The organism is Cupriavidus gilardii (assembly GCF_017598945.1).
In the GTDB taxonomy this organism is placed as follows: Bacteria; Pseudomonadota; Gammaproteobacteria; order Burkholderiales; family Burkholderiaceae; genus Cupriavidus; species Cupriavidus gilardii_E.
The window spans coordinates 1-57,671 of record NZ_JAGFTW010000043.1 but is presented as its reverse complement, the minus strand read 5'-3'; the positions used below and the strand labels follow the sequence as shown (position 1 = coordinate 57,671).

Genomic DNA, 57,671 nt, shown 5'->3' with positions numbered 1-57,671 from the left:
TTCGGCCGTTCGGACGCGCGCCGCAGGAAGGCCTTCGACGTATTCCACCGAATGCCGCGGCGCTGGTTGACCTCGAAGTAGCCGACGCCGAAGTTGTCGCCGCGGTTGAAGTCGTCGGTGCGCGGAATGCCGGTCTGCTCTGCCGCGTCGATGAAGCGCTCGAGGATGTCCCACTTGAGCCGCTGCGGCTCGACGCGCCATTCGCCGCCGGCGCCGTGAAAGTCGTTGGCACCGCGATGATGGTCCTCGCTGCGCTTGAACAGCGGCAGCACGTTGTCCCAGCGCCAGCCGTCGTCGCCGGTAATGCGCGCCCACTCGTCGTAGTCCTCGCGCTGGCCGCGCATGTAGATCATGCCGTTGATCGACGAGCAGCCGCCCAGCACGCGCCCGCGCGGATAGATCAGCGAGCGGCCATTGAGGCCCGGCTCGGCGACGGTGCGGTACATCCAGTCGGTGCGCGGATTGCCGATGCAATACAGGTAGCCCACCGGAATATGGATCCAGTGGTAGTCGTCCTTGCCGCCCGCCTCGAGCAGCAGCACGCTGACGTCGGCGTCCTGCGTCAGCCGATTGGCCAGCACGCAGCCCGCGGTGCCGCCGCCGACGATGATGTAGTCGTAGGTCTCCATGCTTTTTTTCTGGTTGGGTAGTCGATCGGGGTGCGGCCATCCGCCGCGGGGGATGGCCGACGAAGGTCAGGCGTTGGGCTTGGCGTCGATATCGGCAATCGGGTCGAACAGGTGGAATCGGGTCGGCGTGCGTGCCGCCGTGCTTCAGCGGTCCGTGTCCGTCACCGGCTGCAGATGGCGGCGCAGCCAGTCGCTCAGCGCGTCCAGCACCTCGGCCCGCAGCGCCGCCTGCTCGTTGAAGATCTCGTGGTAGGCGTGCTCGAACCAGATGCATTCGCGCAGGTCGGCCGGCGCATTGTCGCAGAAGCGCCGGCTGCCCGCCGGATCGACCACGCGATCGGCGCCGGCCACCAGCAGCAGCGTCGGCGCTTCGAGCAGCGGCGCATCGGCCTGCGCGCGTTCGATGCCGAGCATCATGCTCTGCAGGATGCCCGCGGTCAGCGTGCGCTGCACCAGCGGATCGGCGCGATAGCGCGACACTTCGGCGTAGTCGTGACTGAGATCGGCCGGGCGGATCGGACTGGGGACGCGCAGGTTCGGCGCCAGCGTCAGCAGCATCCGGTGCATCGTCAGCATCGCGCCGCTCAAACGCAGCGCCAGCGCGGGCGAGGACAGCACCAGCGCGCGCACCGGCCGCACCCGCGAGGTGGCCAGCCGCGCCGCCACCAGCCCGCCCATGCTGTGGCCCAGCACGATCGGCAGTTCGGGCCAGCGCTGCACCACGCGGTCGTAGAGTTCGACCAGATCGTCGAGGAAGACATCGGGCCGCTCGGCCACCATGCGCGCGCCGCCGCTGGCGCCGTGGCCGCGCTGGTCGTAGGCGACCACGCGCAGCCCCAGCGCGCACAGGCGCTGCGCCACGTGGCCATAGCGGCCGCAGTGCTCGGCCAGCCCGTGTACCAGCAGCAGCGTGCCCGACGGTTCGGGCCACAGCTGCGGGTCCGGCAGCCACGTGCGCAGCAGCAGCTCGGTGCCGTCGCGCATGCGCTGACGGCTTTCGGCCGGCGCGATGGCGGCGCTCTGGGATGCATCCATGCGATCGCTCTCCTCGTCGGCGCGCGGCGCGGCCGCACGTCGGTCAGCGTTCAAGAGTGGCAGGCGTGGCGCGCATTGCCGTCGGGCGCATTGCCATCGGGCGCGGCGCCGGCCGACGGCGCGCGTCCCGGCTCGGCAAAGTCGGCGAGGATCGGGCAATCGGGCCGCTCGTCGCCGCTGCACGCCTCGGCCAGCGCGCGCAGCGTGTCGCGCATCGCCGCCAGCTCCGCGATGCGCGTTTCCAGCTCGGCGACATGGCGCAGCGTCAATGCCTTGACGTCGGCGCTGGCGCGCCCGCGGTCCTGCCACAGCAGCAGCAGGTTGCGGATCTCGTCCAGCGAGAACCCGAGATTACGGGCGCGCCGCACGAAGCGCAAGGTATGCAGCGCGCGTTCGTCGTAGCGGCGATAGCCTCCTTCGCTGCGCGGCGGTTCGGGCAGCAGCCCGATCGATTCGTAGTGCCGGATCATCTTGGCGGACACGCCCGAGGCGGCCGCCGCTTCACCGATATTCATCGCCTTGCTTCCTCCATGTTTCAGCGCTGCGCTGCGGGCTTGCCTGCGGTCTGCGTGCCCACTGCCTGCGTGCCGGCTGACTGCGCGCCCGCTTCGGGCCGCCAGCGCCGCAGCAGCAACGCGTTGCCGACCACGCTGACGCTCGAGAACGCCATCGCCGCGCCGGCCACCACCGGGCTGAGCAGACCGGCCGCCGCCAGCGGGATGCCGATCACGTTGTAGACGAAGGCCCAGAACAGGTTCTGCCGGATCTTGCGCACGGTCCGGTGCGACATCGTCAGCGCATCGGCGACCAGGCCCGGATCGCCGCGCATCAGCGTGATGCCGGCCGCGTGCATGGCCACATCGGTGCCGGTGGACATCGCGATGCCGACGTCGGCCGCGGCCAGCGCCGGCGCATCGTTGACGCCATCGCCGACCATGGCCACCACCGCGCCGCCGCGCTTGAGCGCCGCCACGCGTGCCGCCTTGTCCTCGGGCAGCACCTCGGCCTGCACGTCGTCGATGCCGAGCGCATCGGCGACCTGCGCCGCCGCGCCGTGGCTGTCGCCGGACAGCATCACGGTACGCACGCCGGCCGCATGCAGGCGCGCCACGGCTTCGCGCGCGCCCGGCTTGATCGCATCGCCGAACGCGACCAGACCGGCCACGCGGCGCGCGTCGATCTCGATCAGCCACGACACCGTGCGGCCGGCCTGGCGCAGCGCATCGGCCTGGCGTACCAGTTCGGAACGCTCGCCGAGTTCGGCGCCCAGTTCCTTGCGCAGCCGCTCGCTGCCGAGCGCCCAGCCGATGCCGTCGATGCGTCCGCTGATGCCGCGGCCCGGCAGCGCACGCAGCTCGCTCGCCACGGGCACCGCCAGCGCACGCTGTTCGGCGGCATGCAGCACCGCACGGGCCAGCGGATGTTCGCTGCCGGCCTGCAGTGCGGCCAGGCGCGACAGCAACGCCGACGAGGCGTCATCGCGCCGATCGGCACCGTCGGCCGCTCCCTCGGCCATGCCGTCTGCCGACACCAGCGCCACCACCTCCGGTTGTCCCACGGTCAGCGTGCCGGTCTTGTCGAACGCGACCACATTGACGCGGTGCGCGGTTTCCAGCGCCTCGGCGTCCTTGACCAGGATGCCGGCACGCGCGCCGGCACCGGTGCCGGCGATGATCGCGGTCGGCGTGGCCAGGCCCAGCGCGCACGGGCACGCGATCACCAGCACCGCCACCGCATTGAGCAGCGCCGACTGCCAGTCGCCCAGCGCCAGTCCCCAGCCCAGCAGCGTGATCAGCGCGATCGCCAGCACCACCGGCACGAACACCGCGCTGACGCGGTCGACCAGCCGCTGGATCGGCGCCTTGGCCGCCTGCGCATGCTCGACCATGCGGATGATGCGGGCCAGCACCGTTTCCGCGCCGACCGCGGCGGTGCGCAGCACCAGCCGGCCCTCGCCGTTGATGGCGCCGCCGGTGACGCGGTCGTCGACCTGCTTGGGCACCGGCAGGCTCTCTCCGGTCAGCATCGATTCGTCGGCATGGCTGTCGCCGTCGATCACCACGCCGTCGACCGGAATGCGCTCGCCCGGCAGCACTACCACCTCGTCGCCGACGCGTACCTGCGCCAGCGGCACCGTGGTGTCGACGCCGTCGCGGCGCACCCGCGCGGTATCCGGCCGCAGCGCGGCCAGCGCGCGGATCGCGTCCGCGGTCTGCCGCTTGGCGCGGACCTCGAGCCATTTGCCGAGGCGAACCAGCGTGATGACCACCGCCGCGCTCTCGAAATACAGGTGTGGATGACCCTCGCCATGGGCGGCGGCGCCGCGCCAGATCAGCCACAGCGACAGCCCGTAGGCGGCCGAGGTGCCGAGCGCGACCAGCAGATCCATATTGCCGGTGCCGGCGCGCAGCGCCTTCCAGCCGGCACGATAGAAGCGCCAGCCGAACACGAATTGCACCGGCGTGGCCAGCAGCCATTGCCACAGCGCCGGCACGTTCCACGCGATGCCGAACCAGCCGAGCACCATCGGCGCGACCAGCGGCAGCGACAGCGCGGCCGGGATCGCCACGGCCCAGGGACCGGACCAGAAGTCCGCGGCGCGTTCGGCTGCGGCCTGCCCTGCCGTCGCGGCCTCGGCCACCGGTTCGGCGGCATAACCGGCGCGGGACACCGCCTCGGTGAGCGCCGGCAGCATGTCGGCCGCGCTGCCGCCGACCAGCGTCACAAGAGCGCGCTCGGTGGCCAGATTGACCTGGGCGTCCACCACGCCGGGCACCGCGCGCAGCGCGCGTTCGACGCGGCCGACACAGGAGGCGCAGGTCATCTCGCGCACCGTCAGCTCGAGCTCGGTGCGCGGCACCGCGTAGCCGGCGGCGACGACGGCGTCGGCCGCCGCGGGCAGCACGGCGGCGCTGTCGGCCTGCACGGTAGCCTCCTCGGTGGCCAGGTTGACGGCGACCGAACGCACGCCCGGCACCTTGGCCAGCGCGTTCTCGACCCGGCGCACGCAGGAGGCGCAGGTCATCCCTTCGATCGGCAGGCGCCATTCGGGCGCGGCCGGCGTGGCATTCGCACCGGCCGGGGCCGGAGACAGCGGAAGTGAAGAAGTGGACATGGCGGTTGACATCCTCGTTGACATAGCCTGTCACTGGATGTTGGACCTTACCATGCTAGGAAGGTCAAGGCCGGCGCGCCAGTTTTTGATGCCCGGCGGCAGGGCTTGCGCTTGACATGATGGGAAGGTTCACAATGGCGACGTTCACCACCCCAACCCTGGAGTTCAACGATGATGCAGTTTCAAGTGGAAGGCATGTCCTGCGGCCATTGCGTCGGCGCGATCACGCGTGCGGTGCAGCAGGTCGATCCCGACGCGCGCGTCTCGGCCGATATCGCGGCGCAGGCGGTCAGCGTGGAAACGGACGCCGATGCGCAGGAAGTGCGGCAGGCCATCGAATCGGCCGGCTATCCGGTCAAGGGCTGACCGGAGGGAACCGCGTCCGCACTCCGGAGAGACGCGGACGCGGCCGGTCGGCACCGCTCAGAAGCGGTAGCCGACGTTCAGGAAGGTCACGATCGGATCGATCTTGATCTTGGTGTGCGACACCACGGTGGCGCCGCCCTGCGCAGAATTGCGCGTGACGAAGGTCGCGCGGGTATCGAGCGGCAGGTAGGACACCGACAGGCCGACATGCCAGCGCTCGTTGATCTTGTAGTTGGCGCCGATATTGAAGACCGGATTCCACGACGACTTGGCGCTGGCGGTCATGGTGGCGTTCGGGCCGAATTCCTGGCGCACGAACTGCTGGTTGGTGATGGTCTCGTCGCTGAACCAGGTGTAGTTGACGCCCAGGCCCACATAGGGGCGGAAGCGCGCGGCCGGTTCCAGGAAGTGGTACTTGACCAACACCGCGGGGCTCCACTGGCGCACCGTACCGAGCTTGCCGTACTTGCCGTAACCCTTGTCGCCCTCGACGTCATGCTTGGGCGGCAGGCCCAGCACGAATTCGGCGGAGATGTGGTCGGTGACAAAGTGGTCGATCGACAGGCCCAGCGTATTGGCGGCCTTGATGTCGGCGCCGGTATTGGGCCGCTGCATGCCGACCGGGCGGCCGCCGACGCTGTCGATGGTCAGCGGATCGGCCGAGCTGTTGGGCATCACGCGGAACCAGCCCGTGCTGACGACGGTGCTGCCGGCCGATTGTGCCTGGGCGACCCCGCCCACCGCCATGGCCGCGACAGCCACCAGGATTTTTTTCTTGTGCGACATCCTCTCTCCTTCGTGGTTTTCAACTGCAAGGGCAGCATTATCCCGCTGCCGATGCCGTCATCGTTTCAATCTAGAGACATTTTGTAGAGGAGCGCCACTAAATTGAGGGTTTACCGCAATCCGCGGTATCCGAAGGTCCACCACAGCGGGAAGAGAGGCGGCAGAAGTGTCTCAGGAATGTGACACCGGGCCGTGGCCCGATGCCGTCGGCGGCGTCATGCGTCGGCGCTTCGCACCGCCAGCGCGCAGGCGGCCAGATCCCACAGCGCATAACCGACGCTCTTGAACACCAGCGGACTGCCGGTGCGCGCGCGGATCGCATCGGCGGCCAGGATCGCGGTCTCGAACGGCTGCACCGCTGCCCAATCGATGCCGGCCTGCAGCAGGTCGCCGGCCTCGTCCTCGATGCCGAACAGCGTATCGGCCAGCAGCCGCCCCGCCTTCGCGGCGCCGCGGCACAGCGCCGGCGGCAGTTCGCACATGTCCGGCCGGAACGCGCCGACCGCGGCGATGAAGTGGTCGTCGCGCCAGCAGCCGGCATCGAGATCCGGCAACACCGGCGTGCGGCTCGACGTCACGGTGACGACCATCGACACGCGCGCGAGCACCGCTTCGATGTCTGCCGCAGATTCGAGCACCTCGGCCTCCAGGCCCAATGTCTTCGCATGCGCGGCCAGCGCATGGGCCTTGTCGGCCGTGCGCGAATGCAGCCAGACGCGGCGCAGCGGCAGGCCCGCGGCGAAGGCCTCGAGGTGGGTGGTGGCCTGCACGCCGGCGCCGACGATCAGCAGCTCGCCGTCCGGCCGTGCGGCAAAACGCTGTGCCGCCAGCAGCGACACCGCCGCGGTGCGGCGCCCGGTCACGGTCGGACCGTCGAGCAGCGCCAGCCGCACGCCGGTGTGCGCGTCGGCCACCACCACCTCGCCGAGGATGTTGGGCAGGCCGCGCGCCGGGTTGCCCGGATGGACCGTGATGTTCTTGGTCATCACCAGGTCGGCATTGCGCGCCGGCATCACCAGCAGCGTCCCCTCGCCGCCGGGCGCGGCGGCGGTCACGTCGCCGACCGGCAGCGCCAGCCGCGGCGGCGCCATCGCGGTGCCCGCGCGCAGTTCGGCCAGCATGTCGGCAATGGCAACGGCCAGTTCGGGATACGGCAGGCGCGCCGCGGTCTGCGCGGCATCGAGCAGCATCGGCGAGGCAATCGATTCGGTCGGCACGGCTTGGGCTCCTGAGAATGGGCGGCTGGCGCAAGACAGCGGCGATTATCCCCGATCGCTGTCCCGGGTCCCGTTATCCCGGGTCCGGCTGCCCCGGTCCGCCGCGGCCCTGCCCTGCGATACCGCCGGCCGGGCGCCGGCCTCGCGCACCGTCGCACCGCGCACCTCGATGTGGACCGTATCGAGCACCGTGCCCTTGCCATCGACCAGTTCCAGACGATGCCGTCCCGGCCAGGGCATCCACGCCAGCTTGCCGCCGCCGCCAAGCCGCTTGCCATCGAGCCGCCAGGCCACGGCGCTGGCGGTGCGGCCGGCGACATCCTCGGCATGCAGCCAGACGCGCTGCGCCTGCGGCGGAATATCGGGATCGAGTGCGAACACGGTGCCGTCGGCCGGACTGGCGATCGCCGCGCCGCGGCCGGACGCCGCCGTCCGGGCCGCCGCCGTACCCGTACCCTCGTGGTGGCTGCCGACGGCGACGACCGGCACCGCGGTGCCGGCGAGGAACACTTCTTCGCGCGCCGGTTCGGCCACGCCTTCGAAACGTACCGCCACGCGTTCAACGCCCGCAGGCGGCGCCGGCTGCCGGCTGCCCCGGTCGCGATGCAGAAAGGCCATCACGTCGTGCCAGATCGGCGCCGCGCCGGACACGCCGGACACATCGCGCATCGCCGCGCCGCTGGCGTTGCCGACCCAGACGCCGACCGTGTAGTGCTGCGACCAGCCGATGCACCAGTTGTCGCGCATGTCCTTGCTGGTACCGGTCTTGACCGCGGTCCAGAAGCGCGTGGTCAGCGGGCTGTCCAGGCCGAAGGTCCGGGCGCGCGCCTGCCGGTCCGACAGCACGTCGCCGATCACATGGCTGGCCGCGGCCGACATCACCGCCACCGGCCGCGGCGCCGGCTCGGCCAGCCGCATCCGCACCCGGGCGTGCCGGCCCTGGTTGGCCAGCGTCCGATAGGCATTGGTCAGCGTCAGCAGCGACACGTCGGCGCTTCCCAGCGCCAGGCTGTAGCCGTAGTAGTCGCCGGCCTCGGTCAGTGGCAGCCCAAGCGCCACCAGCCGCCGATGAAACCGGTGCGGGGTCACCATCACCAGCGTGCGCACCGCCGGCACATTGAGCGAGCCGGCCAGCGCCGCGCGCATGCTGACCCAGCCGCCATAGCGGCCGTCGTAGTTGCGCGGGATATAGAGGCCGCCGCCGGTCGGCAGATTGACCGGCCGGTCGTCGAGCAGCGAGGCCGCGGTCAGGCGCCGTTCTTCCAGCGCCTGCGCATAGAGGAAGGGCTTGAGCGTCGAGCCGGCCTGGCGCAGCGCAGCCGCGTGATCGACCTGCGCCGCGCCCGACAGCGCGCCGGACGAGCCGACGTAGGCGAGCACGTCGCCGCTGGCGTTGTCGAGCACCACCACCGCGCCATCCTCGACATGCCGTCCGGCCAGTTCGCGCAGATGCCGCTGCAGGCTGGCCACCGCCAGACGCTGCACGCCGGCGTCGAGCGTCGAGTCGATCGCCGCCGGCATCGTGGCGGCGGCCTGACCGGTCCGCTCGACCAGCAGGCGGCCAAGGTGCGGCGCCAGTTGCGCCCGCCCCGGACCGCTGGGCGGCATGGCGGCGCGCGCCAGCGCCAGTTCGGTGAAGCCGTCCAGTCCGCCGCAGGCCTGCGGCTGCGCCATCTCGCGCAGGATCTGGCAGGCGCGCTGCGTCACGCGTGCCGGCGCGGCATTGGGGGCGCGCACCAGCGCGACCGCCAGCGCCGCCTCGCGCGCATCGAGTCCGCTCGGCAGCTTGCCGAACAAGGCCTGCGACAGCGCCGACAGCCCGACCAGTTCGCCGCGCAGCGGCACCAGATTCAGATAGGCCTCGAGGATCTGGCTCTTGCTCCAGCCGTGTTCGAGCCGCGCCGCGCGCCAGGCCTGGCTCATCTTCTGCGCCGCACTGCGCCCGCCCGCGCCGCGGCGCAGATCGTCGTCGAGCAGCGCCGCCAGCTGCATGGTCAGCGTCGACGCGCCGCGCGTGCGCGTATTCCACAGATTGGCCCACGCCGCGCCGGCGACGCCCTGCCAGTCGACGCCGCTGTGCTGGTAGAAACGCCGGTCCTCCGACAGCACGATGGCGGTGCGCACCGCGGGCGAGATCTCGTCGAGCGACACCCATGCCCCGCGCCGCGCGCGGAAATCGGTCCGCACCGTGGCGACCGGCTCGCCGTGGCGGTCGCGCACGACCACGTCGGCACTGCGGTAGCTCTCGCGCACCTGTTCGAAGCCGGGCAGTGCCTCGGCCAACGCCGGCGTCGGCACCGACGCTCCCGATAGCGCGCACAGCAGCGCGAATGCGATCGCTGCGCACCGCATGCGGGAAGTCGCGCCGCGCGGCCTCATGGCCGCCGTCCCGCGACGATGCCGGCGACCAGCAATACCTGGGCCGCGGCATAGGTCCACCAGATGCCCAGCTCGAAGCGGTCGAACGGCGACAGAAAGCGCGCGATGCCGATCAGCGCGTCGGACACGACGAAGCACAGCGCGCCCAGCGCAGCCAGCGGCGTCGGCAGCCGCGCCAGCAGCGCCGCGCAGGCCATCGTCGTCAGCGCGACGACATAGGCGCAGACCTCGACCGTCAGCGTGCCGAGGTTGGGCCAGAAGCGTCCCAGCAGCGTGCCGGCGGCGCCGATCACCACGCCGCAGGCCAGCAGCCGGTGCGGCCGGTCGTCGCCGATCAGCGGCAGCAGCAACGCGAGATAGGCCAGATGCGCCAGCAGGAAGAAACCGAGCCCGCCGACGAACGAGAACGGCAGCCACGGCACCGCCAGCAGCAGGTCGCCCATCGCCGAGAACAGCAGCGCGGCGATCAGCCAGCGCCGCTCGCGGCGCACCGGATGGAACCACGCCGCGCGCGCCAGCAGCAGCGCCATCGCGCACTTCCACGCCGGCTGCCAGGCGAAGCTGCCCGCCAGCGGCGTGCCGGGCGGCAGCTCGAGCGCGGCGCTGAGCAGCAGCGTGCCGTAGATGGTGCCGGCGACGGCGCCGGCCATCCACCATTCGCGTACCCGCGGCGGCATCGTCCAGCCGCGTCGTTCGAGGACATCGCTCACGGACGCGGCCCCACGGTTAGGCGCGCATTGGGCGCCGCGCCGAACACCTCGGGCGCGTACATCGCCTCGACCCGCGTCGGCGGCAGCGCGAACTCGCCGGCGTTGTTCAGCCGCACCGTGTACTCGACGGTCGCGGTGCCCTTGGGCAGGTGGGCGTAGTACTCGCGGTACGCCTGTGGCGTGCGCTCGCTGAACGCGGGCCAGGCGCCGGTGCGGCGCTCCCCGCGCGTGGCGATCTGCGAATCGCGGCCCAGGCCGCTGCCGAGGATGGCGGCGCCGGCGGGCACCGGGTCGCTGACCACCACCCAGGTCATGTCGGTCTGCGCGTCGATCTCGAGCCTGACGCGATAGATGTCGCCGCGCGACCAGCGCCCTGGCGTGGCCTGCTCGACCGCGCTGACGCTGCGGCGGATGCGGTAGCCGGCGGCGATCGGCTCGGCCAACGGCACCGCGGCCAGCGCGCGTACCGTCGCCCACGGCCGGCCTGCGCCCTCGTGCTGCAGTTGCAGCGTAGCCGGGGCGCCGGAAGGATTGGACTGTGCCGGCAGCGAAGGCCAGGGCAGTATCAGGCCGCCGGCCGCCACGCCGTCCTTCCCCGCCGCGGCCGTGCGCCATTCGAAGCTGCGCGAGGCGTCGCCCAGCGTCACGCGGGTGGCGCCGCCGACCGGCTCGCGCTCGAAGGCCTGCGCAAAGCGGCGCACCGCCAGCACGCCCCAGGCATTGGCATTGGTGGTACTCCAGGCGCCGGCAGTCTGGCGCCCGAGCAGACCGCTCGCCAGCCGCGGCGCGTCCTGGCGCCAGTCCGGCAGTTCCAGCGCCAGCGTCAGCAGCCGCGCGGCGTTGATGTCGCCGCCCGCCATCAGCCACCACCAGTGGTCGTCGCGCTCGGTCGAGAACGCCAGCCGGGTGCCCTGCAGATCGAGGCGCGCACGCAGCAGCCGCTGTGCTTCGGCCAGCCGCGCCTCGCGCTGCGGCACATCGGGCAGGCGTTGCAGCAGCGCCGTCCAGTCGAGCAGCGCCGAGGTCGGCCACTGCTGCGGCGCGATCTGGATCGATCCCAGCATGCGGGCCTGCGCCTTGCCGCTGCGCGACAGCGCCTCCAGCGCGGCCAGCTTGCGGACCTCGAGGTCTGCGGTCGGCGCCCACGGGCGACGCTGCAGCCGGCCCTCGACGAAGGCGGTCAGCGCCTGTTCCATCCGCTCGCGCGCCTGCGCCGGCAGCGGGAGCGGCAGCCCGGCACGATTCGCCTCGTCGGCCAGCGCCAGCAGATAGGCGGTCAGCACCTCGCTGCCGCCGTCGCGCGCCGCCTCGCCCTGCATCGGGAAATAGGCCACCAGCCCGTCATCGTCCTGATAGGCCGGCAACTGCGCCATCAGCGCCTGCCAGAGCGCGCCGTCGCCCAGGCCCACGGCCTTCGACGCGCGCTGCTCCAGGCAGGTATACGGATAGCGCGTGAACCAGTCGCGCACGCCGGGCAGGCCCCCGGCCAGCGACGACTGCAGACCGATCCGCAGGCCGCCGCGCGGCGCGCCGGAGGGATCGCGCAGTGCGGCCGCGGGGGCGCGGACCGGCACCGACAGCGACGGGGCCAGCTGGGCCAGCGTGCCCTGCTGCACGGTCAGCGGTACCGCCGCGGCCAGCCGCTGGGCGATGCGGATGCGGTCGGCGGCGGGTCCGGCAGCCTCGCCCTTGCCGTCGCCCTTGTTCGTTTCTGTCGCCGCGATCTCCCACTGCAGCTCGCTTTCGGTGGCGGTGGCCTGTCCGCTCGCTTGCGCAATCGGCGGCGCGACGACATCCCAGCCGATTTCGCGTGCCTGTCCCGCCAGCACCGAGACGGTTTGCGTTGGCAGCGCGGCCGTTTCCGACTGGGCCGCCGAGGCGGCAGCGGCTGCAGCAGCGGCGGTGCCGGCCGGCACACTGCGCGCGCTGACCTCGACCGTCATCGCCCGCGCCGTGGTATTGCGCAACGTGAACATCGCGCGGTAGCGGTCGCCCTCGCGTACCAGCGGCGGCAAACCCGAGATCAGCTGCAGATCCTGCGTCGCGGCCACCGTGGCGCTGCCGGTGCCGAAACGCGCGACGCCCAGATCGGCGATCGCGACGATCCGAAAGCGCGTCAGCGAATCGTTCAGCGGCACCGTCAGCGCGGCCTTGCCGGCCGCGTCGAGCTGCACGCGCGGGTTCCACAGCAGCAGCGTGTCGAACAGTTCGCGCGTCGGATTCCTGCCGCCGCCGCCGCCGGCCGGCACCGCCTTGCGTCCGTAGTGGCGCCGCCCGACGATCTCCATCTGCGCGGTTGCGGTCTCGACCCCGTAGCTGCGCCGCTGCAGCATCGCCTCGAGCAGGTTCCAGCTGGTATTGGGCATCAGTTCCAGCAGCGCCTCGTCAACCGCCGCCAGCGCGACCTCGCCGTTGGCGGCCGGCTTGCCGTCGGGCAGCGTGACGTGCACCGTCACCTTCGCCTGGCCGCGCACCGGGTAGCTGGCGCGATCGGTCGCGACCTTGACGTCGAGCCGGTGCGCCTCGTTGCCGACGCGGATCTCGGCCACGCCGAGCCGGAACGCCGGCTTGGACAGATCGACCAGCGGCGTCGGCGCGACGTATTCGCGTCCCTCGCTGCGGAAGGCCCGCCACCATTCGCGCGGCTCGCGCCAGCCCCAGGTGAAGAACGAATACCAGGGCACCTCGTGCAGCCGCCCACGCAGCGCCAGCACCGACACGTAGACGTTCGGCCCCCATTCCGGCTTGATCTTGACGCTGACGGTCGGGTCCTTGCCGGCCAGCGTCACCACGCTGGTCTCCAGAATGCCTTCGCGTTCGACTGCGACCAGCGCGGTGGCCTGGCGGAACGGCATCCGCACCTGAAAGCGCGCGGTATCGCCCGGGGCGTACGACGGGCGCTCCGGCAGCAGGTCGATGCGGTCGTGGTTCTCGCCGCCGAACCACAGCTCGCCCTGACCGGTGACCCAGACGCTGGTGGCCGCCTCCGAGATCCGGCCGGCATCGTCGCGGGCACGCGCGATGAGTTCCACCTCGCCGGCCTGTTCCAGCGTCACCGCGCATCGCATGCGCCCGCGCGCGTCGGTCTTCGCCTCGCAGACCTTGCCCAGATCGCGCACCTCGGTGCGGTTGTCGTAGCGATAGAAGCCGCCGACCACGCGCTTGCGCGCCGAGGTCGTGATGCGGGCGCGCGCATGGACCTCCATCGGCACGCCGGCGCGCGGCTTGCCGTCAATATCGAGCGCGATGCCCTGCACCGTCGCCTGCCGCTTGACTGCGACCCAGTCGTCGGCACGAATGCCCGCGACCACGGCGGCGGGCCACAGCGGCAGCGTCTGCCGCAACGTCTGGATCTCGCCATTGGGATCGGCGAAGGCCGCTTCGACCAGCAGATCGCGCGGCGCGGTGACCGCCGGCAGCGTGTCGAGCGTCAGCCGGCCGCCGCCGTTGGCGTCCAGCGTCAGCGCGCGCTTGTCGGCGATCAGCGTCTGGCCGTCGGGCGCAGCGGCCCGATCCTGATCCTGATTTTGATCCTCGCCCTCGTCCGACTCGTCCCGCTGCTCGTCGGCTGCGCGCGGCGCGGCGAAGCTGTAGCCGTCGGCATCGGCAAAGCGCGGCATGCGCTCGCGCAGCAGCGCGGACACGCGCACCGGCAAACCCGCCGCGGCGCCGCCGGACACGTAATGGACCTCGACATCGAGCGGCAGCGACTTGGGCGCGACCAGCGCCTGCGCGCCGCCGGCCGTCGCCGCGCGTACCGTGCCGGTCAGCACCGGCAGGCGGAAGGCCTCGACGCGGAAGGCGCCGCTGTCGTAGCTGCGCTGGCGGGCATCGGCGAGCTCGACCGTGTAGCGGCCGAGCCTGGCGGCCGGCGGCAAGGCAAAGCGGCTGTCGGCGCTGCGCCCGCCCGAGGCGGTGGTGCGCCATTGCAGCGGCTGCTCGTAGGTCTGGCCGCTGCCCTCGTGGCGGATCACCAGCTTGTCGGGCAATGCGTCTGGACCGGGCGGCAAGGCCAAGCCGTTCGCGGTTTCGACCCGCAGATAGTGCTTCATCGAGACGGTCTCGCCGGCCGACAGCAGCGTGCGGTCGAACACCGTATGCGCGCGCAGGGTCGGCGTCGGACTGGTGTCGGTCGGTACATGGAAGCGCCAGCTCTCGATGCCGCGGTTCCAGTCGGACATCACGAACGCCATGTCGGCCTGGCCGCGCGCCTGCGGATGGGCGGCGACGATGCGCGCCGAAACGAAATAGCCCGACAGGCCGGTGTCCTCGCAATAGCGGCCGGCACCGCTGCCGCCATCCCCGCCGCTGTCTTCGCGACCGTCACCGAGCCGGCCGAAGCGCGCGATGCCCGCCGCGTCGGTGCGGCCGCTGGCGATCAGCTTGCCGCTGCAGTCGCGCACCGCGACGTTGGCCTCGCGCACCGGCTGGCCGCCATCGAGCGTGGTGACCCACGCCATCGCGTTGTCGCGCCCGGCCTTGAAGTGCACGCCCAGATTGGTGACCAGCGCGGCGGTACGGACATACATCGGCGCCGGCTTGCCGAGCAGCGCGGCGCCAAGATTCGGCGAGGCGATCTCGACCACATGAAAGCCCGCTTCGGGCAGCGGAATGCCGACCACCTCGAACGGCCGGCTGGCGCCTTCGCCCACCGAGGCGGGCACGGCAAGCTGGCGCACGCCCGGCACCCCGGCCAGCAGCGAGACGGCGCGGGTCTGCACCTGCGGCGCATTGCGCGGGATGCGCGCGGCCGACGGCGGCTTGCCGGCCAGGATCGCGTCGAGCTCGGCGCGGGTCCAGCTGGTCTCGTGCATGCGCCGCACCAGCGCCAGCCAGCGCAGCACCGCGGCATCGTCGTCGACCCGTACCCGGCTGACGGTGCCGGCCTCGGCGCGCACGCCGAGCACTTTGAGTTCACGCTCGACATGGCGCAGCGTGACCGGCAGCAGCGGCGGGTAATCCGTCGGCTTGTCGGCCGGCTTGCCGGACTTGGGCACCTCGCCGAAGCGCTCGATCACGCCGAACGGTGCCGCGGCAAACTTGGCCAGCGGCGGCATCGGCGCAGTGGCGATCGCCAGCGGGAACAGGTCGGCGTTGCCGAGCGCGCGGCCGGTCTCGTCCTTCAGGCCGGACGGCAACTCCAGCGTCATCGTCGCGTTCTCGGCGAACGGCGGCTCGAAACGCAGCGAGGTGACCGTGGCATCGGCGGCCAGGTTCGCCTCCAGCTTCGGCGCCACCGGTCCCGTCGGCGTGCGCAGCACCACGGATTCGGCCGCGCGGCGCGCGATCGGTGCGGAGAACTCCAGCGTGATCGGCCGCAGCGGCGTGCAGGGCGCCTGCGCGTTCTCGCGCTCGCAGCTGAAGCTGGCGGTAAACGGCGCGCGCACCTGATAGTCGAAGCGCCGCCCTTCGCGGCTGGCGATGCCGGACGGCGTGGCGATGCCCGGCTCGAGGATCAGCTGCATCTTCGCGCCGGCCGGCAGCCGCTGCTGGCAGGCCAGCAGATGGATGGTGTCGGGCCCGCGCGGCTTCCAGCGCAGCGCGGCCAGCACCGCGTCGCGGTCGGCGCCGGTCACCAGCCGCACCGGGATACGTTCGCCCAGCCCTTGCGCCTGGCACCAGGCATGGTCGCGCAGCGAGGCCGGCGTGGCCGGGCCGTTGAAGCGCAGCGCGAAGATCTGGTCCTCTTCGATCTCGCCGCCGCCGGGCCGGCTGGACACCACGATCGGTCCGCCGGTCTGGAAGCGATATTCGGGCTTGCCGCGATAGGCCTGGCCGGCCTGGCTCTTCAGGCCCGACTGCAGCCGGATCGTGCAGGACACGCCCGGCGGCAGGTCATGCGCGAAGTCGAACACCCAGTTGCGGTCGTCGACCCAGCGGCCCTCGCCGCGCAGCTCGGCGGGCGCGGCACCGCTGCACTGCACCGCCGCCGGCGCCGCGGCGCGCAGATCGCCGAGCGGCACCATCGGCTGATCGAAGCGCAGCGCAACCTGGCGGACCCTGGAAACCTGGCCTTCCGGCGATACGCGGGCAAGCTGGGCGGCCAGCGCGGCGTCCATGGCGAGCGCGGCGAGCGCGAACAGGCCAGCCCCGATGCCGGCGGCAAACCCGCGCGAGCCTGTCCGACGCCCCCCGCCGCTACGGGCCACTGCCACCCGATTCTCCGCCCTACCCCGCACGCCTTCCCCGCCAAAGCCCGTGGCCCGGTCTCGCATCTCGTCCCTCTCCGCATGGTCGGCTCCGCCTTGGTGCATCAGCGGGCACCTGGCGAGAGTGACATGCGAGCCGTCCCGGCGCAAGACAGCACGCAAGACGATGCCCGCTCAGCGCAGATGCGACAGCGGCAGGGCTCCTTCGCGCTTGAGCGCGGTCAGCACGATGTTGGAACGCACGCTCTCGACGCCGGGCACGCGCATCAGCTTGCGCATGGTGAAATCGGCCAGCGCCGGCAGGTCGGTGACGACGATGCGCAGCAGATAGTCCGCCTCGCCGGCGACGGAGTAGCACTCCTGCACTTCTTCCAGCAGCAGGATTTCCTCCTTGAAGCGCTCGATCGCGGTGTCGCCGTGGTGGGCCAGCTTGACGCTGGTGAAGACCAGCACGCCCAGGCCCAGTGCGGGCGGGGACAACACCACCCGGTAACCGGCGATCACGCCATCGGCCTCGAGCCGGGCGATGCGCCGGCCGACCTGGCTGGGCGACAGATGGACCTGCTCGGCCAGTTGCTGGTGCGTGCTGCGGCCGTCGGCCTGCAAGGCGGCCAGCAGGGCCAGATCGAAGTGGTCGAGGCTCAGCATACAAGGATCCTGCATCGGTTTTGCGTTTGATGCAGATTACCCGCATTGGAACGGCGATCCAAGCCGTTTTTGCGGGCTCTTTGCGGCGCCATCTCGGTAGACTTTGCAGAAATCCCGCATGCGCAACTCGCATACCGAACCGAGCGCGTGCGGCAATACCGCAAACGACCCCGGGCATGGCCCGCACCGAATCGCCGGAGACAAGCCAGATGGAAGCGATCCTCGACCAGACCCCAGATCAGAAAGACGCGGGCAGCCCCGCCTTCACCGGCACGCTGACCGACAAGCTCAAGGAGCAGTTCGAAGCGGGCCTGCTGTCCGATCCGGACCTGAACCCCGACTTCACCATCGCGCAGCCGCTGCACCGCTACACCGAGGCCGACCACGCCGTCTGGCGCCAGCTGTACGCGCGCCAGGCCTCGATGCTGCGCGGCCGGGTCTGCGGCGAGTTCCTGCGCGGGCTGGACACGCTGGGCATGGACGCCGACCGGGTGCCCGACTTCGCGCGCCTGAACGACAAGCTGATGGCCGCGACCGGCTGGCAGGTGGTGGCGGTGCCGGGCCTGGTGCCCGACGAGGTGTTCTTCGAGCATCTGGCCAACCGGCGCTTTCCGGCCAGCTGGTGGATGCGCAAGCCCGAGCAGCTCGATTACCTGCAGGAGCCGGACTGCTTCCACGACGTGTTCGGCCATGTGCCGCTGCTGATCAACCCGGTCTTCGCCGACTACATGCAGGCCTACGGCCAGGGCGGCCTGAAGGCGGCCGGCATGGGCGCGCTCGACATGCTGGCGCGGCTGTACTGGTACACCGTCGAGTTCGGCCTGATCCGCACGCCGGACGGTCTGCGCATCTACGGCGCCGGCATCGTCTCGAGCCAGGGCGAATCGATCTACAGCCTGGATTCGGCCAGCCCCAACCGGATCGGCTTCGATGTCCGCCGGATCATGCGCACCCGCTACCGCATCGACACCTTCCAGAAGACCTATTTCGTGATCGACAGCTTCGAACAGCTGTTCGACGCGACCCGTCCGGACTTCACGCCGCTGTACGCCGAACTGCGCCAGCAGCCGACGCTGGGCGCGGGCGACGTCGCCGACGGCGATCTGGTGCTGCAGGTGGGCAATCGCGAGGGCTGGAGCGACAGCGACGATATCTGAAGCCGCCGCACGCCGGTCTTTATGAAACAATGCCGGCATGTCCGACCGCGATGGTCGGGCAGGCCGGCTCTGCCTTGTTCCGATTCCCTCCTTTACGGGCCTTGCCATCATGACCTCACCCGCTCTTTCCCCCTTGTCCGAACAGGAACGCGCGCCGCTGCTGGCGTCGCTGCCCGGCTGGACCCTGGTCGCCGATCGCGACGCGATCCACAAGCGCTTCACCTTCGCCGACTTCAACGCCGCCTTCGCCTTCATGACGCGCGTGGCGATGCAGGCCGAGAAGGCCGACCACCATCCCGAATGGTTCAACGTCTACAACCGCGTCGACATCACGCTGTCGACCCATGACGCCAACGGCCTGACCCAGCGCGATATCGACCTGGCCCGCTTTATCGAGCAGGCCGCGGCGACGCTGGCCAGACGCTGAACCGCCGGCGTACTTGCGACGCCGATCACGCACAGCCGATAACGATGTCCTCGGGGGCCGGGCCCGGCCCCTGACCGCAAGCCAATCGAAAGGAAGGCCCGCGCCATGCGGGGTACAATCGGCGGCCTAGGCGGGCGCCCCGGCACCCGAAGCGCGACGTCAAGCGCGCTCCCCCGGCGCTCCCCGCTGCATTCCTGCCGACCCAGCCGAACCTTTCGCCCATGCGCATCCTGTTGATCGAAGACGACCGCCAGATCGCCAGCGGCGTCGAAGCCGGCCTGTTCCAGGCGGGCCACCAGGTGCGCGTCGTCCATGACGGGGTCTATGCCACCGAGCATCTGCTCAAGGAGCAGCACGACCTGGTGATCCTCGACCTGGGGCTGCCCGGCATCGACGGCATGACCCTGCTGTCGCGCTACCGCGCGCGCAACCGCACCACCCCGGTGCTGATCCTGACCGCGCGCGACGAACTCGAAGACAAGCTGTCCGGCCTGAACGCCGGCGCCGACGACTATCTGGTCAAACCGTTTGCCTTTCCCGAGCTGGAAGCGCGCGTGCGCGTGCTGCTGCGCCGCAGCCAGCATGGCGAGGCCGCGCCGGACCGCGACGTGCGGCTGGGCCGGCTGCGCCTGTCGGGCAGCGACCGGCGCATGTTCCTTGACGGCAAGCCGCTGGAACTGTCGCCGCGCGAATTCGCGGTGCTCGAGCTGCTGCTGCAGCGGCAGGGGCGCGTGGTCAGCAAGGCGCAGCTGCAGGACCATCTGGCCACCTTCGCCCATCCGGCCGGCGATGGCGGCGACACCGTCGGCGATACCGCGATCGAGGTCTATGTCCATCGCGTGCGCAAGAAGCTGGAGGACAGCGACGTCGAAATCGTGACGGTACGCGGCTTCGGCTACCTGCTGCAAAGCCGCGGCCAGAGCTAGCGCGAGGCCCGGCGTGCGGCGGCTCCAGGCGCCTCTGCGGAGCGCGCGCGGCGAGGGCGCATCCGGCGGCCACGGTGGACCCGGCAGCCCGGGCAGTACCGGTGGAACCGGTGGCGCCGGGGGGAGCGGCGGCGCCCAGCAGGTGCGGCTGGCCTCGACCCAGAGCCTGCGCGTCCATCTGCTGCGGGCGCTGGCCACGCCGCTGTTCGCGCTGGTGCTCGCCAGCGGCTCGCTGTCCTACTGGCTCGCGGCGCACTACACCACGCAGGTGTTCGACCGCGCGCTGTACGGCGTCGCCAACAACATCGCGCAGCAGATCCGCATCGCCGGTCCCCGGCTCGAACACGATATCCCCGCGATCGCGCAGACCCTGGTCGAGGCCGAGGGCAGCGACCGCATCTACTGGCGGATCCACGGGCCCGACGGACTGATCGGCGGCATGGATACCTGGCTGGGCTACGGCACCGGCCAGACCACGCTGCACGACGCGCGGCTGTTCTATGCCTGGTTCAGCGGCCGCCAGGTGCGCGCGGTCCGGCTGCCGGTGCATCTGGATCCGGTGCAGACGGCGCCCGCCGACGGCGACATCGACGCCGCCGCGGACATGGCCGATATGGCGGACAGCATGGCCAACCAGGTGCCGAACGGCGCGCCCAGCGCACCGCCGGCCGCCGGCGCCCCGTCGCGCGGCCCGATCGTCGTCGAAGTCGCCGAGCTGCTGGACCGGCGCGAGACCGCCGCCAACGAGATCCTGCTGTCGGTATCGGTGCCGCTGATCCTGCTGCTGCTGGTCGGCAGCCTGATCCTGTCGCACGTGCTGAAGGAAGAGCTGGTGCCGCTGCAGATCCTGACCGACAAGCTGAACCGGCAGACCGCACGCTCGCTGGCCTCGCTGGACGAGACGCAGGTGCCGGCCGAGGTCGAGCCGCTGATCCGCGCGCTGAACGCGCTGCTGGCGCGGCTGCGCGACGCGCTCGATGCCCAGCGCAAGTTCATCGCCGATGCCGCCCATCAGCTGCGCACGCCGCTGACCGCGGTCAAGCTGCACGCCGACCGCGCCGTCGAGGCGGAGAACCCGGAGGTGGCCCGGCACGCGCTGCGCGAATTGCAGTCGGCGGCGGACCGCGCGGTGCGGCTGTCCAATCAGCTGCTGTCGCTGGCGCGCGCCGAGCCCGGCCTGTCGCTGGAGCGGCTCGGGCCCATCGAGCATTTCGATCTGGCCACGCTGGCCTTCGAGACCGGCGCCGAGTGGGTGCCGCAGGCGCTGGCGCGCCATATCGACCTGGGCTTCGAAACACTGCCGGGGCCGACCTTCACCGGCGCCGCGCCGTCGATGGTCCGCGGCAACCGGCTGCTGCTGCGCGAGGCGCTGAACAATCTGATCGACAACGCGGTCAAGTACGTGCCGGCCGGCGGCCGCATCACGGTGCGCGCCGGCGGCGAGGCGATCGGCCATCGCGGCATGGCGGTGGTGATGGTCGAGGACAACGGGCCCGGCATTGCGCCGGCGCGGCGCGAGGAGGTGTTCAAGCGCTTCTTCCGCGGCGACCATGTTCCCGGCCGCAGTCCCGAGGCCACGCCGGGCGGCGCCGGACTCGGCCTGGCGATCGTGCACGAGATCATCAGCCTGCATCACGGCAGCATCAGCATCGAGGACGTGCCCGATACCGAGGGCCAGCGCAGCGATGGCCAGTCGCGCGCCAGCATGCGCTTCGTGATCCGGATCCCGTGCGAGGCGCCGGGCGCGGGCTAGCGCAAGCCTTTCAGCGCTTGCCTTTCGGCGCCAGCATGGTGCCGCGGCAGTTCGGGCTGCCGCAGCGGCATTCGAACTCCTTCTTCAGCTTCTTCGTATAGCGGGCGTCGATCACCAGCCCGTAGTCGTAGAACAGCTCCTCGCCCGGCTCGATGTCGCGCAGCGCGTGGATGAACACGCGGCCCTTCTTCTCGCGCGCCTCGCAGTTCGGTTCGCAGGCGTGGTTGATCCAGCGCGAACGGTTGCCGCCGTACTTGGCGTCGAGCACGTCGCCGCCCTCGAGGCTGAAATAGAACGTGTGGTTCGGATCGTCGGGATCGTGCGGATGGCGGTCCAGCGCGGTCTCCCACGAGATCCGCTCGCCCTTGTATTCGATGATCCGTTCGCCCGCGGCGATCGGCGCGATCGCATAGACGCCCTTGCCGTGCACGCCGGACTGGCGGACCTCGATGCGGTCCTTGGCGGTCTTCGGCTTCCTGTCCTTGTCGGCCTTCTCCGCCTTGGCGCCCTTCGCCTTGTCGATCTTCTCCCCCTTGCTGTCCTGTTTGCGCTTCGACTGTTCGGCCATATCCATCCTGTTTACCGTCGTTCGGTCTGTCTGCTGGTCTTGTGCTGATCGTTGCCGCTGGCCGCCCCTTGCCGGCCAGGCGATGCGGGATGATACCCGCGCCGCGTGACGGTGCGTGACGTACGTGCCGCGGCGTATACCTGATGCCCTGTTGGCAAGCGCGGCCAAACGGTAAACGCAAGAACGTGCAAGAAGCGGTCCATCAGGCGCAGCACGTATAGGCCGCGAAGACCGCCGTTCGTCGCCCCCCGCTGTGGACAACCGGGCCTTCTTCTGTGGATAAGCACGCGGGATTGATGTGGGCTGCCTGGGGCTGGCATGGGGATGCCTCAGGCATAAGTCCTAGCCCTGTTGGCGGGTCCCTCCGCCAAACGGTGGAGTCATCCACCAGTCCGGGGATTTCGTCCCGATGGTTCTGCATTCGGTAAACCGTTGATCCCGTTGACGTTTACCGACTTGTCCACAGAAAGGGGCCGGGTTTACCTACTACTACTATCCGTATACATCAAAAGAACTATCTAAACCAAAGGGATAACGGCCCGCCATCGGCAGCGAAGGGAAAACGGCCGGACGAGGTAAACCGGCTGACCGCGTATACCGCGTATACCGCGATCGAGGCGGTATACCTCGCTCGAAACGCTGCAGGCGTGCATCGAATCGGCCACGCGTATACCGCTCTCGCGTTAACCGAGACGCGTGGATCGGGTATACGGCCGAACCTTCCAGCCCGCCTGCCGACAAACGAGGTGCGTATACGTTCGGCGGCATCCGGGAGCGCACCGAACGGGCCCACAGGGTCTGAGAGCCTCTCAGAGCCCGGTTAACGCCCTGGACGGCACATGGCACGTGCCGGGCAGTCCGGTGGCGTCAGGCGGCCTCAGGCGGCGCTCAGGGGGCGCTCAGGGGGCGTATACGGCCTCTTGCACGGTCTTCCATACGGCCGCGTATACGACTCCGGATGCGGCCGCGTATACCGCCCGTAAACCGTCCCGCCCCCCGCTCCAACCCCCGCGGGCCTTGTCCAGCCAAGGCTTGCTGTAACAATGTCGCGCGGGGACCGGTTGGCGTGACACGGTATGATGTGGCCCGCAGCGCCTTTTCCGGGGCCACGTCCGGCACACCGGGCGGGCGGGAGGCAATGTGTTTTTTCAACTCGATACGGAGTGAAGCATGACGAAAACCGAACTGATCGACGCGATCGCCGCGGGTGTGGATGGTCTGACCAAGGCCAAGGCCGAACAGGCGCTGAACGTGACCCTGAACGCCATCATGGACGCCGTCGCCAAGGGCGACACCCTGAGCCTGATCGGCTTTGGCACGTTCAGCCAGGGCGAGCGTGGCGAGCGCATGGCCCGCAACCCGCGTACCGGCGAAGAGATCAAGGTCGAAGCCGCGAAGACGGTCAAGTTCAAGGCCGGCCAGAAGTTCAAGGACGCCGTCAATCAGTAAGCTGTCGGGCGGTACCGACCAGCCCGGTTCTGCATGGTCCCGCCGTGCCGCCGCCAGTCGCCGCAAGGCGAGCGTGGGGCACTGGGCGGGAAATGTTATCCACAACGAAGCCGCAGGGCTTTTCCCCGTTTTTCCACCGGCATCGGCCTCTGGGCCGTACGGCGCCCGACGCGGCGCCGCAAAGCCTCGTGCGGCATGCCGGTTCCGCGTTCTTTCCCGTGTTTTTGCCGGGCTTTTTCCAGCATTTGACGGGGCTTTCCGCGCCATTGCGCGCCCATTCTTCGTCGCCGTCCGCCGTTTCCAGGTCATGTCGATGCGCGCCTTGCCACCCGGATTTCCACAGCGTTATTCACATCGTTTCTCACATGATTTTCCACAGCGCCCGGCAGGTTTACCGGGGCGTGCGTGGACTGCGTTGCGCCACCGCTTTGCGGCACTGGCCGGCGTCGCGGTCGTCTGCCTGTTGACCGCCTGCGCGACGCAGCCGCCCTCGGTGCCGCCGTCGCCGCCGCCGACCGCGCGGCCGCAGGCCACGGCGTTGCCGCAGGCCCAGGCGCAACCGCCGGCCCCGATGCCGGGTGCGACGGCGCGCCAGCGCATCGTGCAGATCGCGCTGCAGGAATGGCAGCGCTGGGGCGGCCAGACCATCCGCATCGGGCGCGACGATACGGCCTGCGTGGTCAGCAGTCCGCTGCCAGTGCCGCCGCCGGCTTTGCCCGACAGCATCGAAGAGATCATCCAGAACGGATCGTTGCAGGCCTCATCGGCCGATACCGACGAGAGTTTCGGCACCACCGCCGCGCCCGGTTGCGCCGGTTTTCCGGACGGCACCGGCATGGAGGCGACCCCGCAGGGTTGCGCGCTGGCGCAGCGCTATTGGGCGATCGTCGGCAAGGAGGTCGATTGCCAGCAGATCACCGAGGGACGGTGGGCCTGGTCGGCGGTATTCATTTCGTGGGTGCTGCGCCAGGCCGGGCTGGACGAGCGCCAGTTCCTGACCGGGCAATCGCATTCGATGTATGTCGTGGACGCGCGCGACGGCGTCCTGCCTGCGCCGGCCTTCCGGCTCCAGCCGCTGCCTGCGATGCCGCGTCCGGGCGACATCCTGTGCGCCGGACGGGGCCGCGACAAATACCTGACGAGCGTGGACGAGATCGGCTTCGGCACCACGCCGATGCACTGCGATATCGTGGTCGAGGTCGACGCCACCGCCCGCGTGGTCAAGACCATCGGCGGCAATCTGCAGCAGTCGGTGTCGATGGAGCTGATCGAACTGGGCGATTCCGGGCTGGTAGACGGCTTCACCAACTCGCATGCGCCGTGGCTGGTGCTGATGCGCAACCAGTTGCCGTAAGCAAGGCGGTCAGGCGTCCCCAGGCTGCTCCGCGCCGGCATCGGCCAGATCGCGGAACAGATCCAGCTGCGCGGTATCCGGATCGCTGGTTGCCACCCCTACGCCCAGCAGCCGCACCGGCAGCCGGCGCCGCGCGTGGCCCTCGGCCAGCAGGCGGGCGTAGACGGCGCGGTCCGGCATCTGCCCGCGGCATTCGACCGTGGTCTGACGGAAATCCGAGAAGCGCAGCTTGACCGTGAGCTTGTGGATCACGTGCTGGGCACCGGCGCGCGCGATGCGGGCCTCCAGCTGCGCGATCAGCGGGTCGAGCTCGGCCAGGCACGCCGGCAGATCCGGCAGATCCTCGGCATAGGTCTCCTCGACGCTGATCGACTTGCGCTCGCGCTCGGGCGACACGCGCCGCTCGTCGATGCCGCGGCACAGGTTGTAGAGGCGGCCGCCGAAGCTGCCGAAGTGCCGATGAAACAGGTCCGGCGTCCAGGTCCGCAGATCTGCGCACGTTTTCACGCCGAGGCGGTTGAGCTTGGCCGCGGTGACCCGGCCGACGCCGTGGATGCGCTCGACCGGCAAGGCGGCCACGAAGGCGTCGACCGCTTCCGGCCGCACCACGAACAGCCCGTCGGGTTTGTTCCAGTCGCTGGCGATCTTGGCGATGAACTTGCTGGGGCCGACGCCGGCCGAGACCGTGACGCCGACTTCCTCGCGCACGCGCCGGCGGATCTCCTCGGCGATGCGCGTCGCGCTGCCCTGATGCCGGCGGCATGCGCTGACGTCCAGATAGGCCTCGTCCAGCGACAGCGGCTCGACCAGCTCGGTGTATTCGCGGTAGATGCCGAAGATCCGGCGCGACGCTTCCTTGTACTTGTCCATCGCCGGCCGCAGGATCAGCAGCTCCGGACAGCGCTTGACCGCCTGCGCCGACGACATCGCCGAGCGCACGCCATAGGCGCGCGCCTCGTAGTTGCAGGTCGCGATCACGCCGCGCCGGTCCGGCGAGCCGCCGACCGCCATCGGCCGTCCGCGCAGCGACGGGTCGTCGCGCATCTCGACCGAGGCGTAGAAGGCATCGCAGTCGCAATGAATGATCTTGCGCAGCGACGGGACCGGCTGGCTCGACATGGGCGTTCGGTTATTCGTGCCAGTAATCAAACGCTGCAGCCAGATCGCCGCCGAAATCCGTGCCATCGATGAAGGTGCGATGTTCGGCCCAACATGACGGGGATCGCCCCGCTTTGCCGACCCCCTTCAATCGGCAAGATCATGGTGCCGACGAATGACGATGCTTCTTCGACAAGTCGTTTCATCGATACCGTCGATGATTCAGTCCACCGCCACGGCGGGCGGGCGCCGCCGCGACATCCAGAAACCTTCCAGCGCATAGAGGGCGAGCGACACCCAGATCATCGCGTAGCCCAGCTGCTTGTCGGCGGGGAACGGCTCGTGATACAGCCAGACGCCCAGCAGCAGCTGCAGTGTCGGGCCGGTGTACTGCAGCAGGCCGAGCAGCGACAGCGGGATGCGGCGCGCCGCCGCGGCAAAGAACAGCAGCGGCACCGCGGTGACCGGCCCGGCCATTGCCACCAGGAACTGCACGCCCGGGCTCGCATGGGGGAAGCCGGCCTGACCGGTCGAGAACATCCAGCCCAGCGCGGCGACGGCGAACGGAAACAGCAGCAGCGTTTCGAGCGACAGCCCTTCGAGCGTACCCAGTGCAGCGGTCTTGCGCAGCAACCCGTAACCGCCGAAGGTGGCCGCCAGCGCCAGCGCAATCCAGGGCAGATGGCCGGCCGCAAAGGTCAGCCACACCACGCCGGCGCCAGCGAGCGCGATCGAGGCCCATTGCGCCGGGCGCAAGCGCTCGCGCAGGAACACCACGCCGAGCAGCACGCTGAACAGCGGATTGATGAAGTAGCCCAGGCTCGCATCGACCACGCGGTCGTTGGACACGGCCCAGATATAGAGGAACCAGTTGCCGCACAGCAGCGCCGCACTGGCGACGAAGCCGAGCAGCAGGCGGCGATCGGACCAGACCGCGCGCAGCCAGCCCCAGTGCCGGCGGATCGCCAGGATGGCGCCGAGGAAGACCAGCGACCACACCATCCGGTGCAGCAGGATCTCGAGGGGCGCGATGCCGTGAAGGGACTTGATGTACAGGGGCAGCAGGCCCCAGATGATGTACGCCAGCAGGGCGTAGAGTATGCCGGTCTGCATCGGAGAATCCTCTCAGAAGCCGAGGATTCTACCGGTGCGGACCGAGCCTTGCAGGCGGCGCGAAGCCGCCCGCGGCGCCTGCAGGGTTTACAGCTTGCGGGCGAAGCTGAACTGCGCGAAGGCTTGCTCGGCGACGTTGAACCAGGCGGCCTGGTTGTTGCGGAACACGCGCCAGTCGTCAAAGATTTTCTTGAACGACGGGTTCTTGCCGCTTTCCTCGGCGTAGGCGTCCTGGGTCGCCTTGAAGCACGCCTCCATGATCTCGCGCGAGAACGGGCGCAGCTTGACGCCGTTCTCCAGCAGGCGCGCCAGCGCTTGCGGGTTGACGGTGTCGTACTTGGCCATCATCGTGGTGTGCGCTTCGAAGGTGGCCGTCTCCAGCGCGCGCTTGTACAGCGCGGGCAGCTTCTCGAACTCGGTGGCCGAGGCGTAGAACGACAGCTGCGCGCTGCCTTCCCACCAGCCCGGGTAGTAGTAGAACGGCGCGACCTTGAAGAAGCCCAGCTTCTCGTCGTCATACGGGCCGACCCATTCGGCGGCGTCGATGGTGCCCTTCTCCAGCGCCGGGTAGATGTCGCCGCCGGCGATCTGCTGCGGCACCACGCCCAGGCGCGACAGCACCACGCCGGCAAAACCGGCGACGCGGTACTTCAGGCCCTGCAGGTCGGCGACGGTGCGGATTTCCTTGCGGAACCAGCCGCCCATCTGCGCATTGGTGTTGCCGCCCAGGAAGTTGACGACGTTGTATTCCTTGAAGAACTCGCGCATCAGCTTCATGCCGTTGCCCTGCACCATCCACGCGTTCTGCTGGCGCGCGGTCAGGCCGAACGGGATCGTGGTGTCGAAGCACAGCGTCGGGTTCTTGCCGAAGTAGTAGTAGCCGGCGGTGTGGCCGATCTGCACGGTGTTGTTCTGCACGGCGTCGAGCACCTGCAGGCCCGGCACGATTTCGCCGGCGGCGAACACCTTGATGTTGAACTTGCCGTCGGTCAGTTCCTTGACCCGGTTGGACAGCGTCTCCGCGCCGCCGTAGATGGTGTCGAGCGACTTCGGAAAGCTCGACGCCAGGCGCCATTCGACGGCCGGATTGCTGCCGACCACGGCAGGCGCGGCGGGCGTTCCGGGCGCGCTGGCCGGGGCCGGGGCGGCGGCCTGCTCTTGCTTGCCGCAGGCGGCCAGGGCACCGGTGGCGGCCACGGCCGACGCTTTCAACAGAAAGGAACGACGTTCCATCGACTACTCTCCTCGTTTTCGAATTTTGATCCGGCCGAGGGCGAGAGCGTGCGTCGACGCCAGCGCTGGCCGGGAAGGCGCGGCAAGCCGGGGTACGGCAGCGCGCAACAACGGGCCTGTTACCGGCGCACCCGCCGACGTGGCAGCTTGCGCCGATAACAGGCCCGGATTCACCCCTTTGGTCGCCCGCTCATACCCGTTCCAGCAGGCTGATCGATTATAGCGGTGCCCAATTCGGCACGGGGCCGCGCCAGGCTCCGGGTTTTCGCTAGGAAAGTGCGGTATGCCGCGCCTTGGCGGGACCGTCGTCGTCGACCGCCATCGCTTGTCGGCGGCGCCGGCATCCGTGGCCGAACGTACGCTGCCGTCACCTTGCCGTCGCCTGCAGTGCACAAGCGATGGATTTTGTAACCTCTCTTGCTGTCCAATCAGCCCGACTGATAAAACCGTCGGTCCGGCACGGCCGAGCCCGGGGGCTCGCCGTTGCGCACCGTTGCCGTCCTGTTGTCACCGCATGTCGTTGTCCGCGTCGTCTTCCTCTCGCCGTCGTTTGCTGAACCGGTCCGCCCGTTCGTCCGTACTGCCGCGTCCGCGCTGGCTGTATGTGGCCGCACTGGGCGCATGGGGCATCGCCGCCTGCGCGCAGACGCCGCCCGCGCCCGAGCCGATCGCGCCGCCGACGTTGGCGCCGGCCGCCGAGGTGCCCGCGGTCGTGCAGCTGTCGACCTGGCCCGCCAATGCACCGTCGAACCGGCCGGCACCCGCTGACCCGACGGTAAGCGCAGCGCCGCAGTCGCCGGCCGCCGGCGCGGATCCGCTCGCCGGCCTGCTGCAGCGGGAAGCGCAATCGGCCCAGACCACTGCCCCGACCACCGCAGCGGCCGACCCCGCCACCGAAACGCTGAACCTGCCCCCCGCCGACACGCCCGAACAGACCGCGCTGGCCGAACTCGACCCGGGCCTGGTCGGCCCGCCGGAGCCGCTGCCGCCGGCACCGCCGCCGGTGGTGCTGTTCCCGAACCGGCTCGGCGAATTCATGCCCGAGTTCGTGCCCGACACCCGGGCCGCGGCCGGCGGCGATGCCGCGACGCCCGGCGATGCTCCGCCGGTGTTCGCCTCCAACCTGCCGAGCGCCGAGCCGGCCGAGGAGACCGTCTGGAGCCTGTCCTACAGCGGACGCGCCGCCTACGAGGACAACTCCCATGCAATGCGCGCCTGTCCGGGCGGCAGCCTGTCGAGCGGCATCGGCCTGGGCGTGGCCTGCCAGAGCAGCGGCGAGGTCAAGCTGCGCGAACAGCTGTATACGCTCGACGGCGGCGGCGCGATCGAGGTGGTTGCGCAGGCGCGCGGCACCAACACCACCACCATCGACGGGCGCCCCGCCCCGGTCGACCCGTACCAGCTGATCCCGCAGTTCTATACCGCGGTCAAGGGCGTGGCCGCGCTCGACGGCGCCACCATGTGGGCCGGCCGGCGCGATACGTCGCCGTTCCTGATGTCGTCTGGCCTGCTGCCGCCGACCTCCAGCGCGCTGCGTTTCGGCGTCGACGACGCCAAGCTGGGCGGCGTCGGCCTGAACTATCAGTACACGGCGCGCAACGACACCAATGGGCAGCATCTGCCCAGCTATCACTCGGTGCGCACCGCACCGATCGGCGTGAACGACAAGGGCACGCTGCAACTGGGCTTTACGCGCGTCGAGGCCGATGCGCTGGCCGACGACGCCGGCAATGCCTGGTGGGCCTCGGCGATGCACGAGCAGAAGGGCGTGCTGGCCGGCACCAACCGCTTCGGCCTGCAGTACGGCAGCGGCAGCCGCACCGCGATGACCGGCTACTCCGGCATGGGGGACACGCTCTCGCGCGTGCGGGTGGCCGAATCGATGGAATGGAAGGGCCGCGCGGGCCTGATCGGCTCGGTCGAATCGAGCCTGCAATACGACCGCTCGGCGCTGGGCACGCTGCAATGGATGACCACGCGCGTGCGCCCGGCTTACGCGCCGACCGAGCGCTTCCGCCTGAGCTTCGAGGTCGCGCACGACCAGATCTCGTCGGGCTTCGGCGTCAGCGGACAGCGCACCGCCTTGACGGTGGCGCCGACGCTGACCTTCGGCAAGGCCGCGGGCAACGCCAATCTGCGCGCCTTCTATACCTACAGCCGCGCCAGCGACGTCGACGGCATCAGCTTCGCGCCGCCGGCCGATGCGTGGGCGTCGCAGGCCACGGGGTCGATCTTCGGGATCCAGCTCAATCGGCGCTGGTAGGGGCAGCGCCGACGGCGGCGCCGGTGGCGACGCTGTCACCGGGTACGGGCCGCAACAACCAATGAAAGACCAGCGTCGCCGTCAACGCGCCCGCGCATTGCGCCAGCACGAAGCCCGGCACATCGATCGCACGAATTCCGGTGAACGTCGCCGTCAGCGCGCAGGCCAGCGTCAGTGCCGGATTGGCGAACGACGTCGAGGCGGTGAACCAGTAGCCGGCGGCGATATAGCCGGCCACCGCGAACGGCAGCAGCGCCGGCCGGGTGCGCGCGGTGCCCATCGCCACGCCGATCAGGCCGAAGGTCGCCAGGAATTCGCTCCACCACAGCGGCGCCCCGGTGCGCGCCTGAGCCGACCCTGCCAGTAGCGGCTCGCCGAACATCAGATGGACCGCGATCACGCCGGCGACCGCGCCGGCCAGCTGCACGACGACATAGCGCAGCGCCTCGCCGGCCGGCAGCCGGCCCTGCAGCCAGGCCGACAGCGTGACGGCCGGATTCAGGTGGCCGCCGGAGAGGCGGCCGAAGGTCAGCAGCAGCGCCGCCAGCCCCGCGCCGCTCGCCAGCGAGTTGGCCAGCAGCGCCAGTGCGATATTGCCCGCAGCGAGCCGCTCGGCACGCAGCCCCGAGCCGACCACCACCGCGATCAGCAGCGCCGTCCCGAGGGCTTCGGCGACCAGCCGGCGGGCCAGCGGAAGGGGCGCTTCGGGACTGGCGGCGGCGTGAATGTCGGCGTGAATGTCGGCGCGAGGTGCAGCGTGAGGACGGCGGATGGACATCGAGCGCGGGGCGAAGGTGGACACGGCTTCGCGCACGGCTCCTTGCTGCGGTTGCGGCTGCAGCTGCGACTGCTGGTGTCCGGCGCGGAGCGCGCAGTGTTCCGTCCGCCCCGCTCGCCGTCAATGCGCGCCGGCGCAGTTGTGTCCTGACTCGCGGTATCGAATGCGCCGTGCGGCAGTGCTTGCGCGGCGCGCGTCCGTGCGGCCCGCTAGCCGAAGCGCACGCAATAGATCGGCGGCAGATGCGCCGACACGCAGGTCCAGCGTTCGCCGCCGTTCTCCGACACCCACAGTCCGCCGGTGGTCGAGCCCATCGCCAGCCGTTCGCCGCTGTCGTCGATCGCCAGTCCGTGCCGATAGATCAGGTCGTAGGCCGGCGGCGGCGGCAGGCCTTCACTGAAGACCTCGAAGCTGCGGCCGCCGTCGCGCGTGCGGGACACCGCCAGCTTGCCGTCGACCGGCACGCGGCATTCGTCCTTGGTCGCGGGCACGAACCACGCGGTCTCGGGATCGCGCGGATGCACCGCGACCGCGAAGCCGAACTTCGATGGCTTGCCTTCGATGCGCCGCCAGCTGGCGCCGCCGTCCTCGGAGCGGAAGATGCCGTCGTGATGCTGCACCCACAGCGCATCGGGGCGGGCTGGGCATTGCACCATGTAGTGCGGGTCCTGGATATTGGGATCCTCGCTGCGCTCGGGCGGCATATAGCCCGCCTTCATGCCGCGCGTGGTCGCTTCCCAGCTGTCGCCGCCGTTGCGGGTTTGCCAGACGCCGCCGCACGAGATCGCGATCGACACATGGCGGCTGTCGCGCGGATCGACGCAGATCGAATGGATGCCCGGATAGTCGTAGCCGCCGCCGAACCATTCGGCGCGCTCGGGACGGTCCCACATCGGCCGATTCAACGCCCAGCTGGCGCCGCGGTCGTCCGAGCGGAACAGGCCGCCGGGGATGGTGCCGGCCCACAACACGCCGGGCTGGTCGGCACCGCCCGCCTCCAGCACCCACAACTGCTGCAGCGACCACGGCGCGGGCTTGGGCGCGTCGGGGTCGGCCGGCGCGTTCGCTGCGGCATCGTCCAACGCCGCGGTCTGCTCTTCCGGCTGCGGCGGATAGACCGGCACCGCGCAGGCGGTCCACTCGGACTCGCCGCGCGCGCGGCGCCACAGCTTGACGCCGAAGTGGCCCAGATTCAGGGCGGCATAGAGCGAGCCGTCGCGCGGGTCGGACAACACCATGTTGACGGGCTCGCCGAGAAAATGCGCCTGGGTTTGCTGCCATTGCCCCTGCGGCTGGCGTTCGATCTCGAACAGGCCCTTGCGTGTGGCCACGAGAAGTCGGTCGTTCATCGTTCAGGTCTCCTGGTATCGATCGGCCGCCGGTCGCGTGGCCGTCGGCGCGTTGGCTGTCGCAGCGTGGAACGTCAAGGCGCGGAATGCCGAAGCATTGACCGCCCACGCGTCCCGCTCACCCGCTGTCTGCTATCCGCCGGAAAGCGCCTGCACCACGTATACCTTGCTGTCCTCGCGCAACGCATCGCTGAGCCGTTGCCGGTCGCGAATCATGGTGCCGTCGATAAAGACGGTCACATGCCGGCGCAACTGGTTCTGGTCATCGAGGATGTAGCCGCGCAGCTCGGGTTGTTCGGCGAACACCGCATCGAACGCGGCGCGCACGGAGGCAGCGCTCAGGTGGCGGTCGGGCGTGGGGACATGGCGCTGGATCGCCGGCGCAAAGGTGATATGGGCCATGGTGCAGCGATGGTAAGAACCGCAAAAAACGGTCACTACAGTGTAGGCGCTCGGCGCTGCGCGAGAAGGGAGGAATGCGGGGAATGCGGGGATTTGCGGGCGGATGAATGTGGACACATCGATGTGGACACCCCGATGTGGACGCCGGCGATGTGGACACCGACGATGTGGACGGCCCCGTCAGAACCGGCGTCTTTGCCGCTCTCGCGACAAAGACGCCGCCTGGCAGTCCTGTCTTTTTTCACGTCGTGTTACCACTGCGACGGTACCGGCGGCAGCCAGGCCCGGCACCGAAGTGCGCATGACTTTCAGCCTTTTCCAATCCCCGCGTCGCATGCGCGCACGCAGTCTAGCAAGACTGGATCGAACTGGCGACATGCAAGACGATATCGGGATTCAATCGGTGGCCGCGGCCGAGCGGAATGCCTCGAGATTGACGCCGAGCCGCTTGATCTTGTCGTACAGCGTTTTCTTCGGCACGCGCAGCAGATCGCTTGCCGCGGCGGTGCGTCCCGACGCCGCGCGCAGCGCCTCCTCGATCAGATGCCGTTCGAACACCGCGACCTGCTCGTCCAGCGAACGCGCCTCGCTGATGCTGCCGCTGCCATTGCCATTCCCATTACCCTGGCCACTGCCTGCCGGCACGCCGGTGCTGCCGCCGGACAGTCCCAGCACGAAGCGATCGGCGGCATTGCGCAACTCGCGCACATTGCCCGGCCACGGATGCATCATCAACTCGCGCATATGCTGCGGCGACACCTCGGGCACCGGCCGCTCGTAACGCAGCGCCGCCTGCAGCAGGAAGTGCGAGAACAGCAGCGGAATGTCTTCGCGCCGTTCGCGCAGCGGCGGGATGTCGATCACCGCGACGTTGAGGCGATAGTACAGATCGGCACGGAAGCGCTGCTCCGCCGACAGCGCCAGCAGATCGACCTTGGTCGCGGCGATCACGCGGCAGTCCATCGGCAGCAGCGTGTTGGACCCCAGCCGCTCGAACTGCCGCTCCTGCAGCGTGCGCAGCAGCTTGATCTGCAGCGACATCGGCATGGTCTCGATCTCGTCGAGAAACAGCGAGCCGCGCTGCGCGTATTCGATCTTGCCGACGCGCCGCCGCGCCGCGCCGGTAAACGCGCCCGACTCGTGGCCGAACACCTCGCTCTCGAACAGCGACTCCGGCACGCCGCCGCAATTGAGCGCGGCGAAGTTGCCCTGCCGGCGCGGCCCGTACTCGTGCAGGCAGCGCGCCACCAGCTCCTTGCCGGTCCCGGTCTCGCCCAGGATCAGCACATCGGCGTCGGTGCACGCCAGGTCGAGAATCAGCTTGCGCAGCCGTTCGACGGCCGCCGAGCGGCCGATCACCTTGGCCTCGATCGCCTGCGTGTCGGCCAGCTGCCGGCGCAGCGCCTCGACCTCGAGCGTCAGCGCGCGCTTGTCCATCGCCCGTTGCACCACCTCGGTCAGCTCGCCCGGCGAGTACGGCTTCTCGACGAAATCGTAGGCGCCGCGGCGCATCGCCTGCACCGCCATCGAGATATCGCCGTGACCGGTGACCAGGATCACCGGCAGCGCGGCATCGATCTCGAGCGCCTTGTCGAGCAGCGCCAGCCCGTTGATGCCGGGCAGCCGCACATCGGTGACGAGCACGCCGGCAAAGCCGGGCGTGAGCCGATGCAGTACCTGTTCGGCCGAGCCGAACGCTTCCACCGACAGGCCGGCGATCTGCAGCGACTGCGTGCTGCCCAGCCGCACCGCGGCATCGTCTTCGACGTAGAGGACCGACAGATCAGTTCGCATCGGCATGGTTCTCCTGTGCGGCGGGCAGCTGGATGATGAAGCGGGCGCCGGCGATCTCGTCGTCGCCGTTCGCGTTGGCAGCATCGACGGCGGTATCGACGGCGGTATCGACGAAGCAGCGGCGATTCTCCGCGCGCAGCGTGCCGCCGAATTCGCGCACGATGCCGGCGGAGATCGCCAGCCCGAGGCCGAGGCCCACGCCCTGCTCCTTGGTGGTGAAAAACGGTTCGAACAGCCGCGGCATCACGTCGTCGTCGATGCCGCAGCCGCGGTCGGCCACCTCGATCGTGACCCACTGCGGGTCGGCGTGCACGCGGATCTCGAGCACGCGCGCGGTGGCGTCCTCGGCCGCGTCCGCGCTCGCGTCCTTCATCGCATCGAGCGCGTTCGACAGCAGATTGACCAGCACCTGTTCGAGCCGGTTACCTTCGCACAGCGCCAGCGGCGAAGGCTCGGGCACCGATACGATCAGTTCGGCGCCATCGGCGCGAATGCGCGAGTCCAGCAGAAACAGCGCGTCGGCGATCACCGTGCCGACCGGCGTCGGCACCGACTGCACCGGCGTCTTGCGTGCGAATTTCTTCAGCTGCGCGGTGATTTTCCCCATCCGCTCGACCATCTGGCAGATCACGTTCAGGTTGGTCTCGACCGCCTCCGTCTGGCCGCGGCGAAAGAACACGATGGTGTTGGCCGACAGCGTGCGCAGCGCCGCCAGCGGCTGGTTCAGCTCGTGCGTGATGCCGGCCGACATCTGACCGAGCGCGGCCATCTTGCTGGCCTGCACCAGCTCGTCCATCGCCGCCTTCAGCACCTGCTCGGCGCGCTTGCGCTCCGCGATCTCCTTCTGCAGCTTCAGGTTCGAACCGGACAGCGCCTGCGTGCGCATCGCCACCTTGCGTTCGAGTTCGTCGTGCGCGCGCTGCAGCGCCTCCTTGGCCGAGCGGTTCTGCGCGGCGGCGCGGCGACGCTGCAGCACGTACAGGATCAGCAGCAGCAGAAAGCCGAGCGCGAAGGCGGCGATCACCGCGCTGTTGCGCGCCAGCGTGCGGATCGGCTCCATGTCGGACAGCACGATCAGCCGCCAGTCGGTGTCGGCGATGCGGCGGCTCTGCGCGAGGAACTCGTCGCCGTCGGGCATCTGCACCACGCTGATATCGGCCGCAAAGCGGCGCTGCTCGCGAAAGCCGATCGGATCGAGCGAATCGACGGTCGAGTACTGCCGCGTGGTGGCCAGCTGCCAGCGCGTCTCGCTAGGCAGCTCGCGCAGCGACTTGAAGCGCCAGTCCGGCTGCGAGCTCAGGAACACGATGCCGTTGGCGTCGACCACCAGGATGCGGTCGTCGTTGGCGATCCAGGGCTCGTCGATCTTGTCGAGATTGACCTTGACCGCGGCCACGCCGAGCAGCGCGCCGTCGCGGACGATCGGCTGCGAGAAGTAGTAGCCCGGCTCGCGGCTGACCGTGCCGATGCCATAGAAGCGGCCCGGCTTGCCCTGCATCGCGTCGCGGAAATACGGCCGGTACGAGAAGTTGATGCCGACGAAGCTGGCCGCCTCGTTCCAGTTGCTCGCGGCCAGCGTCAGGCCGTGGGCGTCCATCACATAGATGGCGGTCGATTTGGCGGCGGCGTTGACCTCGGCCAGAAAGCGGTTGGCCGCCATCGGCAGGCCCGGTGTCGCCGGTTCGCGCAGCAGCCGCTGCACGTCGTGATTCAGCGCGACCACCGCGGGCAGATACTCGTAGCGGCGCATCTCGCTGCGCAGCCCGCCGATATAGGCCTCGATGCGGTGCGCGGTGCCATCGCGCTGCGCGCGGATGCCGACGCGCTCGCCCCACAGATAGGCGATGGTCACACCCGCCGCCATCACCGCGCAGACCGCCGCGATCACGGCCGCGCGACGAGCGCGCCCGCGCGGCCAGGCCGAGGGCGGTATCGCCTGCGTCGCAGGGGAAGTCGCGGAGGAGTCGGTCATATCGATGCGCGGGATGACACCGGCGGCATGCGCCAACGACCGGCCATTAGGCAAAGCCGCACCCCGGCGCGTCAATCGGCGTAAACATCAGGCGCGCCGATGCATCGGATCGTCGATGCATCGGCGCCAGCCCGGTCAGGGCCGCTCCGTCAGCGCAAGGCCGATCAAGGCTGCGTCACATCGAACAGCAGATTGACCGGCGACGGACCGAACGACAGCCACGTGCCCTTCAACGGCTGCTGCTCGACGCCCGGCCGCGACCAGTCGCACACGCCCGTCGGGAAGATCGACTGCAGCCGCGCCAGTTGCGTCGGGGTCATCATCACCTTGTAGTCCGCCGGATCGATCGGCTTGAGCTGGCACTTGACGATGTCGTCGGCCAGCGGACCGCCGGCGACCATGCGCGGCGTGGTGCCGGCCGGGTACAAGGTATTGCACTGGCCCGGGCCGTGCGCGGTCTGCGGCTCGACGATCTTGTTGCCGCCCGCGTCCCAGCACGCATCGACCAGATCCGCCGGCTTGTTGCGCACCACCTTCTCGGCCTTGCTGCCTGGCCCGGTGTCGCGCAGCATCGCGGTCAGCCAGCGGTCCATCTGGTCGAAGTTGTCGTCGCGGATGGTACCCGGTCCGACGATGACCTGGTTGTCCGCATGCCCGTTGGCCGCGATCAGCCGCGCGCGCACCGAGTAGCTGTGGATCTTGTTGTGGATGTCGCCGTTGACGCGGTCGTCGAAGTAGTCGCGCTGATCGATGATTGGCGTGGTCGCCAGGCCGCCGCCGGTCGAGGTGATGCGGCCCGACTGGTAGGCGCGTGCGATCGCGTCGAGATCGCCGACGGTGCGCTGCGCGATCTTCTTGAAGTCCACGTCGACACCGCCGATCTTCTCGTTCAGGTCGATGAACTGATCGGCCGTGATCATGCCGTCGTTCAGCGCCTTCAGGCCGTACTGCACGCCGACATTGTCGATCGGCCGCTTGGCGAAGCCGCGCGCATCCTTGCCGTAGACGTTGACCGTGTGGTCGTAGACCGTGGCCCGCACGCCGGTCGGGTTGTTGACCGGATGGTATTTCTGGTCGGCCGGGAAGCCCGCGGGGAACGACACCACCGGATCGAGACGGCCCGCGCTGCTGCTCATCGCCGCGATATTGCCCGGCTTCAGATAGCCCGAGATCGCCGAGCGCTGCGCATCGCTGTATTGGCCCGGCGCGTCCTGCGTGAAGTACAGATGCAGCAGGCGCGAGTCGTGCAGCTTGAAGATCGTCGACGAGGTCACGTCCGGGAACACCGAGGTCACGATGATGCCGTCGAACAGGCCTGGATAGTTGTCGCCGGTCTGATGGCTCTGATAGGCCCCGCCCGAGCCGCCGGTGCCGATCGTGAAGAACGGCACGCCGTAGTTTTCGATCAGCCGTTCCTTGACCATCGCGATGGTCTCGGACGACAACAGGTCGTTGCAGTTGTTGCCGAAGGTATTGAGCGAGGCGCTGACCACCGCATAGCCCTTGCGCAGATGGTTGTGGTTCAGCACGGCCACCGGCGTGCCCTGCATGTACCAGCCGCCCTGGCAGCCGCCGCCCAGCGGATAGATGACCTTGCGGTTCCAGCCCGAGGGCGGCGCCAGCGGCGTCGGCTCGGCGTCCTTCGTCGGATCGTGCAGGATCGCGGTCTGGTAGATCGCGCGATTGATGGTGCCGGTCTCGACGCGGACGATGTACGGCACGGTCGCGCCCGCGTTATTGGTGGTGCTGGCCAGATCCGCCGGATACGCGGTGACCGGCGTCGGCAGCGGCTTGAAGCTGTTGGCGGTGGAGCGATAGACGTAGTGCACGCGGCGTTCGACCGAGCAGTGTTCGTCGAGCGGCGCGCCGAGCTTGCTGCCGTCCGGCAGCGTGAAGTTCTGCGTCGCGCAGATGTAGGGCTTTTCGTGCGGGCCGGAGAAGACGGGGCCGGTGATTGGATAGTTGGTCAGCGTCAGCGTGGTGCGCGCGGGGCCGTGCTTGACCTCCAGGGTGTTCTCGCCGAGCTTCAGTCCGCTGACGATGCCGAGTGCCTCGCCATCGCCGGTCGGCGTGAAGGCACCGCTGACATCGACGCCGTTGACGCTGACCTTGAACTTCTTGCCGGGCGCGCGCTCGCTGGCGGCGAGGCGGATCAGCGCATCGCCGCCGGTCACGTGCTCGGGCGCGGAAGACAGCACGGTCGCCTCGACCGTCGCCCTGTGTCCGAGGCCCAGGCCGGGCGCGTTCTCGGCGCTCTGCGGCTGCAGATTGCCGCCGCCATCGTCACCGCCGCCGCATCCGGCGACCAGCAATGCCGCCACCATTGCGCCAGTCCCCAAGGACGGCCGCTTCCACCGTGCTGCTGTTTGCCGCATCGTTGTCTCCTGTTTGGCCGGCGTCGCCGGCATTGCCTTATCCACGCTCCGCAGCGGAGCGGTCAGCGCGTCTGCCGTCTGTCGCGGCAGCTTGCGAGGCGCCTGCGTTGCAATGGGCATGCCATTGCGGGCCGGGTTGGGCGGTGGAGACTAAGCCTCTGAAACAGAAGCGTTTTTGCGCGGAGGCAATGTCTGCATGAAGGCAGACATGGATGGAAATCCGCACGGGCCCGAGCGGGCGGCGTGCGGAAAGTCGCGTCGGTGAAGGCTCAGAAGTCCAGCTGCTGCGCCTGAATGCCAAGCGCCGCGGCGATCTTTGCACGCGTGGATTTGCGCAGACCCTCGCTGCGCTCCTGCTGTGCGTAGGCCGACTGAGAGATGCCGAGGCGGCCCGCGACTTCAGCCTGGGTCAGCCCAAGATGTTCGCGCCAGGCTCGCACAGGTGTCGCACCCTCGACGGTGCGATGAACGACGGCATGCGGAATCAGACCCCGCTCTTCGGCATGGCGGGCGATGTAGTCCTGATAGGGGATGACGACAAACGCGGGCTTGCCATCGGGATTGAGCAGGACCTGGATGCTAGTAGGTGCGTTCATCGCGCTTCCTCACTTCTTGAATCTCGACGATCCTGATACGACCATCCCAATCGAATAGCACGCGATAGTTGCCCACGCGCAGTCTGTAGCCGTACGTATGATTGTTCAGTGCTTTGACGTTCTGGCATTGGGGCATCGCGTGCAGTTCGCCGACCGCGTCCACAATGGCCCGTTGCTGGGGCTTGTCCATCTTGCGGAGCTGTTTGGCCGCCTTGCAGGTCCAGTTGATCGCGTTCATTCACGCGATTCTTGGTATCCTGCATTATAAGTCAATTATAAGTTTTAAGCGACTATAGGTTTACGGACCGTCATCAGGCTTCCGGCTGGAACCGGAGGTCGATGGCGCTAACGGACCCAGGCCGAACACCCTGCCGGCGCGACCGTCCCGCTGACGTACATCGCGCCATGCCGGTACAAGCGCAGGCGGTCCACCGTCTCGGCGCCGCTGAGCACCCAGACGCCGCCGCGCTGGTCGGTCCAGACGATGCGGGCGTCGGTGCCTTCGAGCGCGGTGAACAGATGCGAAGGCGCGACGCCGGGGCGCATCACGACGGTGGTGGTGTCGACAGGTGCCGCGCGGACCGGAAACAGGTTCAGCGCGGCACCGAGCAGCGAGCCGCCGACCAGCATGGCTGCGAGCCAGCTGGCCGCGATACCGGGGCCGCGTGGGCCTGCGTTCGAGTTCGGCCCGACTCCCGTGAGCGACTTTCGCATGCGGATGCCGACGAGCAGCGGAATGATGCCGAACAGGAACAGCCACAGCAGATCCCACAGCAAGGGATTGGGCGAGTCCATGCGGATGCGATGGATGCCGGTGATCCAGTGCGACAGCACGGCGTCGACCACGTGCCAGACGCCGAAGCCGATCCAGAAGTTGGCCAGCAGCCGGCGGGGCGCATGCGGGATCGAGAATGCATCGCGGCTTCGATACAGCAGCCATAGCCCGATTGCCGCGATCACGTACATCAGCGCGTGGAACACGCCATCGACCATCACCTGCACGCGCAGGTCGCCTAGCGCGCCGCGTTCGATGCCGGACAGCAGATGGTGCCACTGCAGGATCTGATGCAGCAGGATGCCGTCGAAGAAGCCGCTCATCGCGAAGCCGAGCGTGTAGCCGGCCCATTCGAAGGCGCGGGGATGGACGGGTTCGGCGGAGATGGCGGCGGCGGTCGGCATGGCAACGCTCCTTGGGAGGGACTCGGACGCAGTGCTGCTCAAAAGCCAAGCGGGCCGCATCGACATCGCCGATGGGCCCGCGTCAGGCGACATGCAGTCGCAGGTGGTAGCGGCGCTTAACGCGTGCCGCTCGTGCCCGTAGCGGATCCGCTCGAGCTGCCGGTCGCGCTGCCGCTCGTGCCGGTGGCCGTGCCCGTGCCGGTCCGCGACGAGTCGGTCGGCGTCACGGCGCCCGATCCCGAGACCGAACCGGACCCGGCCCCGGTGCCGCTGCCCGCGGCGGTACATCCGGCTAGTCCCAGGGCAACGGCGAAGGCCAGGGTTGCGATAGAAGCCGTCTTTCTCATGTTGTTTTCCTCCAGCGATGCGCTAAGTCCCCGTAGCGCTGACATGAACTCCCGTCATCGGGAGTCGGTCGTCAATATGCAATCGGCGTTCCAATCGATGGCCGCCGGGGCTGCGAGGGGTAGTGGTCTGCCGGCGCCGAGGCGGAAAATCCCGCCGGCAGCGTAAGACGTACCAATGCTTGTAAGCTTTGCCAGCGGCGAGGTCCTCGCGATGCACGTTGTTGCATGGCGAGGAGCGGGACGACAATGGCGTGGAGGTATCGCGGGGATCGCGAGGCGGTCAGCGGGCGTGGCGTTGCATCGCCGCAGCCACACGGCATGGTGTCGACGGTACCAGACGCACCAAAGAAAAACGGACGCCGAAGCGTCCGTTTTTCCTTTCAACCTGGTGGCCTGGGACGGAATCGAACCGCCGACACAAGGATTTTCAATCCTCTGCTCTACCGACTGAGCTACCGGGCCAAAGAAGCGAAACTATAACAGCGGGCATGGGACTGGTCAACCCCCTGCCGCTCGGAATCGTCGTCCTTACTGCTCGGCAGGCTCGGGCTTGTTGCGGCTCAGCTCGACGCCGAGCTGCTTGAGCTTGCGATACAGATGGGTACGCTCCAGGCCCGTCTTTTCTGCCACGCGCGTCATGCTGCCGTGCTCGCGCAGCAGGTGGTATTCGAAGTAGGCGCGCTCGAACATGTCGCGCGCCTCGCGCAGCGGCATGTCGAAGGAGAACTGCATTTCGGCTTCGGGCACGCGCTGCGGCGTGCCGTTGGCCGCGGCTTCGGCGGGCGCGGTCTCGGCAGCGCGGGCGGCGGGCTCGGCTGCCGGTGCCGCAGGCGCGGCGGCCGCGCGCGGACGCTCCTGGCCGCGTGCCAGGCCCTGCTCCACGGCCGACAGCAGCTTCTGCAGCGCGATCGGTTTTTCCAGGAAATTGAGCGCGCCGATCTTGGTCGCTTCCACCGCGGTATCGATGGTCGCGTGCCCGGACATCATGATCACGGGCATCGTCAGCTGGCCCTGCGAGGACCATTCCTTGAGCAGCGTCACACCGTCGGTGTCCGGCATCCAGATATCGAGCAGCACCAGGTCGGGCGTATTGCCGGCACGGTATTCACGGGCTTGTTGCGCGTTTTCGGCTACTTCGACTACATGGCCTTCGTCGCTGAGGATTTCCGAGAGCAGTTCACGGATACCCATTTCGTCGTCGACTACGAGGATGGTTGCCATACTTTCCTCTTAACCCCTCCGCGGCGTTCCGGGTCGGACCGCATCATCATGCATCACTATGCCAGCTTGGCGAACAGGATCGATATCTGTGCGCCGGCGACCTCGGCGCCTTCCATGCGGTTGCGCAGTTCGATGCGCGCCCCATGTTCGTCAATGATCTTCTTCACCATCGCAAGACCCAGACCCGTCCCCTTGGCCTTGGTCGTCACGTATGGCTCGAACGCGCGGCTGAGGATGCGCGGGGCGAACCCCGGACCATTGTCAGCGATGGTCAGCTTGACAGCCTGACGGCTTTCGCCGGAGGCATCTTTGTATTCTACAGTCTCGGTGTGCAGAGCGATACAAGGCGCCGGACGGCCCGCCGCCAGGTTCTCCGCGACCGCATCCTGCGCATTCTGCAGCAGATTGTGTATCACCTGCCGAAGCTGGGTCGGGTCGCCCTTGATATCGGGCAGATCGTCGGCCAGCGACGGGTGAATTACGGGATGCTCGTGCAGGCCGGGATCGTCGATACCGTACAGATGCAGCACCTCGGCCACCAGCGCATTGAGCTGCAGCGTCTGCAGCATGGCCGGCGGCGTGCGGGCGTAATCGCGGAAATCGTCGACCATGCGCTTCATCGCGGCTACCTGGTTAACGATCGTGGTGGCGCCGCGCTTTAGCACGTCGGCATCGGTGCCTTCGAGCTTTGGTGCGAGCTTCATCTGCAGCCGCTCGGCCGACAGCTGGATCGGCGTCAGCGGGTTCTTGATTTCGTGCGCGAGGCGCCGGGCCACTTCGCCCCATGCGACCGACCGTTGAGCCGAAATCACATCGGAAATATCGTCGAACACGACCACGTAGCCGGGTTCCGAATGATCGCTGATATGGTCGCCGCCCGGCAGCCGCGCGCCGCGCACCAGCAGCGTCAGCGGCTGTTCCTCGTCGCCGTGCGGCAGTTCGATCTGCTTCTGCCAGTGCGCGGCGCCGCCGAGCACCTCGCTGGTGCTCTGCTCCGAGAAGGCCTGCCGCACGATTTCGCCGAATGCCGCCATGCCGGGGATGGCCTCGACAGGATGGCCGATGGTCGGCCCGAGCGGCTGCCCGAAGATGCGTTCGGCGCCGGGATTGGCGGTTACCAGCGAGAAGCGCCGGTCCATCACCAGCACGCCGGCGGTCAGGTTCTGCAGCACGCTTTCGAGGAAGGCCTTCGATTGCTCGAGCGCGGCGCGATTCTGCTCCACGGCCAGGCGCGCCTCTGCCAGCTGGCGCGTCATCATGTTGAACTGCTGGGTCAGCATGCCGAGCTCGTCGCGGCTCTTGAGCTCGCGCTTGGGCGACAGATCGCCTTCGGCCACTTCCTTGGTTCCCTGCAGCAGCATCAGCAGCGGCCGCGCCAGCTGCCCGCCGAGCAACAGCGCGAGCATCACGGCGATGAATACCGCGAGGAACAGCGTCAGCGTCAGCGTGCCGATATACATCTTGCGCAGACCGGTGCGGCCCAGCGCCTTTTCCTGATAGTCCTGATAGGCGCGCTGGACCTCGTCGGCATTGCGCGCGAGCACGGCCGGTACCGGATGCACGATCTGCAGATAGCGTTCCTCGCGCACCGTATCGCCGATCAGGCCGAAGCCCGACGAGGGATAGTCCTCGGCGCGCCGCTCCAGCGACAGGCCCGAGCCCGCCCAGCGATCCTTGCCTGCCGGGCGCGGCGGCGCGCCCAGCGAGGATTCGTCGGCCGGTGCCGCGGGCCCTAGCGGAATGATCACGCGCAGCCGGTACAGGTGATTGGCGTCGGCGCGCTCGGGCTGCGGATGGCCATCGCTGCCGCCGTCGGTGCCGGGGTCGGTGCCGCCCTCCACCGCCGCGTAGCCGCCGGCCAGCCGTGCCTGCTCGACCAATACGCCGGACGGCAGGCTCGGCACCAGCATCGCGTAGTTGCTCGACGCGGAGGCGATCACGCGCCCGCCGCCGGTGAAGATCGACGCCTCCTGCACGCCGTATTGCTCGCGCAGCCGGTTCAGCTGCAGCGAGTTCGTCGGCTCGCTCGCGCTGATGATCTGATCGCTCATCTGGCGCGCCTTGGCCTGCAGGTCGGCCAGCGCGCTGTCGATGGTCGAGCGGCCCAGGTTCAGGCCCGCCTCGAGCGCGGTTTCGACACGCACGTCGAACCACGATTCGATGCTGCGCGAGACGAACTGCAGCGACACCAGATAGATCAGCACGCCCGGCAGCACGCCGACGATGCCGAAGAACAGCGCCAGCTTGGTCATCAGCCGCGTGCCGAACTTGCCGCGGCGATAGCGGACCCACAGCGCCACCGCCAGCGCGCCGATGATCAGCACCATCAGCACGCCGATCACCAGGTTGATCTTGTACAGCAGCGTGAAGTAGCGGTCGAAGAATTCGGTGTTGGCCGACGCGGCCGCCAACAGCATCACCAGCACCAGCGCCAGAAAGACGATGGTGCCGGCGACCACGCGGCTCAGTACCCGGCGCAGCCGGCTGTCGAGCACGCTGTAGAGCGGGGAGATCATGGTACGGCGACCAGCGACGACAGCGAGATCGGCGCCAGCATGCCGGCGACCGTGCGCCCCAACGCCGGCGACGGCGGACGGGCATTACCGATGCCCGGGGCCGAGGCCGGCGGGGCATTCGGCGTGGAGGCGGGGTTCGGTGCGCTGGCCGGGGCGGAACCGGGCAGCGATGGCGGCACCGAGGCCGGGCCAGACGCCTGTCCCGGTGCGGGCGCGGCGGCCGCCGGCGAAGCGTTCGCGGGCGAGGCGGCATGTCCGTTCGCCGGTGCAGGCCCCGGCGCGGCCGGCGAAGCGGGAGCTGCAGGGGCAGCGGGTGCCGGCGGTGCGGGCGGCGGTGCCGGCGGAGCCTCGGCCACCGGCGTATACGCGAAGCGCCGCCAATCGGACGACAGATTCCAGTCGCGCGTATTGACCGCGTTGATCTGGAACGGCTTGGGCAGTTGCGACAGGTCCAGCCGCATGCGGACCTCGGCCTGGTAGGGCGCACCGAGCCTGACGTCGCCGCGCTCGAACACGCGCCAGCCACGCACCTGCTTGATGAAATCGAGCGCGCCCTTCAGGCGCATGAACGGCAGCTGCAGTCCACCGGTCGAGACCCGGTACTGCCGCGTCAGCGGATGGAAGGTCAGGCGGACGCTGCGGCTGGTGCTGACCGGCTTTTCGTCGAACCAGTACCAGCGCGGGCGGCTCAGCTGGAAATCCACCGCGAAATACAAGGGGATGCCCTTGTGCAAGGCGTCCTCCAATGCCGGCGACAACTCGAAGTCGAAGCCTGCGTTCAGCTCGAAGCCGCCGTCCTGATATTCGATGCGTGCCTCGCGTATGTCGATGTTCTGGGCCTGCCCGGCACGCGGGGACAAGCCGCTCGCGCACAGGACCAGCACCATCAGCAGCCACCACGCCAGCCGGCGCAGCGGGGCCAGGCCAATATCGGCACGGTCTGCTGCGGATCCGCACGCCTTGTCGTCATGGGCACGGAGGACGGACAAGCGAAGCGGTGCGAGCATCGGATCAGAGGCGTTTCTGGAAGCGGGCGTAGAAGAAACCGTCGTGGTCCGACGGCAGGCCATCGTGGCTGCCGGTCCCGCCATCAGCCACGCCATTTGGGATGCTGCCGGGCAGCAGCTGGCCGGGCGCCTGCAATCGTATCGCATCTGGTAGCTGGTCACCAAACCAGCGCGCCTGCTCCTCGCCCTCCGTTGGGAAAATAGAACAAGTCACATACACCAGAATGCCGCCCGGTTTCAGCAGCGGCCACAGCTGCGAAACGATGCGGCGCTGCTCGTTGACGAGCTTGCCCAGATCGCTTTCGCGGCGCAGCCAGCGGATATCGGGATGGCGGCGCACGATGCCCGAGGCCGAGCATGGCACGTCGGCGAGGATGCGGTCGTAAGGCTTGCCGTCCCACCATGCCTGCGGCCGGCTGGCGTCGCCGATCACCACCTGCGCGCGCTGGTGCAGCCGCGCCAGGTTTTCGTCGATGCGCTGCGCGCGCACGGCATCGCTCTCGACCGCGGTCAGTTCCACATCGGCCAGTTCGAGCAGATGGCCGGTCTTGCCGCCCGGCGCGGCGCAGGCATCGAGCACGCGCTGGCCGTCCGCGATCTCGAGCAGCGGTGCGGCGAGCTGCGCGCCGGCATCCTGCACCGAGACGTCGCCGCTGTCGAAGCCGGGCACTTGCGCGACCGGCAGCGCGCGCGCCAGCCGCACCGCCTGCGCGCCGACGCGCTCGGCAGCGATGCCCGCGGCGGCGAGCCGGGCCAGATAGTCGTCGAGCGACACGCGCGCGATATTGACCCGCAGCGTCATCGGCGGGCGCTCGTTCGCGCTGCCGGCCAGCGTCTGCCAACGGTCGGGATAGGCCTCGCGCAGCAGGCGCAGCCACCATGACGGCAGATTCCAGCGCGCCTCCTCGTCGCGGCGCACTTCGGCCAGCAGCGCCTCGCGCTCGCGCAGGAAGCGCCGCAGTACCGCATTGACCATGCCGCGCGCATGCGCGGATTTCGGATCGGAAGCGGCGGCGTTGACGGCCTGGTCCACCACGGTGAAGGCCGCATAGCCGCCCTGCCCGCCGTCCTGCCCTTGCTCTTCCCCTTCGATCAGCAGCGTCAGCGCGACCGCGAGCAGCGAGTCGACCAGCGCGCCAGGCGGGCGCGAGACCATGCGCGTGACCAGCGCACGGACCGTGCCGAACTGCCGCATCGTGCGATAGGCCAGGTCCTGCAGCGCGCCGCGCGCGCTGGCGTCACGGCTGCGTTCGAGCCGGTACTGCGCGCAGGCGGCGTCGATCGCCTGCGGCAGCGCGCTGCCCTCGTTGACGCCACGCACCGCGGCCGCGGCGGCGAGCATCTGAAAGGCAAGGGAATCGGGAGGCAAGCGCATGGATCGGACACCGTGAGGAAACGAACAGATAGAACGCGCAAATACGCGCAGAAGCACGCGCGGACATCAAAAAGCCCGCCGGCTCGCAAGGAGCAAGGCGGGCAGTTTACCTTGTCAGCGCCGACCGGCCGCGATGGGGCCGGCGCGCGGCCCCAATCGGCCCATCGATCAGACCGGATACGTGCCGGTCTGCGCCATCTGCATCAGCCGCGCGACACGCTCCTCGGTGGCCGGGTGCGTCGAGAACAGATTGGCGATGCCGCCGCCCGACAGCGGGTTCAGGATCATCATCTGCGCGGTGGCCGGATGTTCCTCGGCGGCCTGGAACGGAATGCCGCGCGCATAGCGGTCGATCTTGTCCAGCGCCATCGCCAGCGCCTGCGGATCGCCGCTGATTTCGGCACCGCCGCGGTCGGCCTCGAACTCGCGCGCCCGCGAGATCGCCATCTGGATCAGCGAGGCGGCCAGCGGCGCCAGGATCGCCATCGCGATGCCGGCGATCGGGTTGGCCGGGCGGCCGTCCTCGCCGCGTCCGCCGAAGAACATCGCGAAGTTCGCCAGCGCGGCGATCGCACCGGCCATGGTGGCCGCGATGGTCGAGATCAGGATGTCCCGATGCTTGACGTGCGCGAGCTCGTGCGCCATCACGCCGCGCAGTTCGCGGTTGCTCAGCACGCGCAGGATGCCGGTGGTCGCCGCGACCGCCGCGTTCTCGGGATTGCGGCCGGTGGCGAAGGCGTTCGGCGCGTCCTCGTCGATCAGATAGACGCGCGGCATCGGCAGGCCGGCGCGCTGCGCCAGTTCCTGCACCATGCTGTAGAACTGCGGGGCGCTGGCCGCATCGACTTCCCGCGCGTTGTACATGCGCAGGACCATCTTGTCCGAGAACCAGTACGAGAAGAAATTCATGCCGAGCGCCATCAGCAGCGCGAACATCATGCCGCTGCGGCCGCCGATCATGCCTCCGATGACGATGAACAGCGCCGTGATGGCCGCCATCAGCATGAAGGTCTTGACCCAGTTGAACATTGCCGTGGTCTCCGTGGTAACGCCGTCGCGCGCCCGCGGCGCCCTGGCTGCCTGCTTGTGGCAGCCGCATTCGGTGCGCCCGCGCGCGATCGTGCGGTGACGGTTAGATAGGGGCCGGGCCGCTAAATTCAATGCCGGCAAGGCTTTTTGCCGGCCGCGGCGCTAGCGCTGCGTCATCGCCAGACGCGCCCCGAGGCCGATGAAGGCCATCCCGATCACGCGGTCGAGCCAGCACTTCAGGCGCGGCGCTTCGCTGGCGCGGCGCGTCAGCGTGCCGGCCATCCAGGCGACCGCCACCGTCCACACCGTCGACATCGCCGCCATGATCGCGCCCAGCGCGAGGAAGGCGAGCGTCTGCTGCCCGGCGCGCGGATCGACGAACTGCGGGATGAACGACACGAAGAACAGGATCACCTTCGGGTTCAGCACGTTGGTCAGGAAGCCCTGGACGAACAGCGCGCGCAGGCTGCGGCGGTCGGTGGCGGGCGCGCCAGCGGGCGCCTCGGCGCCGGAAGCCGGCGTGCGCCAGCTCGACAACAGCAGCCGCAGGCCGAGCCAGGCCAGATAGGCGCCGCCCGCGTACTTGATCACCGTGAAGGCCATCGGCGAGGCGGCCAGCACCGCGGTCAGGCCGAACGCGGTGGCCAGACCGTGTACGCAGCAGCCGGCGCTGACGCCCAGCGCCGACATCACGCCCGCGGCGCGGCCCTGCGCCACGCTGCGGCCGACGATATAGGCCGTATCGGGGCCGGGCGTCACGTTCAGCAGAAACACGGCGCCGATGAACAACGGCAGATCGACGATGCCCAGCATGATGGTCGGTCCTCGCGGAAATGGGTCGCCGAGATTATGCCGCGCCGTCGGGTACCACGCAGCGCGTGCCGGCCGGCAGCGGCGTGCCCTGCAGGAAGGCCTGCGCGGACAGGCGCTTGCCGCCCGCCTTCTGCAGTTCCGTGATGCGCAGCGCGCCTTCGCCGCAGGCGATCACGACGCCCTGCGCGTCGGCGGACAGCACCGTACCCGCCGCAGCGTTGTCATGCTCGGGCGCGCGAGCCAGCGGCTCGGCCTGCCAGCATTTGATCGGGACGTCGCCGATCTGCACGCTCGCGCCCGGGAAGGGATTGAAGGCGCGGATCTGCCGGGCCAGTGCCACCGCAGGGCGGCGCAGATCGAGCCTGGCCTCGTCCTTGCCGATCTTCTCGGCATAGGTGATGCCCTGCTCCGGCTGCGGCTCGGCCGGCAGCGCGCCTTGCGCCGCCAGCCGCTGCAGCGCCTGCACGATCATGCGGCCGCCGAGCGCCGCCAGCGTGTCGTGCAGCGTGCCGGTCGTGGTGTCCTCGCCGATCGGCACCGCTTCGCGCGCGATCATCGCGCCGGTATCGAGCCCCTCGTCCATCTGCATCAACGTGATGCCGGTCTGCGCGTCGCCGGCCTCGATGGCCCGGTGAATCGGTGCCGCGCCGCGCCAGCGCGGCAACAGCGAGGCATGGATGTTCAGGCAGCCATGGCGCGGCAGCGTCAGCACCTCGGCCGGCAGGATCAGCCCGTAGGCGGCGACCACCATCACGTCGGGCGCCTGCGCGGCGAGCGCGTCGATCGCGGCCACCGCTTCCTCGGGGTACTTGCCGTGGCGGCGCAGCGAGCGGGGCTGCAGGATCGGACCGAACCCCTGTGCCAGCGCATGCTGCTTGACCGGACTGGCCTGCAGCTGCATGCCGCGTCCCGCCGGCCGGTCCGGCTGCGTCAGCACCGCGACCACCGGAAAGCCGGCGGCGGCAATGGCCTCGAGCGCGACACGGGCGAATTCGGGCGTGCCGGCAAAGGCGACGCGCAGGGGGGCGGGGCTGGTCATGGAGCGCTCCGGCTGGACGATTGGACTCTGAAAGGCAACACCGGCCGCGAAGGCGGCCGGTGCGGAGACTGCAAGGACGGCATCAGCATAGCAAACCCGCTGCGGCGGGCCCGACGCCTGTTCGCGCGCGGTTACATGCGCGTACGCGCGCGCTTCTGCAGCTTGGACTTGATCCGGTTCAGCTTCAGCGGCGACAGGTATTCGACGAAGACCTTGCCCTTCAGGTGGTCCATCTCGTGCTGGATGCAGACCGCCAGCAGATCGTCGGCCTCGAGCTCGAACGTCTCGCCGTTCTCGTCCAGTGCGCGCACGCGGACACGGTCGGGGCGCTCGACCCGGTCATAGACCTCGGGCACCGACAGGCAGCCCTCTTCCCAGACCTTGCGGTTGTCGCTGGCCCAGACGATCTCCGGATTGATGAAGACGCGCAGCTCGTCGCGGGTCTCCGAGATGTCGATCACGATGACCTGCTCGTGCACGTCGACCTGCGTCGCCGCCAGGCCGATGCCGGGGGCTTCGTACATGGTTTCCGCCATGTCCTTGACCAGCTGGCGGATGCGGTCGTCCACCTGCGCGACGGGCTTGGCCACGATGTGCAGGCGGGGATCCGGGTAGGTGAGGATGTCGAGTTTGGCCATGGTGCTGATGCGCGACGCCGTTGCGCTGCCGCTTGCCGCTGCTTTCGATTGGGCCGTTGTCGCATTGTCGCGGCAGCGGCCATGTCAGCAAAATCGGGGCGCGAATGGAAAAAATCAAGGCGCGCCGGCGGTCGCTGCGCGCTTCAGGTCTTCAGGGCAAATCTGCAGTCAATCCGGCCAAGGCATCCAACCGGCTCAACAAAGTGCGCGATCTTACCAAAGAACCTCTGATAGCGCCGCTGCGGCGGCTGCGGCGGCCGTGGACCCGGCTGTCGGCCGGGTGGGTGCTGGCGATCGCGGCGCTGATCGTGGCGCTGCGATGCGACGCCGGGCCGGCCATCGTGGCGCTGCAGGAGGGGCGACAGTTCGGCGCGGCCGGCGATCTTGCGTATGTGCTGGATATGCCGCCCGATGCCGCGGTGGGGAGCCGCTGGCACGTGGTCGCACCACCATCGGGCGCGGACCCGGGGGACCGGCGAGGCGGGGGCCGGCTGGCACGGCTGCCGGCCGACGCGCCGCCGCAGAACGTCGGTACGGTCGAACTCGTGTCGCGACCCGCCGTGCCGGGCGGTCTTGCGGTCGTCACCGTAGTGTCTTCCGTCCGCGAGGTCGTGCCGGGCAGCGTGCTGGTGCCGTTGCCGGCCGGACATGCCGAAGTGGAATCGACAGCACACTGATCCGCCTATGCCGGAACCTTGCTCCGCCACCGCCGCTGCGGCTTCCTTCGCTGCGATCGATCCCGACGAGATCGCAGCGTGGATGCGGCTCGATGCCGTCCCGGGCCTCGGCCGTCGCACCGCGCGGCTGCTGCTGGACAAGTTCGGGTTGCCGCAACAGGTGCTCGCGGCCGGGGCGGCCGAACTGGCGCGCTGGGTGCCTGCCGCCATGGTCGGCGCGATCCGGGCTCGGCCGGATTCGACCCTGTCGACGCAGATCGACCGTACCCTGCAGTGGCTGCGCGAACCCGGCCACCACCTGCTGACCCTGGCGGACGCGGACTACCCGCGTGCCCTGCTGGACCTGAGCGACCCGCCGCTGCTGCTGTACGCGCTCGGTCGGCTGGAGCGCCTGCGCAGCCCGACGTTGGCCGTGGTCGGCGCGCGCAGCGCGACCGTGCAGGGGGAGCGCGATGCCGAGCGGTTCGCCGCGGCCATCTCCGGTGCGGGGATCACCGTGGTGTCCGGCCTCGCGCTGGGCATCGACGCGGCCGCGCATGCCGGCGGGCTGAACGGCCCGGGCGGCACCATCGCCGTGGTCGGCACCGGGCTGGACCGCTGTTATCCGGCCTGTCATCGGAGGCTGGCCCAGCGGATTGCGGCCGAGGGGCTGGTGCTCGGCGAACTGCCGCTGGGTACGCCCGCGCGCAGCCTCCATTTTCCGCAGCGCAACCGGCTGATCGCGGCGCTGGCGCGCGGCGTGCTGGTGGTCGAGGCGGCGTTGCGTTCCGGTTCGCTGATCACTGCGCGGCTGGCGGCCGAACTCGGCCGGGAGGTGTTCGCGGTGCCCGGGTCGATTCACGCGCCGCTGGCGGCCGGCTGCCACCGGCTGATCCAGCAAGGGGCGAAGCTGGTGGAATGCCCGCAGGATGTGTTCGATGAACTGGGTTTAAGCCCGGGTGCAAGTCCGCGTTCGAGCGCTGCGTCGAACCGCGCCGGCATGCCGCCACCGCCGAGTTCTGCGCCGACGCCCCACCGCGCCGATGCGATCGGCGCCGCGCTGGCGTACGATCCGGTCGATCCCGACACGCTGTGCGCCCGTACCGGGATGCCACCGCAGGCCGTCACCGCCGTGCTGCTGGAGCTGGAACTGACCGGGGCGGTCGAGCGAATGCCGGGCAATCGGTACCGGCGTCTGACCTAGCGCCGGGGCGTGCGCGGCACGGCAGATGGCCATAGTCGTTACAATCGCCGTTCCTCGTGCCGGATCAAGCGCCCACTGCGGGCCTGGTAGAGCGCACGCAAGGCTCATGTTTGGATGACCGATGGCCGTTTACTTCCCCGAACGCGATGCGGCCGCGATAGCGGCGGCGCTGCGGGCACACCCCGACGGTCGCCTGGTGGCGTGCCTGTGCGCCGAGTGGTGCGGCACCTGCCGTGACTATCTGGCGGTCTGGCGCGAGCTGGCAGAGCGTCACCCGGACGATTGCTTCGTCTGGATCGATATCGAAACGCATGCCGACGCCCTGGGCGACATCGATATCGAGAACTTCCCGACCGTGCTGGTGCAGGATGCCGCCGGGGGGGCGCCGCGTTTCTATGGCACATTGCTGCCCCACGCCGAGACGCTGGCGCGTCTGCTGAGCCGCGGCGCGGCCATGCCGGCCGGTGGAGAACCGCCGCCGGACCTGCTCGGCTGGTTGAATCCTGACGGATCCGGCCGGTCACAGCAGGAAGAAAGCGGCGTTTGAAGCCCGCAGGGGCCGGTTCCGGACGGCGTCCGGGCCAACGATAAGGCGCGAAGGCGGCGATGGAACTCGCCTTGCACCGTTGTCAATACCCCGCTTATTATTGGCGCCTCATGGCCCCCGGGGGGCCTCAAGTGTGCTGTTTACATATTAGTGCTGTGCCAAACGCGGTCCGCCAAGGGGCGGCCGGCAAGGATTCCCACTCATGTCCAAAGCTCTCATCATCGCGGAAAAGCCATCGGTCGCGGCCGATATCGCCCGTGCGCTCGGGGGCTTTACCAAGCATGACGAGTATTACGAGAGCGACGAATATGTGCTCTCGTCGGCGGTCGGCCATCTGGTGGAAATCGCCGCGCCCGACGAATACGAGGTCAAGCGCGGCAAGTGGAGCTTCGCCAACCTGCCGGTGATCCCGCCGCATTTCGACCTGCGTCCCATTGCCAAGACCGAGTCGCGCCTGAAGGTGCTGAACCGGCTGATCAAGCGCAAGGACGTCACCCGCCTGATCAACGCCTGTGACGCGGGGCGCGAAGGCGAGCTGATCTTCCGCCTGATCGTGCAGCAGGCCAAGGCCAAGCAGCCGGTGCAGCGGCTGTGGCTGCAGTCGATGACGCCGCAGGCGATCCGCGACGGCTTCGCCAGCCTGCGCGAGGACGCCGAGATGCTGCCGCTGGCTGACGCCGCGCGCTGCCGCTCGGAGGCCGACTGGCTGGTCGGCATCAACGGCACCCGGGCGATGACCGCCTTCAACAGCAAGGGCGGCGGTTTCTTCCTGACCACGGTGGGCCGGGTGCAGACGCCGACGCTGTCGATCGTGGTCGAGCGCGAGGAGAAGATCAAACACTTCGTGCCGCGCGACTACTGGGAAGTGCGCGCCGAATTCATTGCCGCGGCCGGGCTGTACGAAGGCCGCTGGTTCGACCCGAAGTTCAAGAAGAACGAGTTCGATCCCGAGGCGCGCGAGTCGCGGCTGTGGAGCGAGGCCGAGGCCAAGAGCATCGTCGCGGCGTGCCGCGACAAGCCGGGCACGGTCAGCGAGGAATCCAAGCCGTCGACCCAGCTGTCGCCGGCACTGTTCGACCTGACCAGCCTGCAGCGCGAGGCGAACTCGCGCTTCGGCTTCTCGGCCAAGAACACGCTGGGGCTGGCCCAGGCGCTGTATGAAAAGCACAAGGTGCTGACCTACCCCCGGACCGACTCCCGCGCGCTGCCCGAGGACTATATGGGCACGGTCAAGGAAACGCTGGACATGCTGGCGGACAGTTCGCCGAACTACCTGACGCATGCCAAGAAGATCCTGAACAGCGGCTGGGTCAAGCCGAACAAGCGGATCTTCGACAACAGCAAGATCAGCGATCACTTCGCCATCATCCCGACGCTGCAGGCGCCGAAGAACCTGTCGGAGCCCGAGCAGAAGCTGTACGACCTGGTGGTGCGGCGTTTTCTGTCGGTGTTCTTCCCGGCGGCCGAGTACCAGATCACCACGCGGATCACCGAGGTCGCCGGCCACCACTTCAAGACCGAAGGCAAGGTGCTGGTCAACCCCGGCTGGCTGGTGGTCTATGGCCGCGAGGCGCAGGGCGACGACGCCAACCTGGTGCAGGTCGGCAAGGACGAGAAGGTTCGCACCGACAAGATCGAGCCGGTCGGGCTGACCACCAAGCCGCCGGCGCGCTACAACGAAGCGACGCTGCTGTCGGCGATGGAAGGCGCCGGCAAGCTGGTCGACGACGACGCGCTGCGCGAGGCGATGGCCGGCAAGGGCCTGGGCACGCCGGCGACGCGCGCGGCCATCATCGAAGGCCTGCTGACCGAGAAATACCTGGTGCGCGAAGGCCGCGAGCTGATCCCGACCGCCAAGGCGTTCCAGCTGATGACGCTGCTGCGCGGCCTCGGCGTCGAGGAACTGACGCAGGCCGAACTGACCGGCGAGTGGGAACACAAGCTGGCGCAGATCGAGCGCGGCCGGCTCAAGCGCGACGAATTCATGCGCGAGATCGCGCAGATGACGCAGCAGATCGTCAAGCGCGCCAAGGAATACGACAGCGACACCATTCCAGGCGACTACGCCACGCTGCAGACGCCCTGTCCGCAATGCGGCGGCCAGGTCAAGGAGAACTACCGCCGCTTTGCCTGCACGGCGTGCGACTTCTCGATCAGCAAGATCCCGGGCGGCCGTCAGTTCGAGATCGACGAGGTCGAGACGCTGCTGCGCGACAAGGAGATCGGGCCGCTGCAGGGCTTCCGCAGCAAGATGGGCCGCCCCTTCGCCGCGATCCTGAAGCTGGCGCGCGACGACGACGGCAACTACAAGATGGAGTTCGACTTCGGGCAGAACGAGGACGAGAACGACGGCGAGCCGGTCGACTTCAGCGGTCAGGAGCCGGTCGGCACCTGCCCGAAGTGCAGCGGCTCGGTGTTCGAGCACGGCATGAAGTACGTCTGCGAGAACGCGGTCGGCTCGCCCAAGTCGTGCGACTTCACCACCGGCAAGATCATCCTGCAGCAGGAGATCTCGCGCGAGCAGATCGGCAAGCTGCTGGACCAGGGCCGCACCGACCTGCTGACCGGCTTCAAGTCGTCGCGTACCGGCCGCAACTTCAAGGCCTATCTGGTCAAGCAGCCGGACGGCAAGATCGGCTTCGAGTTCGAGGTGCGCGAGCCGAAGCCTGGCGCCAAGACGGCGGCTGGCAAGACGGCCGCCAAGACTCCCGCGAAGACGGCTGCCAAGTCGGCTGCCAAGTCGGCCGTAAGCGCCGCCGAGCCGGCGAGCAAGACCGCGGCGGCAAAGACCGCCACCAAGGTCGCGGCCAAGGCGGCCAGCAAGACGCCGGCCAGGAAGACGGCCCGTACCAAGACGGCGGCCAGCGCGAGCGAATAAGCAAACGATCGGCTAAAGGATCGGCTAAGGGTCGACCGAACGGCCGGGGACGGCACACGGCGTCCTCGGTTCTGCTCCCTTCTTCGGCGCGCAGCTTGCCGGTTTCCGCGCCGGGTCGCGCGCCGGGTTGCCCGCCTACTTGCCCGCCATAGCCGCGCTCGCGGCCCCGGCCGCCCCGGCCGCCCCACCCGCGCCATCGGCGCTCTTCTTCTTCCCTTCTTCCAGCAGGAAGTCGATGAAGGCCCGCGCCTTGGTCGGCAGGAACTTGCGGCTCGGATAGACCACGCTGATGTCGCGGCGGGGCAGCTGGTATTGCGGCAGGATGTGCTCGAGCAGGCCGGCCTCGATACTCGGCCGCGCCAGGTATGACGACAGCATCGCGATGCCGAGATTGGCCAGCGCCGCCTGGTGTGCCAGTTCGGCGTTGCTGCACAGCAGACCGGGCCGGATCGGTACGGTCACCTCCCCTTCCGGACCGGACAGCGTCCAGGCGTGCTCGGCATTGGTCAGCCGCATGGCGATGCAGCGGTGCTGCGTCAGCTCATGGGCATGGCGCAGCGGCGCGTGGGCGCGCAGATAGCCGGGGGACGCGCACAGGATGATCTCGGCGGACAACAGGGGCCGCGCCACCAGATGCGAGCCCAGCCCCAGGTCGGACAGCACGATGCCGACGTCCCGGCCTTCCTCGACGATATCGATGCTGCGGTCCGACAGCAGCACATCGAACACCACGTCGGGATACATCTGCTGGAAGCGCGCCAGCATGTCGGGCAGCAGATGCAGCCCGAACATCACCGGTGTGACGATCCGCAGCGTGCCCGACAGCGACTGGCTGCGCGCCGTCACCACCGACTCGGCTTCCTCGACGTCCTCGAGGATCTGCTGGCAGCGCTGCAGATAGGTTTCGCCCGCATCGGTCAGCGACAGGCTGCGGGTGGTCCGGTTCAGCAGCCGCGTACCCAGATGGCTCTCCAGGTCCGCGACATAGCGGGTCACCACCGCGTTCGACATTTCCAATTGCTGCGCCGCACGGGCGAAGCTGCCCAGCTCGACGACCTTGGCGAACACGCGCATCGATTGCAGCCGATCCATTGCACAGTCTCCCTTTATTCTTCCCCATTTTTCCACAGCTTGGGGTTTTTGTTGTTCTTTATAGAACTAATCATTGTTTGCGGTAACGTTTATTCATATAAGGGAAATGCCTAATATGCAGTCATCGGATGCCGCAATGCAGCGAAACCAAGCCGCCGCGGACGTCCTCCCAACCAGAAGAAAGGACACATCATGACGATCTCCCGCTTTGCCCTGACCGCTGCCGCCACCGCCCTCGTGGCCACCCTGACCGCCGCGCCCGCCTTCGCCAAGGCCGGCAAGTTCGACCCGTACACCGACGGCGCCAAGGCGGGCCAGTTCGACGTGTTCAGCGAAGGCGCCCGCCAGGGCCAGTTCGACGTGTTCAGCGAAGGGGCCCGCCAAGGCCAGTTCGACGTGTTCACCGAAGGCGCTCGCCAGGGCAAGTTCGACGTCTTTACCGAAGGCGCCGCCCGCTAAGTCTGCCTCCCCCCGGACCGTCCCTGTCTT

General features: G+C 69.1%; 44 protein-coding genes, 1 tRNA gene and 1 pseudogene (1 of these 46 running past the window's edge). 13 read left to right on the top strand and 33 right to left on the bottom strand.

Features of this window, described 5'->3' with window-relative positions:
• The 4 genes from J5T34_RS15370 to J5T34_RS15355 form a co-directional block, all read right to left on the bottom strand.
• Positions 1-629: the beginning of a GMC family oxidoreductase gene (locus J5T34_RS15370; RefSeq protein WP_208580473.1), read on the bottom strand. The gene continues 991 nt to the left of window position 1, outside the view; the window shows 629 of its 1,620 coding nt (coding positions 1-629); it begins with the start codon at positions 627-629; its stop codon lies beyond the left edge, outside the window.
• 144 nt (positions 630-773) lie between these two features.
• Positions 774-1,664: an alpha/beta hydrolase gene (locus J5T34_RS15365; RefSeq protein ID WP_208580472.1), complete on the bottom strand. Its 891-nt coding sequence runs from the start codon at positions 1,662-1,664 to the stop codon at positions 774-776.
• Positions 1,665-1,714: 50 nt separating this feature from the next.
• The gene (gene cueR, locus J5T34_RS15360; RefSeq protein WP_208580471.1) at positions 1,715-2,179 is read right to left on the bottom strand and encodes a Cu(I)-responsive transcriptional regulator; all 465 of its coding nucleotides are present in this window, start codon (positions 2,177-2,179) and stop codon (positions 1,715-1,717) included.
• 20 nt (positions 2,180-2,199) lie between these two features.
• Positions 2,200-4,779 carry a heavy metal translocating P-type ATPase gene (locus J5T34_RS15355; protein WP_208580470.1) on the bottom strand — a complete coding sequence of 860 codons (2,580 nt, stop codon included), beginning with the start codon at positions 4,777-4,779 and terminating at the stop codon, positions 2,200-2,202.
• 171 nt (positions 4,780-4,950) lie between these two features.
• On the opposite strand from J5T34_RS15355, the gene J5T34_RS15350 reads away from it, so the two are divergent.
• The gene (locus J5T34_RS15350) at positions 4,951-5,145 is read left to right on the top strand and encodes a heavy-metal-associated domain-containing protein (RefSeq protein ID WP_208580469.1); all 195 of its coding nucleotides are present in this window, start codon (positions 4,951-4,953) and stop codon (positions 5,143-5,145) included.
• 57 nt (positions 5,146-5,202) lie between these two features.
• Here the strand turns inward: J5T34_RS15350 and J5T34_RS15345 are convergent, their stop codons facing one another.
• The 6 genes from J5T34_RS15345 to J5T34_RS15320 all read right to left on the bottom strand — a co-directional run bounded on the left by J5T34_RS15345 (position 5,203) and on the right by J5T34_RS15320 (position 17,034).
• Positions 5,203-5,931: an OmpW/AlkL family protein gene (locus J5T34_RS15345; RefSeq protein WP_208580468.1), complete on the bottom strand. Its 729-nt coding sequence runs from the start codon at positions 5,929-5,931 to the stop codon at positions 5,203-5,205.
• A 215-nt stretch (positions 5,932-6,146) separates the two neighbouring features.
• A complete protein-coding gene (locus tag J5T34_RS15340) occupies positions 6,147-7,121 on the bottom strand; it encodes a delta(1)-pyrroline-2-carboxylate reductase family protein (RefSeq protein ID WP_208580484.1) in 975 nt (324 codons plus the stop codon).
• 72 nt (positions 7,122-7,193) lie between these two features.
• Complete coding sequence (gene pbpC, locus J5T34_RS15335) at positions 7,194-9,500, bottom strand: penicillin-binding protein 1C (RefSeq protein ID WP_208580467.1); 2,307 nt, start codon at positions 9,498-9,500, stop codon at positions 7,194-7,196.
• A gap of 23 nt (positions 9,501-9,523) precedes the next feature.
• Positions 9,524-10,204: a lysoplasmalogenase gene (locus tag J5T34_RS15330; RefSeq protein ID WP_208580483.1), complete on the bottom strand. Its 681-nt coding sequence runs from the start codon at positions 10,202-10,204 to the stop codon at positions 9,524-9,526.
• Between the two features lie 29 nt (positions 10,205-10,233).
• A complete protein-coding gene (locus tag J5T34_RS15325) occupies positions 10,234-16,296 on the bottom strand; it encodes an alpha-2-macroglobulin family protein (protein ID WP_244258941.1) in 6,063 nt (2,020 codons plus the stop codon).
• A gap of 264 nt (positions 16,297-16,560) precedes the next feature.
• A complete protein-coding gene (locus J5T34_RS15320) occupies positions 16,561-17,034 on the bottom strand; it encodes an Lrp/AsnC family transcriptional regulator (RefSeq protein WP_208580465.1) in 474 nt (157 codons plus the stop codon).
• A 209-nt stretch (positions 17,035-17,243) separates the two neighbouring features.
• Here J5T34_RS15320 and phhA point away from each other — a divergent pair, with 209 nt between their 5' ends.
• The 4 genes from phhA to J5T34_RS15300 all read left to right on the top strand — a co-directional run bounded on the left by phhA (position 17,244) and on the right by J5T34_RS15300 (position 21,297).
• Positions 17,244-18,191, top strand: coding sequence for a phenylalanine 4-monooxygenase (phhA, locus tag J5T34_RS15315; protein ID WP_208580482.1), 948 nt, complete (start codon positions 17,244-17,246; stop codon positions 18,189-18,191).
• A gap of 109 nt (positions 18,192-18,300) precedes the next feature.
• On the top strand, positions 18,301-18,618 hold the full coding sequence (locus J5T34_RS15310; RefSeq protein WP_208580464.1) for a 4a-hydroxytetrahydrobiopterin dehydratase: 318 nt from the start codon (positions 18,301-18,303) through the stop codon (positions 18,616-18,618).
• Positions 18,619-18,839: 221 nt separating this feature from the next.
• On the top strand, positions 18,840-19,544 hold the full coding sequence (locus J5T34_RS15305; protein WP_174106021.1) for a response regulator transcription factor: 705 nt from the start codon (positions 18,840-18,842) through the stop codon (positions 19,542-19,544).
• A gap of 142 nt (positions 19,545-19,686) precedes the next feature.
• A complete protein-coding gene (locus J5T34_RS15300; protein WP_347880657.1) occupies positions 19,687-21,297 on the top strand; it encodes a sensor histidine kinase in 1,611 nt (536 codons plus the stop codon).
• Positions 21,298-21,307: 10 nt separating this feature from the next.
• Here J5T34_RS15300 and J5T34_RS15295 read toward each other — a convergent pair whose 3' ends face one another.
• Positions 21,308-21,865: an SET domain-containing protein gene (locus J5T34_RS15295; protein ID WP_208580463.1), complete on the bottom strand. Its 558-nt coding sequence runs from the start codon at positions 21,863-21,865 to the stop codon at positions 21,308-21,310.
• Positions 21,866-23,035: 1,170 nt separating this feature from the next.
• On the opposite strand from J5T34_RS15295, the gene J5T34_RS15290 reads away from it, so the two are divergent.
• Positions 23,036-23,314 (top strand): HU family DNA-binding protein, encoded by a 279-nt coding sequence (locus tag J5T34_RS15290; protein WP_006579334.1) that lies wholly within the window; start codon positions 23,036-23,038, stop codon positions 23,312-23,314.
• A gap of 307 nt (positions 23,315-23,621) precedes the next feature.
• Positions 23,622-24,668, top strand: a complete 1,047-nt coding sequence (locus tag J5T34_RS15285) for a DUF2272 domain-containing protein (protein ID WP_208580480.1) — start codon at positions 23,622-23,624, stop codon at positions 24,666-24,668.
• A 9-nt stretch (positions 24,669-24,677) separates the two neighbouring features.
• Here the strand turns inward: J5T34_RS15285 and dinB are convergent, their stop codons facing one another.
• From dinB to J5T34_RS15270, 3 genes are all read right to left on the bottom strand, one after another.
• A complete protein-coding gene (gene dinB, locus J5T34_RS15280) occupies positions 24,678-25,787 on the bottom strand; it encodes a DNA polymerase IV (RefSeq protein WP_208580462.1) in 1,110 nt (369 codons plus the stop codon).
• A 201-nt stretch (positions 25,788-25,988) separates the two neighbouring features.
• Positions 25,989-26,879: an EamA family transporter RarD gene (gene rarD, locus J5T34_RS15275; RefSeq protein WP_208580461.1), complete on the bottom strand. Its 891-nt coding sequence runs from the start codon at positions 26,877-26,879 to the stop codon at positions 25,989-25,991.
• Positions 26,880-26,966: 87 nt separating this feature from the next.
• The gene (locus J5T34_RS15270) at positions 26,967-28,112 is read right to left on the bottom strand and encodes a TRAP transporter substrate-binding protein (RefSeq protein WP_208580460.1); all 1,146 of its coding nucleotides are present in this window, start codon (positions 28,110-28,112) and stop codon (positions 26,967-26,969) included.
• Between the two features lie 550 nt (positions 28,113-28,662).
• Between J5T34_RS15270 and J5T34_RS15265 the strand changes: the two genes are divergently transcribed.
• A complete protein-coding gene (locus J5T34_RS15265; RefSeq protein WP_244258938.1) occupies positions 28,663-30,375 on the top strand; it encodes a carbohydrate porin in 1,713 nt (570 codons plus the stop codon).
• Here the strand turns inward: J5T34_RS15265 and J5T34_RS15260 are convergent.
• The 18 genes and pseudogenes from J5T34_RS15260 to def form a co-directional block, all read right to left on the bottom strand.
• Positions 30,359-31,177: an MIP/aquaporin family protein gene (locus J5T34_RS15260; protein WP_347880656.1), complete on the bottom strand. Its 819-nt coding sequence runs from the start codon at positions 31,175-31,177 to the stop codon at positions 30,359-30,361. The genes J5T34_RS15265 and J5T34_RS15260 overlap by 17 nt on opposite strands.
• A 185-nt stretch (positions 31,178-31,362) precedes the next feature.
• On the bottom strand, positions 31,363-32,502 hold the full coding sequence (locus J5T34_RS15255) for a WD40/YVTN/BNR-like repeat-containing protein (RefSeq protein WP_208580459.1): 1,140 nt from the start codon (positions 32,500-32,502) through the stop codon (positions 31,363-31,365).
• Positions 32,503-32,634: 132 nt separating this feature from the next.
• Positions 32,635-32,904 carry a MoaD/ThiS family protein gene (locus J5T34_RS15250; RefSeq protein WP_208580458.1) on the bottom strand — a complete coding sequence of 90 codons (270 nt, stop codon included), beginning with the start codon at positions 32,902-32,904 and terminating at the stop codon, positions 32,635-32,637.
• A gap of 396 nt (positions 32,905-33,300) precedes the next feature.
• Positions 33,301-34,704 (bottom strand): sigma-54-dependent transcriptional regulator, encoded by a 1,404-nt coding sequence (locus J5T34_RS15245; protein WP_208580457.1) that lies wholly within the window; start codon positions 34,702-34,704, stop codon positions 33,301-33,303.
• The gene (locus J5T34_RS15240) at positions 34,688-36,670 is read right to left on the bottom strand and encodes a sensor histidine kinase (protein ID WP_208580456.1); all 1,983 of its coding nucleotides are present in this window, start codon (positions 36,668-36,670) and stop codon (positions 34,688-34,690) included. The genes J5T34_RS15245 and J5T34_RS15240 overlap by 17 nt, the downstream gene beginning before the upstream one ends.
• A 164-nt stretch (positions 36,671-36,834) precedes the next feature.
• The gene (locus J5T34_RS15235) at positions 36,835-39,045 is read right to left on the bottom strand and encodes a DUF6351 family protein (RefSeq protein ID WP_244258936.1); all 2,211 of its coding nucleotides are present in this window, start codon (positions 39,043-39,045) and stop codon (positions 36,835-36,837) included.
• 269 nt (positions 39,046-39,314) lie between these two features.
• Positions 39,315-39,641 carry a helix-turn-helix domain-containing protein gene (locus J5T34_RS15230; protein ID WP_208580455.1) on the bottom strand — a complete coding sequence of 109 codons (327 nt, stop codon included), beginning with the start codon at positions 39,639-39,641 and terminating at the stop codon, positions 39,315-39,317.
• Positions 39,625-39,879 (bottom strand): type II toxin-antitoxin system RelE family toxin, encoded by a 255-nt coding sequence (locus J5T34_RS15225; protein WP_208580454.1) that lies wholly within the window; start codon positions 39,877-39,879, stop codon positions 39,625-39,627. The genes J5T34_RS15230 and J5T34_RS15225 overlap by 17 nt, the downstream gene beginning before the upstream one ends.
• Positions 39,880-39,986: 107 nt before the next feature.
• On the bottom strand, positions 39,987-40,820 hold the full coding sequence (locus J5T34_RS15220; protein WP_208580453.1) for a DUF2243 domain-containing protein: 834 nt from the start codon (positions 40,818-40,820) through the stop codon (positions 39,987-39,989).
• 733 nt (positions 40,821-41,553) lie between these two features.
• Positions 41,554-41,629 (bottom strand) — tRNA-Phe (locus J5T34_RS15215).
• A 66-nt stretch (positions 41,630-41,695) separates the two neighbouring features.
• Positions 41,696-42,388: a response regulator gene (locus tag J5T34_RS15210; protein ID WP_174106034.1), complete on the bottom strand. Its 693-nt coding sequence runs from the start codon at positions 42,386-42,388 to the stop codon at positions 41,696-41,698.
• Between the two features lie 56 nt (positions 42,389-42,444).
• On the bottom strand, positions 42,445-44,904 hold the full coding sequence (locus J5T34_RS15205; RefSeq protein ID WP_208580452.1) for a sensor histidine kinase: 2,460 nt from the start codon (positions 44,902-44,904) through the stop codon (positions 42,445-42,447).
• Positions 44,905-45,083: 179 nt separating this feature from the next.
• A pseudogene (locus tag J5T34_RS15200) lies at positions 45,084-45,911 on the bottom strand (DUF4390 domain-containing protein); the annotation flags it as partial.
• Between the two features lie 4 nt (positions 45,912-45,915).
• Positions 45,916-47,286 carry a 16S rRNA (cytosine(967)-C(5))-methyltransferase RsmB gene (gene rsmB / locus J5T34_RS15195; protein WP_208580450.1) on the bottom strand — a complete coding sequence of 457 codons (1,371 nt, stop codon included), beginning with the start codon at positions 47,284-47,286 and terminating at the stop codon, positions 45,916-45,918.
• A gap of 168 nt (positions 47,287-47,454) precedes the next feature.
• The gene (gene htpX / locus J5T34_RS15190) at positions 47,455-48,315 is read right to left on the bottom strand and encodes a zinc metalloprotease HtpX (RefSeq protein WP_208580449.1); all 861 of its coding nucleotides are present in this window, start codon (positions 48,313-48,315) and stop codon (positions 47,455-47,457) included.
• A 162-nt stretch (positions 48,316-48,477) separates the two neighbouring features.
• Positions 48,478-49,128, bottom strand: a complete 651-nt coding sequence (locus J5T34_RS15185) for a LysE family translocator (RefSeq protein ID WP_208580448.1) — start codon at positions 49,126-49,128, stop codon at positions 48,478-48,480.
• 34 nt (positions 49,129-49,162) lie between these two features.
• On the bottom strand, positions 49,163-50,167 hold the full coding sequence (fmt, locus tag J5T34_RS15180; RefSeq protein ID WP_208580447.1) for a methionyl-tRNA formyltransferase: 1,005 nt from the start codon (positions 50,165-50,167) through the stop codon (positions 49,163-49,165).
• A 131-nt stretch (positions 50,168-50,298) separates the two neighbouring features.
• On the bottom strand, positions 50,299-50,805 hold the full coding sequence (gene def, locus J5T34_RS15175; RefSeq protein ID WP_149317433.1) for a peptide deformylase: 507 nt from the start codon (positions 50,803-50,805) through the stop codon (positions 50,299-50,301).
• Between the two features lie 32 nt (positions 50,806-50,837).
• Here def and J5T34_RS15170 point away from each other — a divergent pair, with 32 nt between their 5' ends.
• From J5T34_RS15170 to J5T34_RS15155, 4 genes are all read left to right on the top strand, one after another.
• On the top strand, positions 50,838-51,482 hold the full coding sequence (locus J5T34_RS15170) for a hypothetical protein (protein ID WP_208580446.1): 645 nt from the start codon (positions 50,838-50,840) through the stop codon (positions 51,480-51,482).
• Positions 51,483-51,489: 7 nt separating this feature from the next.
• Positions 51,490-52,665 carry a DNA-processing protein DprA gene (gene dprA / locus J5T34_RS15165; protein ID WP_208580445.1) on the top strand — a complete coding sequence of 392 codons (1,176 nt, stop codon included), beginning with the start codon at positions 51,490-51,492 and terminating at the stop codon, positions 52,663-52,665.
• Positions 52,666-52,786: 121 nt separating this feature from the next.
• The gene (locus J5T34_RS15160) at positions 52,787-53,212 is read left to right on the top strand and encodes a thioredoxin family protein (RefSeq protein ID WP_208580444.1); all 426 of its coding nucleotides are present in this window, start codon (positions 52,787-52,789) and stop codon (positions 53,210-53,212) included.
• Positions 53,213-53,414: 202 nt separating this feature from the next.
• Positions 53,415-56,090: a DNA topoisomerase III gene (locus J5T34_RS15155; RefSeq protein WP_208580443.1), complete on the top strand. Its 2,676-nt coding sequence runs from the start codon at positions 53,415-53,417 to the stop codon at positions 56,088-56,090.
• Positions 56,091-56,225: 135 nt separating this feature from the next.
• Here the strand turns inward: J5T34_RS15155 and J5T34_RS15150 are convergent, their stop codons facing one another.
• On the bottom strand, positions 56,226-57,182 hold the full coding sequence (locus J5T34_RS15150; protein WP_208580442.1) for a LysR family transcriptional regulator: 957 nt from the start codon (positions 57,180-57,182) through the stop codon (positions 56,226-56,228).
• Between the two features lie 192 nt (positions 57,183-57,374).
• Between J5T34_RS15150 and J5T34_RS15145 the strand changes: the two genes are divergently transcribed.
• Complete coding sequence (locus tag J5T34_RS15145; RefSeq protein ID WP_208580441.1) at positions 57,375-57,641, top strand: hypothetical protein; 267 nt, start codon at positions 57,375-57,377, stop codon at positions 57,639-57,641.
• Positions 57,642-57,671: the final 30 nt, after the last annotated feature.

What these genes read in the sequence shown, in the direction of transcription:
- J5T34_RS15340 (WP_208580484.1), bottom strand. Translation starts at nt 7,121, where the DNA reads ATGCTGCTCGATGCCGCGCAGACCGCGGCGCGCCTGCCGTATCCCGAA.
- J5T34_RS15305 (WP_174106021.1), top strand. Translation starts at nt 18,840, where the DNA reads ATGCGCATCCTGTTGATCGAAGACGACCGCCAGATCGCCAGCGGCGTC.
- J5T34_RS15150 (WP_208580442.1), bottom strand. Translation starts at nt 57,182, where the DNA reads ATGGATCGGCTGCAATCGATGCGCGTGTTCGCCAAGGTCGTCGAGCTG.
- J5T34_RS15185 (WP_208580448.1), bottom strand. Translation starts at nt 49,128, where the DNA reads ATGCTGGGCATCGTCGATCTGCCGTTGTTCATCGGCGCCGTGTTTCTG.
- J5T34_RS15255 (WP_208580459.1), bottom strand. Translation starts at nt 32,502, where the DNA reads ATGAACGACCGACTTCTCGTGGCCACACGCAAGGGCCTGTTCGAGATC.
- J5T34_RS15330 (WP_208580483.1), bottom strand. Translation starts at nt 10,204, where the DNA reads ATGCCGCCGCGGGTACGCGAATGGTGGATGGCCGGCGCCGTCGCCGGC.
- J5T34_RS15345 (WP_208580468.1), bottom strand. Translation starts at nt 5,931, where the DNA reads ATGTCGCACAAGAAAAAAATCCTGGTGGCTGTCGCGGCCATGGCGGTG.
- rarD (WP_208580461.1), bottom strand. Translation starts at nt 26,879, where the DNA reads ATGCAGACCGGCATACTCTACGCCCTGCTGGCGTACATCATCTGGGGC.
- J5T34_RS15285 (WP_208580480.1), top strand. Translation starts at nt 23,622, where the DNA reads ATGTCGATGCGCGCCTTGCCACCCGGATTTCCACAGCGTTATTCACAT.
- J5T34_RS15350 (WP_208580469.1), top strand. Translation starts at nt 4,951, where the DNA reads ATGATGCAGTTTCAAGTGGAAGGCATGTCCTGCGGCCATTGCGTCGGC.
- J5T34_RS15155 (WP_208580443.1), top strand. Translation starts at nt 53,415, where the DNA reads ATGTCCAAAGCTCTCATCATCGCGGAAAAGCCATCGGTCGCGGCCGAT.
- J5T34_RS15160 (WP_208580444.1), top strand. Translation starts at nt 52,787, where the DNA reads ATGGCCGTTTACTTCCCCGAACGCGATGCGGCCGCGATAGCGGCGGCG.
- J5T34_RS15270 (WP_208580460.1), bottom strand. Translation starts at nt 28,112, where the DNA reads ATGGAACGTCGTTCCTTTCTGTTGAAAGCGTCGGCCGTGGCCGCCACC.
- J5T34_RS15230 (WP_208580455.1), bottom strand. Translation starts at nt 39,641, where the DNA reads ATGAACGCACCTACTAGCATCCAGGTCCTGCTCAATCCCGATGGCAAG.
- phhA (WP_208580482.1), top strand. Translation starts at nt 17,244, where the DNA reads ATGGAAGCGATCCTCGACCAGACCCCAGATCAGAAAGACGCGGGCAGC.
- pbpC (WP_208580467.1), bottom strand. Translation starts at nt 9,500, where the DNA reads ATGCGGTGCGCAGCGATCGCATTCGCGCTGCTGTGCGCGCTATCGGGA.
- J5T34_RS15295 (WP_208580463.1), bottom strand. Translation starts at nt 21,865, where the DNA reads ATGGCCGAACAGTCGAAGCGCAAACAGGACAGCAAGGGGGAGAAGATC.
- J5T34_RS15145 (WP_208580441.1), top strand. Translation starts at nt 57,375, where the DNA reads ATGACGATCTCCCGCTTTGCCCTGACCGCTGCCGCCACCGCCCTCGTG.
- fmt (WP_208580447.1), bottom strand. Translation starts at nt 50,167, where the DNA reads ATGACCAGCCCCGCCCCCCTGCGCGTCGCCTTTGCCGGCACGCCCGAA.
- J5T34_RS15220 (WP_208580453.1), bottom strand. Translation starts at nt 40,820, where the DNA reads ATGCCGACCGCCGCCGCCATCTCCGCCGAACCCGTCCATCCCCGCGCC.
- rsmB (WP_208580450.1), bottom strand. Translation starts at nt 47,286, where the DNA reads ATGCGCTTGCCTCCCGATTCCCTTGCCTTTCAGATGCTCGCCGCCGCG.
- cueR (WP_208580471.1), bottom strand. Translation starts at nt 2,179, where the DNA reads ATGAATATCGGTGAAGCGGCGGCCGCCTCGGGCGTGTCCGCCAAGATG.
- J5T34_RS15235 (WP_244258936.1), bottom strand. Translation starts at nt 39,045, where the DNA reads ATGCGGCAAACAGCAGCACGGTGGAAGCGGCCGTCCTTGGGGACTGGC.
- J5T34_RS15310 (WP_208580464.1), top strand. Translation starts at nt 18,301, where the DNA reads ATGACCTCACCCGCTCTTTCCCCCTTGTCCGAACAGGAACGCGCGCCG.
- J5T34_RS15325 (WP_244258941.1), bottom strand. Translation starts at nt 16,296, where the DNA reads ATGGACGCCGCGCTGGCCGCCCAGCTTGCCCGCGTATCGCCGGAAGGC.
- J5T34_RS15250 (WP_208580458.1), bottom strand. Translation starts at nt 32,904, where the DNA reads ATGGCCCATATCACCTTTGCGCCGGCGATCCAGCGCCATGTCCCCACG.
- def (WP_149317433.1), bottom strand. Translation starts at nt 50,805, where the DNA reads ATGGCCAAACTCGACATCCTCACCTACCCGGATCCCCGCCTGCACATC.
- dprA (WP_208580445.1), top strand. Translation starts at nt 51,490, where the DNA reads ATGCCGGAACCTTGCTCCGCCACCGCCGCTGCGGCTTCCTTCGCTGCG.
- J5T34_RS15210 (WP_174106034.1), bottom strand. Translation starts at nt 42,388, where the DNA reads ATGGCAACCATCCTCGTAGTCGACGACGAAATGGGTATCCGTGAACTG.
- J5T34_RS15225 (WP_208580454.1), bottom strand. Translation starts at nt 39,879, where the DNA reads ATGAACGCGATCAACTGGACCTGCAAGGCGGCCAAACAGCTCCGCAAG.
- J5T34_RS15240 (WP_208580456.1), bottom strand. Translation starts at nt 36,670, where the DNA reads ATGACCGACTCCTCCGCGACTTCCCCTGCGACGCAGGCGATACCGCCC.
- htpX (WP_208580449.1), bottom strand. Translation starts at nt 48,315, where the DNA reads ATGTTCAACTGGGTCAAGACCTTCATGCTGATGGCGGCCATCACGGCG.
- J5T34_RS15205 (WP_208580452.1), bottom strand. Translation starts at nt 44,904, where the DNA reads ATGATCTCCCCGCTCTACAGCGTGCTCGACAGCCGGCTGCGCCGGGTA.
- J5T34_RS15245 (WP_208580457.1), bottom strand. Translation starts at nt 34,704, where the DNA reads ATGCCGATGCGAACTGATCTGTCGGTCCTCTACGTCGAAGACGATGCC.
- J5T34_RS15365 (WP_208580472.1), bottom strand. Translation starts at nt 1,664, where the DNA reads ATGGATGCATCCCAGAGCGCCGCCATCGCGCCGGCCGAAAGCCGTCAG.
- dinB (WP_208580462.1), bottom strand. Translation starts at nt 25,787, where the DNA reads ATGTCGAGCCAGCCGGTCCCGTCGCTGCGCAAGATCATTCATTGCGAC.
- J5T34_RS15320 (WP_208580465.1), bottom strand. Translation starts at nt 17,034, where the DNA reads ATGCTGAGCCTCGACCACTTCGATCTGGCCCTGCTGGCCGCCTTGCAG.
- J5T34_RS15290 (WP_006579334.1), top strand. Translation starts at nt 23,036, where the DNA reads ATGACGAAAACCGAACTGATCGACGCGATCGCCGCGGGTGTGGATGGT.
- J5T34_RS15355 (WP_208580470.1), bottom strand. Translation starts at nt 4,779, where the DNA reads ATGTCCACTTCTTCACTTCCGCTGTCTCCGGCCCCGGCCGGTGCGAAT.